At 54.5% G+C, this 57,671-nt stretch carries 46 protein-coding genes (2 of these 46 cut by a window edge); 14 read left to right on the top strand and 32 right to left on the bottom strand.

Translation table 11 applies throughout. The features are described 5' to 3' along the window. From ABIE29_RS19685 to cspE, 6 genes are all read right to left on the bottom strand, one after another. Window positions 1-33 carry the start of a YcbJ family phosphotransferase gene (locus ABIE29_RS19685; protein WP_429620519.1) on the bottom strand. Its footprint begins 864 nt before the window's first position, so the window shows 33 of its 897 coding nt (coding positions 1-33); it begins with the start codon at window positions 31-33; its stop codon lies off the left edge, out of view. 133 nt (window positions 34-166) lie between these two features. Then, window positions 167-916 carry a 3-deoxy-manno-octulosonate cytidylyltransferase gene (gene kdsB / locus ABIE29_RS19690; RefSeq protein WP_024530368.1) on the bottom strand — a complete coding sequence of 250 codons (750 nt, stop codon included), beginning with the start codon at window positions 914-916 and terminating at the stop codon, window positions 167-169. Next, entirely contained in the window at window positions 913-1,095 is a 183-nt protein-coding gene (locus ABIE29_RS19695; protein WP_021804911.1) for a Trm112 family protein, read from the bottom strand. The genes kdsB and ABIE29_RS19695 overlap by 4 nt, the downstream gene beginning before the upstream one ends. A 469-nt stretch (window positions 1,096-1,564) precedes the next feature. Beyond that, the gene (locus ABIE29_RS19700) at window positions 1,565-2,824 is read right to left on the bottom strand and encodes a winged helix-turn-helix domain-containing protein (protein WP_429620521.1); all 1,260 of its coding nucleotides are present in this window, start codon (window positions 2,822-2,824) and stop codon (window positions 1,565-1,567) included. Window positions 2,825-2,934: 110 nt separating this feature from the next. After that, complete coding sequence (locus ABIE29_RS19705) at window positions 2,935-3,156, bottom strand: cold-shock protein (protein WP_037412097.1); 222 nt, start codon at window positions 3,154-3,156, stop codon at window positions 2,935-2,937. Between the two features lie 221 nt (window positions 3,157-3,377). Beyond that, window positions 3,378-3,587: a transcription antiterminator/RNA stability regulator CspE gene (gene cspE, locus ABIE29_RS19710; protein WP_021804914.1), complete on the bottom strand. Its 210-nt coding sequence runs from the start codon at window positions 3,585-3,587 to the stop codon at window positions 3,378-3,380. 515 nt (window positions 3,588-4,102) lie between these two features. On the opposite strand from cspE, the gene hglS reads away from it, so the two are divergent. Next, window positions 4,103-5,518: a 2-oxoadipate dioxygenase/decarboxylase HglS gene (gene hglS / locus ABIE29_RS19715; protein ID WP_429620524.1), complete on the top strand. Its 1,416-nt coding sequence runs from the start codon at window positions 4,103-4,105 to the stop codon at window positions 5,516-5,518. Here the strand turns inward: hglS and lpxK are convergent. The 10 genes from lpxK to ansB all read right to left on the bottom strand — a co-directional run bounded on the left by lpxK (window position 5,511) and on the right by ansB (window position 18,456). Then, a complete protein-coding gene (gene lpxK, locus ABIE29_RS19720) occupies window positions 5,511-6,488 on the bottom strand; it encodes a tetraacyldisaccharide 4'-kinase (protein WP_429620526.1) in 978 nt (325 codons plus the stop codon). The two genes, hglS and lpxK, sit on opposite strands and share 8 nt — an antisense overlap. Further along, a complete protein-coding gene (gene msbA, locus ABIE29_RS19725; RefSeq protein ID WP_429620528.1) occupies window positions 6,488-8,233 on the bottom strand; it encodes a lipid A ABC transporter ATP-binding protein/permease MsbA in 1,746 nt (581 codons plus the stop codon). Before msbA ends, lpxK begins: the two co-directional genes overlap by 1 nt. Before the next feature lie 35 nt (window positions 8,234-8,268). Further along, the gene (locus ABIE29_RS19730) at window positions 8,269-10,557 is read right to left on the bottom strand and encodes a ComEC family protein (RefSeq protein ID WP_429620530.1); all 2,289 of its coding nucleotides are present in this window, start codon (window positions 10,555-10,557) and stop codon (window positions 8,269-8,271) included. Window positions 10,558-10,796: 239 nt separating this feature from the next. Beyond that, complete coding sequence (gene ihfB, locus ABIE29_RS19735) at window positions 10,797-11,081, bottom strand: integration host factor subunit beta (protein WP_004928264.1); 285 nt, start codon at window positions 11,079-11,081, stop codon at window positions 10,797-10,799. A 62-nt stretch (window positions 11,082-11,143) separates the two neighbouring features. Further along, entirely contained in the window at window positions 11,144-12,820 is a 1,677-nt protein-coding gene (gene rpsA / locus ABIE29_RS19740; protein ID WP_021804919.1) for a 30S ribosomal protein S1, read from the bottom strand. A gap of 191 nt (window positions 12,821-13,011) precedes the next feature. Beyond that, window positions 13,012-13,701 (bottom strand): (d)CMP kinase, encoded by a 690-nt coding sequence (cmk, locus tag ABIE29_RS19745; protein WP_429620533.1) that lies wholly within the window; start codon window positions 13,699-13,701, stop codon window positions 13,012-13,014. 192 nt (window positions 13,702-13,893) lie between these two features. Then, window positions 13,894-15,180 carry a 3-phosphoshikimate 1-carboxyvinyltransferase gene (gene aroA / locus ABIE29_RS19750; protein ID WP_429620535.1) on the bottom strand — a complete coding sequence of 429 codons (1,287 nt, stop codon included), beginning with the start codon at window positions 15,178-15,180 and terminating at the stop codon, window positions 13,894-13,896. A 116-nt stretch (window positions 15,181-15,296) separates the two neighbouring features. After that, complete coding sequence (gene serC, locus ABIE29_RS19755) at window positions 15,297-16,382, bottom strand: 3-phosphoserine/phosphohydroxythreonine transaminase (protein WP_429620537.1); 1,086 nt, start codon at window positions 16,380-16,382, stop codon at window positions 15,297-15,299. A 248-nt stretch (window positions 16,383-16,630) separates the two neighbouring features. Then, on the bottom strand, window positions 16,631-17,323 hold the full coding sequence (locus ABIE29_RS19760; protein WP_429620539.1) for a DUF421 domain-containing protein: 693 nt from the start codon (window positions 17,321-17,323) through the stop codon (window positions 16,631-16,633). Window positions 17,324-17,409: 86 nt separating this feature from the next. Then, window positions 17,410-18,456 carry an L-asparaginase 2 gene (gene ansB, locus ABIE29_RS19765; RefSeq protein WP_429620541.1) on the bottom strand — a complete coding sequence of 349 codons (1,047 nt, stop codon included), beginning with the start codon at window positions 18,454-18,456 and terminating at the stop codon, window positions 17,410-17,412. Between the two features lie 148 nt (window positions 18,457-18,604). Here ansB and ycaO point away from each other — a divergent pair, with 148 nt between their 5' ends. The 6 genes from ycaO (at window position 18,605) to ABIE29_RS19795 (ending at window position 27,621) form a co-directional block, all read left to right on the top strand. Next, window positions 18,605-20,368: a 30S ribosomal protein S12 methylthiotransferase accessory factor YcaO gene (ycaO, locus tag ABIE29_RS19770; protein ID WP_429620543.1), complete on the top strand. Its 1,764-nt coding sequence runs from the start codon at window positions 18,605-18,607 to the stop codon at window positions 20,366-20,368. Between the two features lie 449 nt (window positions 20,369-20,817). Next, window positions 20,818-21,678 (top strand): formate transporter FocA, encoded by an 861-nt coding sequence (gene focA, locus ABIE29_RS19775; protein ID WP_429620545.1) that lies wholly within the window; start codon window positions 20,818-20,820, stop codon window positions 21,676-21,678. Window positions 21,679-21,738: 60 nt separating this feature from the next. Then, window positions 21,739-24,021, top strand: a complete 2,283-nt coding sequence (gene pflB, locus ABIE29_RS19780) for a formate C-acetyltransferase (protein WP_429620547.1) — start codon at window positions 21,739-21,741, stop codon at window positions 24,019-24,021. A 308-nt stretch (window positions 24,022-24,329) separates the two neighbouring features. Then, window positions 24,330-25,070: a pyruvate formate lyase 1-activating protein gene (gene pflA / locus ABIE29_RS19785; protein ID WP_024484611.1), complete on the top strand. Its 741-nt coding sequence runs from the start codon at window positions 24,330-24,332 to the stop codon at window positions 25,068-25,070. 443 nt (window positions 25,071-25,513) lie between these two features. Next, complete coding sequence (locus tag ABIE29_RS19790) at window positions 25,514-26,125, top strand: carbonic anhydrase (protein WP_429620549.1); 612 nt, start codon at window positions 25,514-25,516, stop codon at window positions 26,123-26,125. Then, the gene (locus tag ABIE29_RS19795; protein ID WP_429620551.1) at window positions 26,122-27,621 is read left to right on the top strand and encodes a SulP family inorganic anion transporter; all 1,500 of its coding nucleotides are present in this window, start codon (window positions 26,122-26,124) and stop codon (window positions 27,619-27,621) included. Before ABIE29_RS19790 ends, ABIE29_RS19795 begins: the two co-directional genes overlap by 4 nt. A gap of 33 nt (window positions 27,622-27,654) precedes the next feature. On the opposite strand, the gene ABIE29_RS19800 is transcribed toward ABIE29_RS19795, so the two are convergent. The 12 genes from ABIE29_RS19800 to lrp all read right to left on the bottom strand — a co-directional run bounded on the left by ABIE29_RS19800 (window position 27,655) and on the right by lrp (window position 44,638). Further along, the gene (locus ABIE29_RS19800) at window positions 27,655-28,800 is read right to left on the bottom strand and encodes an MFS transporter (protein WP_429620553.1); all 1,146 of its coding nucleotides are present in this window, start codon (window positions 28,798-28,800) and stop codon (window positions 27,655-27,657) included. A gap of 121 nt (window positions 28,801-28,921) precedes the next feature. Further along, window positions 28,922-29,488 carry a ferredoxin-type protein NapF gene (napF, locus tag ABIE29_RS19805; RefSeq protein ID WP_429620555.1) on the bottom strand — a complete coding sequence of 189 codons (567 nt, stop codon included), beginning with the start codon at window positions 29,486-29,488 and terminating at the stop codon, window positions 28,922-28,924. Continuing rightward, window positions 29,488-30,096 carry a Tat proofreading chaperone DmsD gene (gene dmsD / locus ABIE29_RS19810; RefSeq protein WP_429620557.1) on the bottom strand — a complete coding sequence of 203 codons (609 nt, stop codon included), beginning with the start codon at window positions 30,094-30,096 and terminating at the stop codon, window positions 29,488-29,490. Before dmsD ends, napF begins: the two co-directional genes overlap by 1 nt. Window positions 30,097-30,144: 48 nt before the next feature. Next, window positions 30,145-31,005, bottom strand: coding sequence for a DmsC/YnfH family molybdoenzyme membrane anchor subunit (locus ABIE29_RS19815; RefSeq protein ID WP_429620559.1), 861 nt, complete (start codon window positions 31,003-31,005; stop codon window positions 30,145-30,147). 1 nt (window position 31,006) lies between these two features. Then, window positions 31,007-31,624 (bottom strand): DMSO/selenate family reductase complex B subunit, encoded by a 618-nt coding sequence (locus ABIE29_RS19820; protein ID WP_024529862.1) that lies wholly within the window; start codon window positions 31,622-31,624, stop codon window positions 31,007-31,009. Between the two features lie 10 nt (window positions 31,625-31,634). Beyond that, the gene (gene dmsA, locus ABIE29_RS19825; protein ID WP_429620561.1) at window positions 31,635-34,085 is read right to left on the bottom strand and encodes a dimethylsulfoxide reductase subunit A; all 2,451 of its coding nucleotides are present in this window, start codon (window positions 34,083-34,085) and stop codon (window positions 31,635-31,637) included. Between the two features lie 224 nt (window positions 34,086-34,309). Beyond that, window positions 34,310-36,760 (bottom strand): selenate/tellurate reductase subunit YnfE, encoded by a 2,451-nt coding sequence (ynfE, locus tag ABIE29_RS19830; RefSeq protein ID WP_429620563.1) that lies wholly within the window; start codon window positions 36,758-36,760, stop codon window positions 34,310-34,312. A 248-nt stretch (window positions 36,761-37,008) separates the two neighbouring features. Then, window positions 37,009-38,301: a serine--tRNA ligase gene (gene serS, locus ABIE29_RS19835; RefSeq protein ID WP_429620565.1), complete on the bottom strand. Its 1,293-nt coding sequence runs from the start codon at window positions 38,299-38,301 to the stop codon at window positions 37,009-37,011. A gap of 108 nt (window positions 38,302-38,409) precedes the next feature. Continuing rightward, window positions 38,410-39,753, bottom strand: a complete 1,344-nt coding sequence (locus ABIE29_RS19840) for a replication-associated recombination protein A (RefSeq protein ID WP_429620567.1) — start codon at window positions 39,751-39,753, stop codon at window positions 38,410-38,412. A gap of 8 nt (window positions 39,754-39,761) precedes the next feature. Next, the gene (lolA, locus tag ABIE29_RS19845; protein ID WP_429620569.1) at window positions 39,762-40,373 is read right to left on the bottom strand and encodes an outer membrane lipoprotein chaperone LolA; all 612 of its coding nucleotides are present in this window, start codon (window positions 40,371-40,373) and stop codon (window positions 39,762-39,764) included. 185 nt (window positions 40,374-40,558) lie between these two features. Further along, entirely contained in the window at window positions 40,559-44,023 is a 3,465-nt protein-coding gene (locus ABIE29_RS19850; protein ID WP_429620573.1) for a DNA translocase FtsK 4TM domain-containing protein, read from the bottom strand. 120 nt (window positions 44,024-44,143) lie between these two features. Beyond that, complete coding sequence (gene lrp, locus ABIE29_RS19855) at window positions 44,144-44,638, bottom strand: leucine-responsive transcriptional regulator Lrp (RefSeq protein WP_021804943.1); 495 nt, start codon at window positions 44,636-44,638, stop codon at window positions 44,144-44,146. Window positions 44,639-44,855: 217 nt separating this feature from the next. On the opposite strand from lrp, the gene ABIE29_RS19860 reads away from it, so the two are divergent. From ABIE29_RS19860 to infA, 6 genes are all read left to right on the top strand, one after another. Then, a complete protein-coding gene (locus ABIE29_RS19860; protein WP_429620577.1) occupies window positions 44,856-44,978 on the top strand; it encodes a hypothetical protein in 123 nt (40 codons plus the stop codon). Window positions 44,979-45,329: 351 nt separating this feature from the next. After that, window positions 45,330-46,301: a thioredoxin-disulfide reductase gene (gene trxB, locus ABIE29_RS19865; protein WP_429620579.1), complete on the top strand. Its 972-nt coding sequence runs from the start codon at window positions 45,330-45,332 to the stop codon at window positions 46,299-46,301. 373 nt (window positions 46,302-46,674) lie between these two features. Beyond that, the gene (gene cydD / locus ABIE29_RS19870; protein WP_429620582.1) at window positions 46,675-48,441 is read left to right on the top strand and encodes a heme ABC transporter permease/ATP-binding protein CydD; all 1,767 of its coding nucleotides are present in this window, start codon (window positions 46,675-46,677) and stop codon (window positions 48,439-48,441) included. Window positions 48,442-48,443: 2 nt separating this feature from the next. Continuing rightward, window positions 48,444-50,180: a heme ABC transporter ATP-binding protein/permease CydC gene (cydC, locus tag ABIE29_RS19875; RefSeq protein WP_429620584.1), complete on the top strand. Its 1,737-nt coding sequence runs from the start codon at window positions 48,444-48,446 to the stop codon at window positions 50,178-50,180. A 30-nt stretch (window positions 50,181-50,210) separates the two neighbouring features. Beyond that, window positions 50,211-50,936, top strand: a complete 726-nt coding sequence (gene aat, locus ABIE29_RS19880) for a leucyl/phenylalanyl-tRNA--protein transferase (protein WP_429620586.1) — start codon at window positions 50,211-50,213, stop codon at window positions 50,934-50,936. 106 nt (window positions 50,937-51,042) lie between these two features. Continuing rightward, window positions 51,043-51,261: a translation initiation factor IF-1 gene (gene infA / locus ABIE29_RS19885; RefSeq protein ID WP_002211347.1), complete on the top strand. Its 219-nt coding sequence runs from the start codon at window positions 51,043-51,045 to the stop codon at window positions 51,259-51,261. A 244-nt stretch (window positions 51,262-51,505) separates the two neighbouring features. Here infA and clpA read toward each other — a convergent pair whose 3' ends face one another. Together clpA and clpS are read right to left on the bottom strand one after the other, a co-directional pair. After that, window positions 51,506-53,785 (bottom strand): ATP-dependent Clp protease ATP-binding subunit ClpA, encoded by a 2,280-nt coding sequence (gene clpA, locus ABIE29_RS19890; RefSeq protein ID WP_024529873.1) that lies wholly within the window; start codon window positions 53,783-53,785, stop codon window positions 51,506-51,508. Window positions 53,786-53,811: 26 nt separating this feature from the next. After that, entirely contained in the window at window positions 53,812-54,132 is a 321-nt protein-coding gene (gene clpS, locus ABIE29_RS19895) for an ATP-dependent Clp protease adapter ClpS (RefSeq protein WP_021804950.1), read from the bottom strand. A gap of 344 nt (window positions 54,133-54,476) precedes the next feature. Between clpS and cspD the strand changes: the two genes are divergently transcribed. Then, entirely contained in the window at window positions 54,477-54,698 is a 222-nt protein-coding gene (gene cspD, locus ABIE29_RS19900) for a cold shock-like protein CspD (protein ID WP_021804952.1), read from the top strand. Between the two features lie 76 nt (window positions 54,699-54,774). Here the strand turns inward: cspD and macB are convergent, their stop codons facing one another. Both macB and macA read right to left on the bottom strand, forming a co-directional pair. Further along, window positions 54,775-56,721: a macrolide ABC transporter ATP-binding protein/permease MacB gene (macB, locus tag ABIE29_RS19905; RefSeq protein ID WP_429620592.1), complete on the bottom strand. Its 1,947-nt coding sequence runs from the start codon at window positions 56,719-56,721 to the stop codon at window positions 54,775-54,777. Next, window positions 56,721-57,671 carry the 3' portion of a macrolide transporter subunit MacA gene (gene macA, locus ABIE29_RS19910; protein WP_429620594.1) on the bottom strand. 162 nt of this gene lie beyond the right edge of the window, so only the last 951 of its 1,113 coding nucleotides appear in the window; its start codon lies beyond the right edge, outside the window; the stop codon is at window positions 56,721-56,723. The genes macB and macA overlap by 1 nt, the downstream gene beginning before the upstream one ends.

Below are 57,671 nucleotides of genomic sequence, written 5' to 3' on the forward strand. Positions count from 1 at the left end.
CACAATACTCAATTCGGCACGCAGCTGCTCCATGGAACGAAACCCTCCAGATTAGGAAAAGCATCTGTCATCATTGAACGGTGAGCGGAGAAATTCTTCAATACAGATCAATAAAAGGGGTAAATCAAGGAATTGAGATGGCCGGGGTCCCCGGCCAATAGACGACTCAACGCTTGATGCTGTCCCGCACTCGTTGCAGGTCTTCTGGGGTATCGACACCGACGCTCGGAATGGCCTGCGCCACCGCGACGTGGATCTTTTCGCCGTACCACAGCACACGCAACTGCTCCAGCAGCTCAATCTGTTCCAGCTGGCTTGGCTGCCAACTGACGTAGCGGCGGACAAAACCGGCACGGTAGGCATAAATCCCGATATGCCGTAGCAGGCTATTGCCAATACTCTCTTTTGACTGGGCAAAACGCTCACGATCCCAAGGGATGGTGGCGCGCGAGAAATAGAGCGCATAGCCTTGCGCATCCATCACCACCTTGACCGCATTCGGGTTGAAGGCTTCTTCTGCGGTTTCGATCGGCACCGCCAACGTGGCCATCCCTGCGCTGCTAGCTGCCAGATTTTCTGCCACTTGACGTACGATAACCGGCGGGATCATCGGCTCATCGCCTTGCACATTGACAATAATCTCATCATCGGCAAAGCCACATTTCTCGATCACTTCCGCCAGGCGTTCGGTGCCGGAATGGTGATCAGGGCTGGTCATGCAAACTTCACCGCCGGCAGCTTCGACCGCTTTGGCCACCTCAGGGTGATCGGTGGCGACAATCACGCGGGAAGCCCCTGATTCACGGGCTCGTTCCATCACATGCACCACCATCGGCTTACCGTGGATATCCGCCAACGGCTTACCCGGCAAGCGGGTGGACGCGTAACGCGCCGGGATGATAGCGATAAAACTCATGCGTGTTTCTCGTCCAGTGGGATGGTGCGCGCTTCGTTTTCCAGCAATACCGGAATACCATCACGCAATGGGTAGGCCAGGCCGTCCAGTTTGCAGACCAGTTCCTGATGTTCTTTGTTGAAATAGAGCTTACCGTTGCAAACCGGGCAGGCAATGATTTCGAGTAAACGGTGATCCATGCTTCCTCCAAGGGGAAGATATGCTAACAGGGAAAGTGCGTGAGGATAGCATAACGCCATAGGGCCGGTTAATCACCGCCTGATTTGCTCAGACGGTTGCCGAACGGGAAATTTTTCTGCGGGGGTTGAATCACCTCATTAGCAGGCGTAGAATTTTTTGTGATGTGCATCACAAAAAAATGAGAACCTGCAAATGATCAAACGCCTTCATAAAATCATCGCGCTGTTTGCCAACTACAGCAACTAACAAAGCTTAGGTTGTGTCCGTAACGCCAAGAAAACGCCCTCACCCTAACCCTCTCCCCCAGGAGAGGGGACTTGACGTGCCACATCTTAATTACGGTACACGCCTTTAACATTAATCCTGTTACTGATTGAAATCCATATCTGATACCAGCACCTATAGGACATGGCGAATCCCTGACGTATTGCTAAGATTATCTTCTGTCTCCCAACAGAGCAGGGACTTTCAGCTCCCTCTCCCTGTGGGAGAGGGTTGGGGTGAGGGAACTCCCCAGCCTTGCCCCCACTCTGCTGCCAACGATGCTGGTACATCTCCTAGCGAGACCTGCTGCGCCCCGTGCCATTTCGCCGTACGGGTGATTGCCTGACGAATATCCTGACAGCGCTGCTTGCCCAGCTTGACCCCAGATTCAAGATGGAAACTGATCACTTCAAATACGCCCTGTTTGCGGTGCATTTTCGCATCCACCCGGCCAATCAGTTCACCCCGCTGCAACAGCGGCAAGGTAAAATAGCCATACTGGCGCTTTTCTTTTGGCGTGTAGCATTCCAGCCGATAATCAAAGTTGAACAGTTCCAGCGCACGCCGCCGATCCCACACCACCGGATCAAAAGGAGACAGCAGGCAGGTCACCGTGGATTTCAACTTCCCTTGTTCCGCCAGCGCCAACTCGGCCGCCAGCGACTGATGGACATAAAATTCCCCTTCCAGCCCGTCGATAGCGATCTGGGAGATCTCTCCCTGCTGTAATAGCGTTGCCAGCAACGGTTTGGGGGCGACGCGTTTCAAGCGGTAATAATCCGCCAGCCATTCGGCTTTAAACACGCCGAGATAGCGGCAACTGCGCCTGAGCATCTCTTGCTGTGCCATCGCCTGGGGTATGGCATGCACATCATCATTCCACTGCGGCAATAAACGTTCGGTGAGATCGTAGACACGGTGAAAATTACGGCGTTCAGCCACCATCAATTTGCCAGAGGTAAATAGAATTTCCAGATGACGCTTTTCCGGTTTCCAATCCCACCAGCCGTTAGCACCTTTCTTTTCGGCGCTAAAATCGGCCGAACGCACCGGCCCCTGCACCGCGATATGCTGTAGCAGTTCGTCGATAGCCTGTTGGTGCTGTTGCACCCATTCCTGCGAGTATTTCCACCCCATCCCCTGCGGTTGCAGCATGCGGTGACGTAACAGACCAAAGTCATCGATGGGGAGAAAACAGGCTTCGTGCGCCCAGTACTCAAACAGTTTGCGGCTAGCCAACGCCTGTTCCAGCCATTCTGACCGATAATCGCCTAGGCGACTGAACAGCACCAGGTAAGGGCTGCGGGCCACCACGCTGATGGTGTCAATTTGCAGCAACCCCATACGATCGATGGCGGTAACCACATCATCGGGACGAGCCTGTCGTTTGATCGGGGATAGCAGCCCTTGAGCGGCAAGATGAAGCGCGCGGGCAGAGGAAAGCGAAATAACGGGGATTGGCATCCTGATATCCAAGGGTCATTGAGCAATGGCCTGATGATAGAGGATCCTGGAGAAATTTTCTTCGCCAGTGCATGGGGTGGCGGCACCGGCACTGGCGAGGAAAGTTTGGGTCAGAAGGCGATAACGTCTGCCGCTGACAGCCCGTGAGAGCTACGATAGATCGAGAACTCGACGTTCTGACCTTCGTTTAATGACTTGTTCTTGGTATTGGCGATAGCACGGCGGCTAACATAAATTTCGTCACTACCATCGACCGGTGAAATAAAACCATAGCCTTGAGCCTGATCAAACCATTTCACTTGGCCCATTTTTAGCATTGTATTCTTAAACATATTTTATATCCTTTCACTTGAGCATCCTTCACAACGTTATTTTTGTTATTGTGGGGACACTACCAGCCCATCCTAAAGTTTTTCGTAACAAACCTCTCATGAGCAAAAATTAAAAAACCCGCACTGCGGCGGGCTGTTTGAACCTAATATCTTCCGCATAACTCAGCATAAACGCGTCATTATGGTTGTATTAAGCTCTCTATACGCTATTCCCTGTAAACTTACAGAGCAACAACGTTGGCGGCAGCCGGCCCGCGCGGGCTGTCCTGAATGGTATACTCAACACGCTGGCCTTCTGCCAGAGTCTTGAAACCTTCGGTCATGATTGCAGAGAAGTGTACGAATACATCTTTGCCGCCATCTTGTTGTTCAATGAAACCAAAACCTTTACTTTCGTTGAACCACTTAACCTGACCAGTCTTCTTAGACATTACTATTACCTTTTAAATATTTACAAAACCTGCCCTATGGCAATTTGGCCGTTTTTCAGAATCATTACTTATGGGAGGTACTTAGAAGGTTCGTCTTTGAAGCGGAATCGGATGATAACGTCTTGGGAGGAACTACTTAATCTATACTCGTACATAAATAGCGCTGCATCACAGGCCGACATGCATTTACTCATAAACTCATCATCAAGACAAGAGATTTATCACACTTTTTAGCTATGTCCGCACAAAAAAAACCTATCACACTGATTTTAATAATTTAATTTTATCTTATTTTAAGCTCGCCGAGGGAGCATCTCGCTCATCACTCACCACTTGGGGTTATGACTGCAAATGAGAGCCAACGCATAAAACACTAATATCGTTAGCCAACCGATAACAAATCACGAACCAACTGACTAGACTTGAGTCAAAAACACGGTGAGGGGTCATCTAGCCAGCACTATTGACGGCCTAAGCCGCATTTTCAGATTTTATTGAGCTAAGGAGCTAGCAGTATGATCGACCAGCACTTCATCTCGCCGAATGAAATTCGCGCCAAATTTTCCCTGGCAATGTCGGCCATGTATCAACAAGAGGTGCCACTATACGGTGACTTGATCGAACTGGTCGCAGAAACCAACCGGGAGGTACTGAGTAAAGATTCAGCCTTGGCCCATGGGTTACAGATTACCGGTGAAATCGGTCGATTATCTATGGAGCGCCACGGCGCTATCCGCGTCGGCACAGCAGCTGAATTGCAGACCTTACGACGACTGTTTGCCGTCATGGGCATGTCTCCGGTGGGTTATTATGATCTGACCGCTGCTGGCGTCCCCGTCCACTCCACCGCCTTTCGTGCCATACATGAAGCCGATCTGCAAGTCAGCCCGTTTCGCATATTTACTTCGTTGCTACGGCTGGAACTGATTGAGAATGTGGCGCTGCGCGAGCTGGCACAACGGCTACTGGATCGCCGCTGCATTTTTACCGAGCGGGCTTTGGAGCTGATAGCGTTACATGAAATCCAGGGCGGGCTGGATGCCGAACAGGCGCAAGAATTCGTTGCCCAGGCGCTCGAAACCTTCCGTTGGCACCGTTTGGCCACCGTCAGCGCCAGTGAATATCAACAGTTGCACAATCAACATCGCCTGATCGCCGATATCGTTGCCTTCAAAGGGCCACATATCAACCATCTGACGCCAAGAACGCTGGATATCGATCGGGTACAGGCGGCAATGCCAGAACGCGGGATCCCGCCCAAAGCGGTGATCGAAGGCCCGCCTACGCGCCACTGCCCTATTCTGTTACGCCAGACCAGTTTCAAAGCGTTAGAGGAACAAGTCTTGTTTATCGAACCTGACGGTCATCAGGTTGTGGGGCATCACACCGCGCGTTTCGGTGAGATTGAGCAACGGGGCGTAGCCCTGACCGCCAAAGGGCGGGCGCTCTACGATCGCCTGCTGCAGGCCGCCCAGGATGCATTACAGGTTCCGGCTACGGAAGATAATGCTCCACGCTATTACCAACTGCTGGCTGAACATTTCCAGGCTTTCCCGGATGATTACAATGCACTACGTGTGCAGCAATTAGCCTGGTTCCGCTATTTCCCTACCGAATGTGGGCTGGCAGCTAAAGACACCATTGAGCAGCACAGCACGCTCGAACAGCTCATCGCTCTGGACTACATCCGCTTCCAGCCACTGGTGTATGAGGATTTCCTGCCAGTCAGCGCCGCCGGAATTTTTCAGTCTAATCTGGGGGGGAGCCACCATGCGCAATACGCAGCAGCATCGAGCCGAGCGGCGTTTGAACAGGCATTAGGGGCAGACGTGATTGATGAGTTGGCGCTTTATCAGCAAACGCAGCAGCGCTCGCTACAGGCTTGCGCGCAAGCCTTGGGATTGCGCGCTTTGGAGGCTTGGATTATTTGATTAACTGCTGGATCTCGTGTAACAGTTGCTCGGCCTGCTCGGTGGGAAGTACCGCTTCAACCGGCAGATACCACCAGTCAGGCTGGGCAAAGGTACGGCATTTCACCGCATCCTTTTCGGTCATCAGCAACGTTTGCCCCTGACTCACCAGTGCGGCTAACTGCCCGTGGTTGTATTCCTGGTGATCGGCAAAGGCCACCTCGCGCTCGACCTCAACCCCCAACTTTTCCAGCGTGGCGAAAAACCTTGGGGGATGACCGATCCCTGCCATCGCCACTACGTGGGGTAATTCGATCGCCGGGCGGCGTTCACCGCTGGCAATATTCACCGCATCCTGCGCCTGGAGCTTCATGGCGATTTCCCCCGGCTGGGCAACACCGCCATTTGCCACACAGGCATCCACCGTCTTTAAGCGGGACACACGCTCACGCATCGGGCCAGCGGGTAACCACCAACCATTACCGAAGCGACGAACACCATCGATCACCACCAGCTCAAAATCACGCTGTAAAGCATAGTGCTGGAGGCCATCGTCGGTGATGATCAAATCAAGCTCGCCCTGGTTCAACAAGGCTTGCACCGCTTCGGCGCGCTTTGGCGAAATAGCCACCGGCGCCCCGGTGCGCTGATAGATCAGCACGGGTTCATCACCGGCCTGCCGGGTGGTGGTCTGAGCATCCAGCACCAGCGGATAGACCGCCGACTTGCCGCCGTAACCTCTGGAAACCACGCCGACCCGGTAGCCACGCTGTTGCAGCTGTTCAACCAACCAGATCACCATCGGTGTTTTACCGTTGCCACCCGCCGTGAGGTTCCCCACAATAACCACCGGCACCGGCGCACGCCAACTCTTGCGCAAGCCACAACGGTAGCTAAGGCGGATCAGGCCGCTCACCAGGCCATACAGCCAGGAGAGCGGCAACAGCAGCAGGTAAACCAGTGAACTACCGGACCAGATGCGCTCTATCATTACTGACCAAACTGCATACGGTGAAGTTGTGCGTAAGCCCCTTTCTGCTCGATCAACTCGGCATGCTGGCCACGTTCAACGATACGCCCATCTTCAACCACCAGGATCTCATCGGCTTTCTCGATAGTCGACAGGCGGTGGGCAATCACCAATGAGGTACGGTTTTTCTGCAGTTCGTCCAAGGCCGCCTGGATCGCACGCTCGGATTCAGTATCCAGCGCGGAGGTGGCTTCATCCAGGATCAGGATTGGGCAATCTCGCAGCAAGGCACGAGCGATGGCAATACGCTGACGCTGACCACCGGAAAGCATCACGCCGTTCTCACCGATCACCGTATCCAGACCATGCTCCATTTTATCAATGAAGTCGGTGGCATAGGCCATACGCGCCGCTTTCTCAATTTCTTCACGGCTGTAGCGCTCTTCACGAGCATAGGCAATGTTGTTGGCAATGGTGTCGTTGAACAGGTGGACGTTCTGTGAGACCAGGGCAACCTGATCGCGCAACGAGGCCAGGGTATATTCCCGCAGATCATGGCCATCCATCAGGATCTGCCCTTCCTGCACGTCGTAGAAGCGCGTCAACAGGTTGGCAATCGTCGATTTACCCGAACCAGAACGGCCAACCAACGCCACCGTTTTACCTTCTGAAATGCTCAGATTGATATCACGCAGCGCCGGGATCTCACGCCCTGGATAGGCAAAGGTCACATTACGGAATTCGATATCACCTTTGGCACGCTCAACCTGGCGAGTACCGGTATCCTTTTCCTGTTCCAAATCCAGGATAGAGAACAACGTCTGGCAGGCCGCCATCCCGCGCTGGAACTGGGCATTGACGTTGGTCAAGGATTTCAGTGGGCGCATCAAGGCAATCATGGCGGAGAACACCACGGTAATGGTACCGGCTGTCAGCGTATCCATCACGCTAGGGAAGCTTGCTGCAAACAGCACAAACGCCAATGCCAATGAGGCGATCAACTGAATAATAGGATCGGCAATAGAAGAAGCCGAAACCAACTTCATTCCATGCTGACGCATGCGGTTACTGACGGTGTTGAAACGCTCGGTTTCCACCTGTTGGCCACCAAAGATCAGCACTTCTTTATGCCCTTTCAGCATCTGTTCTGCACTGGTCGTCACCTGCCCCATGGTGTTTTGCATATTTTTACTGATATTGCGGAAACGTTTGGAGACCAGACGGATCGCGAACGAGACGATCGGGGCCAGCACGATCAGGATCAGCGAAAGCTGCCAGCTGTAATAAAACATCATGATGAACAGGCCGATGATCGAGGCCCCTTCACGCACCACGGTAACCAACGCGCTGGAAGAGGATGAAGCTACCTGTTCCGAATCGTAGGTAATACGTGAAAGCAGCGTTCCTGTCGATTGCTGGTCAAAAAAGGCCACCGGCATTCTCATCATATGGCCGAACAGACGACGACGCATCTGCATCACCACCATGCCAGACACCCAGGAAATACAATAGCTGGAGACATAGCTGGTGATGCCACGCATCAGCATCAGGCCAATCACGACCAGCGGCATCCAATGCAAGACTCGGCTATCGGCTTTACCAAAGTCGTCTAATAACGGTTTGAGCAGGGACAACATTAACGTATCACCCGCAGCGTTTAAAACCAGCGCCACGGCAGCTACCACCAAACCGGCTTTAAAAGGAGTGATCATCGGCCAGAGGCGACGGAACGTCTGCCAGGTGGAGAGATCTTTATCATTCATCATGCAAATACCAGCATCGGAAGAAATAGCGGCCCATTCTACTCATTATCCCCCTCAACGCCAAACCGCTGATGATACCAACGTGGATTTAGTTGTTCGCGAAAGCCTTTAACTTGCCAATCATGACGATAAAAAAACACGCTGAGCTGCCCTGAGCGGGCCGTATCGCGCCAGGGAATGTGATTTTGCCGATAGCGTTTTACTATTTTTGCTGCCGGTAATCGCCAGGCGTTATAGCGGGATGCCGAGGCAAACGCCAGCTCGGGGGCAACGGCACGCAAAAATGGCGGCGTTGAAGATGTCTTGCTGCCGTGATGAGGCACCTGAAGGATAGTGCTGGGTAAATTCGCACGTTGTTTCAGTAACGCCTGCTCGGCCCGGCGTTCAATATCACCAGTCAGCAACAGGCTGAACTTGCCGTCATCGACACGCACTACGCAGGAATCATCGTTGGCAGCATAATCCACCCGTGCAGGCGGCCACAACACCTGAAAGTTTAGCTCTCGCCACACCCAGCGTTGCCCTTGAACGCAAGGCAGGTGGCCTACGTTGGCGATCGGCGTACGCACGCTGGCCAGTGGAAATGCGGCTGCTAATATCGGCAAGCCGCCGATATGATCCAGATGGCTATGGCTGATCACAATTTGCTCCAGCGAGATCTGCCGCCAGTGCAGGAATGGCAAAATGTTGCGTTCTGCCGCGCTGGAAGTTTGCCAGCGATTTCCAGTGTCGTAGATGACGGCCTTTCCTTCCCGCTCGATCACCACCGCCAGACCGTGCCCTACGTCGATCATATCGACCCGCCAGCGATAATCTGGCGACCTTTCCCGCCAGCATAGGCAACCTAACATCACCACGGCGCAACCGACAGGAAAATGATACCACCAGCGAAAACGCCAGCAAACCACGGCTAGCCAGCCAAGAGCGCTGAATTGCAGCAAGGCAGCCCCAACCTGTAGCCACCCTTGCTCAAGCCTGGGTAGCGGCCATAAGGCCCAACTGACGGTAAGATCGGCCAATTGCCAACACCAGTGGCTTACCGGCGGAATAAAAAACAGCATTAATGCCAATAATATCAACGGAACCGACAGCAGAGAAACGATCGGTACCGCCCAAAGGTTGGCAGGTAACGAGGTCCAACTCAAGCCATGAAACAGGCCAAATTGTAACGGCATCAGCAACAGCGTCATCCCTAGCTGCATGTGTAGCCAACGCAAAGGTGCCCAACCCCAAAATGCGCTGAAGCGCCTCGGCAGCGGTGCCCATTCAAACCAAAAGATTAAGGCCGCAACCGCCAGGGCGGAGAGCCAAAAGCTGTCCGAAAGCACCGACATAGGATCGCAAAGCAACAGCAGGCTGATACACCACAACCAGATTTGCCAGGAAGTACAGGAAACACCTTTGAGGCGCAACCAGAACCACAGAGACAAGGCAATAAAGGCTCGCATTGCCGGAGGTTGCCCACCCGCCAACCACACATAGCACAGCGCCATCAACCAACTGACGAGCAACGGCAAGCGGTAGCCGATGTAACGCGCGGGCAATAAAAACTGCACGCCACGCGCCAACCCCCAGGCAAAGACGGCAGCCAGGGAAATATGCAGGCCAGAAATCGCCATCAGGTGAGCCACGCCGGTTTTCATCAGTTGCCCACGCAGCTCATTACTCATCAGCGTCCGTTCGCCAAACGCCAGCGCCAGCAACACCGGGCGTTGCGTCAGCGGCATGAGCGATTGATCCCTCTGCGTGACGATCTGCTGGCGCCAGTTGCAGCCCTTATCCAGTGCCGTTGCGGAACGAACAAAGCCACGCAACGGTTGCCGATTAGCAATGGCCCAACGCTGACCGTCAAAACCCCCTTCATTCAGGCTGCTGTGTACCGGACGGAAGCGAACCTTCATCGCCCAACGTTGCCCCGCACAGGGCTTTTCGCCGCGCCAGTTTGCCGTAAAGGACAACGCAGGCACCAACCAGCGTCCGCTGACCTGCTCAATACGCAGTTGCACCTGTGACGTTTCAGCCCCGTCCAGCCAAATGTTACGCACTGAAGCAATCACGGCTTTATCGCCGCTGGCCGTCAACGCTGCGACTTGCTGCATCAACAGGCTGGCACTGCCGGTGGCGTAGATAAAGCCCAGCAGGCAGCAGCACAGTGCCTGACAGCATGGATTAGGTTTATGTCGCCATAACCACAGAGCGGCAACGGCTAGCCCCATCAACAAAGGCCACGACGGTAAGTGGGGTAAAAACAGTATTGGCAGCATCCCCATCACCAAAGCGATGGCGGCCCTATCCAGTGAGATCCTGATTTTCGCGCTCCTTGCCAAGTTTATCCTGTCACAAATGTGACTTCTCAGACGGATAACCGCCAGTTGCAGGTTGCTATTCCGGAAAGGGTTTTGTAAACAATCGGTTGGCTACTTGGCATTTGCAGCAAAGGTTGCGTAGCGGAGCGCAAATTTTGGCTGGTACGGAGGGAGTTACAGGTTACAGACGAAAAAAAACGGCACCCGAAGGGCACCGTTTTATATTCTTTACAAGCAACAACACTATGGGTGGTCAGCGACTAGCCATAGATATTGGCACGGTCACGTAACTCTTTACCTGGCTTGAAGTGAGGAACGTACTTGCCGTCCAACTCAACTTTATCACCCGTTTTAGGGTTACGGCCGACGCGCGGAGCACGGTAGTGAAGCGAAAAACTGCCGAATCCGCGGATCTCGATGCGCTCACCTTCGGCTAGCGTAGCTGCCATGTGTTCGAGCATCTCTTTCACTGCATCCTCAACGGCCTTCGCCGGAATATGAGATTGCTGGCCAGCAAGTCTTTCAATAAGTTCAGACTTGGTCATAGTACCTCCAAGCTTTGCAGCTAAACTACCGTATCGGGGCGGTCAGAAACCGCCCCCCGTCATTACTCGCCTTTAGCCGCTTTGAAGGCTTCAGCCATAGCGTTAGAGAAGTTGCTTTCTTCCGGCTTGGTATTGTTAACCGTAGCAATTGCATCTTTCTCGTCAGCTTCGTCCTTCGCACGGACGGACAGGCTTACAACGCGGTTCTTACGGTCAACGCCAGTGAATTTAGCTTCAACTTCGTCACCAACGTTCAGAACCAGAGTTGCGTCTTCAATACGGTCGCGAGAGGCTTCAGAAGCACGCAGGTAACCTTCTACGCCGCCTGCTAATTCAACTGTAGCACCTTTGGCGTCAACTGCAGTGACTTTACCAGTAACAATAGTACCTTTCTTGTTCATAGACAGGTAGTTATTGAACGGATCTTCAGCCAGTTGCTTCACGCCCAGGGAGATACGCTCGCGCTCTGCGTCAACTTGCAGAACCACAGCTGCGATTTCGTCGCCTTTCTTGTATTCACGAACTGCTTCTTCGCCTGCAACGTTCCAGGAGATGTCAGACAGGTGAACCAGGCCGTCGATGCCGCCGTCCAGGCCGATGAAGATACCGAAGTCAGTGATTGACTTGATTTTACCTTCAACACGGTCGCCCTTGTTGTGGGTTTCTGCGAACTGCTGCCATGGGTTGTTTTTGCACTGCTTCAGGCCCAGGGAGATACGACGACGCTCTTCATCGATGTCCAGAACCATCACTTCCACTACATCGCCCACGTTAACAACTTTGGACGGATGGATGTTTTTGTTGGTCCAATCCATTTCAGAAACGTGTACCAGACCTTCAACGCCTTCTTCGATTTCCACGAAGCAGCCGTAATCAGTCAGGTTGGTAACACGACCAGTCAGCTTGGTGCCTTCTGGGTAACGTTTAGCGATAGCAACCCATGGATCTTCGCCCAGTTGCTTCAGGCCCAGAGATACACGAGTACGCTCGCGGTCGAACTTCAGCACCTTGACAGTGATTTCGTCGCCCACGTTGACAATTTCGCTTGGGTGCTTAACGCGTTTCCAAGCCATGTCAGTGATGTGCAGCAGGCCGTCAACGCCGCCCAGATCCACGAATGCACCGTAGTCAGTGAGGTTCTTAACGATACCTTTAACTTCCATGCCTTCCTGCAGGTTTTCCAGCAGTTGATCGCGCTCTGCGCTGTTCTCGGATTCGATTACTGCACGACGAGAAACAACAACGTTGTTGCGCTTCTGGTCCAGCTTGATGACTTTGAACTCAAGCTCTTTGCCTTCCAGGTGCAGAGTGTCGCGAACTGGACGCACGTCAACCAGGGAACCTGGCAGGAACGCACGAATACCGTTCAGCTCTACAGTGAAGCCACCCTTAACTTTGCCGTTGATAACACCGACGACAGTTTCAGCTTCTTCGTAAGCTTTTTCCAGCGTGATCCAAGCTTCGTGACGCTTAGCTTTCTCACGGGACAGCAGAGTTTCACCGAAGCCATCTTCAACAGCGTCCAGCGCAACGTCAACTTCGTCGCCAACCTGGATTTCCAGCTCGCCCTGGGCGTTTTTGAATTGCTCAGCCGGGATGGCAGATTCAGATTTCAGACCGGCGTCAACCAGTACGACATCTTTATCGATAGCAACAACAACACCACGAACGATGGAACCCGGACGGGTTTCGATTGTTTTCAGGGATTCTTCAAAGAGTTGAGCGAAAGATTCAGTCATGTTTAATCTTCAGGGTTCTATAGTTTAACGTCCATTTAGCGTCCCGCCGAATGGGGTTGTTTCACATACCTCGCCATTGGCTTCCTGCCGACAAGGTTTAGGTTACAGGGGTAAAATTTTACCCGATATATTCAGTTACTGCTATGCAGTACGATGACAAATATAACAAAAAGCTAAAAACGCCGCCGCGCTTATCGCTGCGGCAACGCCAAAACTTCATGTGCATATGCCAACGCCCGCTGGATCACTTCCTCGATCGACATGCTGGTAGAATCCAACACGAGGGCATCGAGAGCCGGTACCAGTGGCGCAATAGCCCGATTACGGTCACGGTCATCCCGTTCCTTTATCTCGGCTAAAAGACGTTCAAAGTTAACATTAAAGCCCTTTTCCTGCAACTGTAGCATGCGACGATGCGCACGTTCTTCGGAACTGGCGTCAAGGAAAATTTTAACCGGCGCATCCGGGAACACCACCGTGCCCATGTCACGACCATCGGCGATCAGACCCGGTGTCTCGCGAAATGCGCGTTGGCGGCGCAGCAACGCCTCACGAACTCGTGGGAATGCAGCCGTTTGCGAAGCCGTATTACCAACGGTTTCGGTGCGGATCTCATTACTGACGTCCTCACCTTCCAAAATAACCTGCAGCTTGCCGTCCTGAGAAACAAAGCGGACGTCGAGATGGGCGGCCAAGGGGACTAACGCCTCTTCAGAGGTGATATCCACCTGATGGTGCAACGCTGCCAGGGCCAGTACGCGATAAATCGCGCCGGAATCCAGCAAACGCCAACCAAGGGATTCTGCCAGCGCTTTGCACAGCGTGCCTTTGCCTGCGCCACTTGGTCCATCAACGGTTATCACCGGAACTGTAGCCGTCATTTCTCTCTCCTTCAGGTAGAAACCTCACAGGAACACGCCTGCTTTCTGCCCCAGTAGGGGCAGATTCGGGGGCATATTATACGCGCCTGTGGAGTTTACTGTTACCGCGAACTGTCTGATTGCCGAAAAGATGGCCACCAATGCGTAAAAAAGGCCTCAAACGAGGCCCATCGATAACGGATATAGAGAAGATTATGCCAACTGGCTGATACGCGCCAACTGCTCAAAATAGTCCGGGAAGGTCTTGGCGGTACACTTCGGATCCAGAATGGTCACCGGCGTATCGGACAGCGCCACCAGCGAGAAGCACATCGCCATACGGTGATCGTTGTAAGTGCCGATCTCCGCAAACTGCAGCTTGCTTGGCGGCACAACCTGAATGTAATCCTCTCCTTCATCGACCTCGGCACCAACTTTGCGCAGTTCTGTCGCCATCGCCGCCAGACGGTCGGTTTCTTTTACCCGCCAGTTGTAGATATTGCGGATGGTGGTCGGCCCAGTCGCGAACAACGCGGTGGTGGCAATGGTCATCGCCGCATCTGGAATGTGGTTCATGTCCATATCGATGCCTTTTAACTCACCACGGCTACACTCGATAAAGTCATCGCCCCAGGTGATGCGCGCGCCCATTTTTTCCAGCACGTCGGCAAATTTGGTATCGCCCTGCACGCTTTTCTTACCGATACCGGTGACACGCACGGTGCCGCCCTTGATCGCCGCAGCGGCCAGGAAATAGGATGCCGAAGAGGCATCGCCCTCCACCAGATAGTCGCCAGGCGAACGGTAGGTCTGCTGGCCACGAATATGGAACACGCGATAGTTATCGTGCGTAACCTCGACGCCGAAAGTACTCATCAGGTGCAGGGTAATATCAATATAAGGTTTGGAAACCAGCTCACCCAAAATATGGATCGCGGTGTCCTGGGCTGCTAACGGTGCCATCATCAGCAAGGCGGTCAGAAACTGGCTGGAAACGCTGCCGTCGACACTAACGTCGCCGCCACGGAAGCCGCCACGCAGGCGCACCGGTGGATAATCGGTTTGTTCGAGATAATCGATTTGCGCTCCGCCCTGACGTAAGGCATCGACCAGATGGCCGATCGGGCGCTCTTTCATGCGTGGTTCACCGGTCAAGACAACATCGCCCTCTCCCAGGCATAGTGCTGCTGCCAACGGACGCATTGCCGTACCGGCATTACCGAGGAACAGCTCCAACGGCTGCGTGGCAACCAATGGGCCAGCGTTGCCCTCAACGGAACAGGTGGTGCGATCGTCGGAGAGCTGGTAACTCACTCCCAGCGCCTGCAAAGCATTCAGCATATGACGCACGTCGTCGCTGTCCAGCAGGTTGGTCAGCCGGGTCGTTCCCCGCGCCAGCGCAGCCAGTAGCAAAGCCCGATTGGATACGCTCTTGGAGCCGGGTAAGTTGACGGTGCCATCGACCAAAGCAACCGGTTGTAACGTCAGGGAATCCACCATGTGAACAAAACTCTCCAGAATCTGATAAACGAAACGGCCCCGGAATAATGCCGGAGCCGCTTTAATGCAAAAGGACAACAGCGGTACGACCGCCCGTTCAATGCGGGCGGTGGCAATCAACCATGGCGACGTTCAAAATCGACCATAAAGTCGGTCAGGGTCTTCACACCCGCCAGCGGCATCGCATTATAGATGGAAGCACGCATGCCGCCTACTACGCGGTGGCCCTTCAGCGCCTGCAGGCCAATGGCTTCTGCTTCGCTCAGGAACACTTTATCCAGCGCAGGATCGGCAAGCTGGAACGGCACGTTCATCCAGGAGCGGTTGGCAACGGCCACGCGGCTACGGTAGAAGTCCGACTTATCGATAGTGCTATACAGCAACTCGGCCTTGGCCTGGTTGCGTTTTTGCATTTCCACCAGGCCGCCCTGCTCTTTCAGCCATTTGAAGACCAGGCCAGACAGATACCAGGCGAAGGTTGGCGGCGTATTGAACATCGAGTCATTTTCTGCCAGCACGGTGTAATCCAGGATCGACGGGACTTCACGGCGTGCTTTACCCAGCAGATCATCACGCACAATCACCAGCGTCAGGCCAGCTGGACCAATGTTTTTCTGTGCGCCCGCATAGATGACGCCGAAACGGCTGACGTCCAACGGACGGGAAAGGATGGTCGAAGAGTAATCGCCGATCACCACTTTATCGCCAAAGTCTGGCGTTTCATCAATCGCTACGCCGTCGATGGTTTCGTTCGGGCAATAGTGCACGTAGGCCGCGTTATCACTCAGTTGCCACTCTTTCATCGGTTTGATGCCGCTTAAGCCGTCAACGGTGGTTTTAACATCAATCACCTTAGGCTGGCAGTATTTTTCCGCTTCGGTGATCGCGCTGTGCGCCCAGTAGCCGCCATCGATATAGTCGGCAGTGGTGTTATCGCCCAACAGGTTCAGAGGCAACGCGGCGAATTGCGCGCGGGCACCACCGTGGCAGAACAGCACTTTATAGTTGGCGGGGACTTTCAGCAGGTCGCGCAGGTCCTGTTCGGACTGTTCGGCGACGGCGATGAATTCTTTACTGCGATGGCTGATTTCCATCACCGAAGTGCCAAGACCGTGCCAGTTGCACAGCTCTTGTTCCGCACGACGCAACACTTCAACCGGCAGCATCGCCGGGCCTGAGCTAAAATTATAAACCTGAGTCATTTCCCCTCACCACATTCACTGTGCGCCGTAAAAACCGGCTTTCGACATATGCCCGAAGTTAACGCTGATGTTAACCAACTCTATCGGTTTTATCACTCACGTAACCCGGCTGCAATGCTTATTGTTCCAAGGGTGGGAAACTGGCGAGACCGCAAATAACAGGCTCTGCGGCCTCAGGGTTTATTTATGCCATAAAACGCTGTGACACTGGCGTATTCAGCGGGTTAACGCGGTTTTTTGTGCTGTATTCAGCTTACCCGGCTATGAGACAGTGCCGCGATCCATTTACGGTTGCCACAGCGTGGGCAGTCGTGTTCGGGTGATGGCGTCAAGGTTGAGATCAGACTACACATACCGCAGGCGTAATCACCCTCCACATCAATCTCACCCACGCTTTCGACGCATTGTGCCGGTAACACCGGTAACCCGGGCCGTACCTGCTCATCCGGATAGAAATACACCGATATGGTGCCGTTCACCTCAAGGATGGCCAATCTCACCTGCCCGAGGTGCTCGACACCGGCCTGACGGAGTTCCATAAAGAACTCATCGTGGGTGATATTTTCCCGGCACAGGATGTCCCAATCGAACAGCCCCTCGCTGACCAAAATCAGCGGTTCGCCCTCCATCCAGGTCTGGAGTTTTTGAAAGCGATCCATCAACCAGGTGGAAAAGCGATACATCACCATGATGGAAACAAACACCATCAGCACCGGCAATAAAGGAACATCTTGATAAAACGCAACGTCGCCAGCCGCCGATCCCAGCGTCAGGATGATCAGCACTTCAAACAGCGACATTTGGCGTACGCCACGCCGCCCGGTCATTTTTAAAAAGATAAACACCAGCAAAAAAGTGAACAGGCAGCGTAACGCCACCTCGGCCAGGAACTCTGGCGTGGTCTCGTCAAATGCCATTCTTTGGATATCAAATGCCTGCATGAAATCGTTCCTGAGAAAAGAGATTTCCTACAGCATAGTCGGGGCGGGGAAAATGGGGGCATTACGCCCCCCACTCGAATCAGGAATCAATACTGATTAAATATCGCCTGGATCTGTTTGGCGTCTTTGGTTTGAGTTAATGCCAACTGCAGCAAAATTCTCGCTTTTTGCGGATTCAGCGTTCCGGCTGCCACAAAACCGAGTTTAGTATCATCCACTTCCGCATCTTCGGTGGTGAAGCCGGTAGGCACGCGAGAAGAACGCACTACCGCCACACCGTTATGGGCCGCCGTGGCCAGCGTATCAAACACGGTTTTATACAGGTTGCCGTTACCCACCCCGGCGCTGACGATCCCTTGATAACCTTCGGCGATCAGCGCCTTGGCTGGCGCATCGGACGCGTTGGCATAGTTATAGATAATACCGACCGTCGGCAGCGTGCTCATCTGGTCGACGTTAAACGGTGTTTCGATAGTGTGCTTGCGCTGCGGCGAACGTTGGTAGTCGATTTTGCCGTTGTGGATGTACCCCAGCGGGCCAAAGTTAGGGGACTGGAAAGTCTGTACGCCGGTGGTATTGGTTTTGGTCACGTCGCGACCATCGAGCACCGTATCATTCATCACCACCAGCACGCCCCGCTTGGCCGATTGAGGATCAGCGGCGGTGACAACTGCGTTATACAGGTTAAATGGACCATCGGCGCTCATAGCAGTAGCCGGGCGCATTGCCCCCACGATCACGACCGGCTTATCGCACTTGACGGTGAGATCCAGGAAATAGGCGGTCTCCTCCAGCGTGTCAGTACCGTGGGTGATCACAAAACCATCGGTTTTGGCACAGTCCGCATTAATCTTCTTGACCAGCTTGAGCCAGACTTCGTCATTCATATCCTGCGAACCGATGTTGACCACCTGCTCGCCCTGCACGTTGGCAACCTTTTTCAACTCCGGTACGGCATCCACCAATGCTTCAACGCCCAGTTTACCCGCAGTGTAGTTGGACTTGGTGGCCGAGTCGCCACCGCCAGCGATAGTCCCGCCGGTGGCCAGCAAGGTGATATTCGGTAACGCCAGTGCCGAGCCGCAAGTCCCGGCCAACAGTAGTGCCAACACGCTGAGTTTCACTGATTTCATTACGTTTCTCCATTATTGTTAACCCGCTGAATTATCGTCTTTATCCCCAGAAAAACTGTGACATCTGATCGGCTTTAGGAATACGTGGAGCTTGGGAACAAAACCCCGTATCATTGCGCGTTTTTAGTACGCCATATAAGTGAAGACAATGACGCAAACTTTTATTCCTGGCAAAGACGCTGCGCTGGAAGACTCCATCGCCCGTTTTCAGCAGAAATTAACCGATCTGGGTTTCAATATCGAAGAAGCCTCCTGGCTGAATCCGGTACCACACGTCTGGTCAGTGCATATCCGCGATCGCGATTGCCCACTGTGCTTCACCAACGGTAAGGGTGCCAGCAAGAAGGCCGCGCTGGCTTCCGCTCTGGGCGAATATTTCGAGCGCCTGTCGACCAACTATTTCTTCGCCGATTTCTATTTGGGCCAACAGATTGCCGAAGGCGATTTCGTTCACTATCCCAATGAGAAATGGTTCCCGATCCCGGCCGACAACAGGCTGCCACAAGGCATCCTGGATGAGCGCACGCACGCCTTCTACGATCCGGAGCAGGAGCTGACTGCCAGCGATCTGATCGATCTGCAGTCTGGCAATAGCGATCGTGGCATCTGCGCCCTGCCATTCACCCGTCAGTCGGATCAGCAAACCGTTTATATTCCGATGAACATCATCGGCAACCTGTATGTGTCCAACGGCATGTCCGCTGGCAACACCGCCAACGAAGCGCGGGTTCAGGGCCTCTCCGAGGTGTTCGAGCGTTATGTGAAGAACCGCATCATCGCCGAGTCCATCAGCCTGCCGGAAATCCCGAGCGAAGTGCTGAACCGCTATCCTGACGTGGTTGAGGCGATCGCCAAGCTGGAGGCCGAAGGCTTCCCGATCCTCTCTTATGATGCCTCGTTAGGTGGCAACTACCCAGTGATCTGCGTGGTGTTGTTCAACCCCGCCAACGGCACCTGCTTTGCCTCCTTTGGCGCTCACCCTGATTTCGGGGTCGCGCTGGAGCGTACCGTTACCGAGCTGTTGCAAGGCCGCGGCTTGAAAGATCTGGATGTGTTTACCGCCCCGACCTTCGATGACGAAGAAGTGGCCGAGCACGCCAACCTGGAAACTCACTTCATCGATTCCAGCGGTTTGATCTCCTGGGATATGTTCAAACAGAATGCCGACTATCCGTTTGTCGACTGGAGTTTCAGCGGTAGCACGCAGGAAGAGTTCGCCACCCTGATGAGCATCTTTAATAAAGAAGATGCCGAAGTGTACATCGCCGATTACGAACACCTGGACGTGTACGCCTGCCGCATCATCGTTCCGGGGATGTCCGATATCTATCCGGCAGAGGACCTGGTACTGGCAAACAACAGCATGGGCGCACACCTGCGCGAAACCCTGCTGCAACTACCGGGTAGCGAGTGGGAACCAGAAGAGTACCTGGCACTGATCCAACAGTTGGATGATGAAGGGCTGGACGATTTCACCCGCGTACGTGAATTGCTGGGCATTGCCTCTGGAAAAGACAACGCCTGGTACACCCTGCGCGTTGGCGAACTGAAATCCATGCTGGCACTGGCCGGTGGCGATCTCGAGCAGGCGCTGATCTGGGCCGAGTGGACACAGGAGTTCAACGCCTCGCTGTTTACCCCGGAGCGCAGCAACTACTATCGTTGCCTGCAGACGCTGCTGCTGTTGGCGCTGGAGCCAGAGCGCGACCCTGCCCAATATCACACGGCTTTCGTGAAGATGTATGGTCAGGATGCGGTTGATGCGGCCTCTGCGGCCATGAGCGGTGAAGAACGCTTCAACGGTCTGTTTGCCATCGACAGTGAACTGAAAGCCTTGCCGGCCCATCAGGCGCTGTTGGCGGCTTACGAAAAGCTGCAAGCGGCCAAACGCCGTCACTGGGCGCAGGCATAAGCCTGATTGATACGCCGGTAGAACTTTACCGGCGTTACTCCCAAAGAAGCAGCCTTGATTCGGTTGCCGATCAAAAAACAGGCAAACCCTGGCGTAGAATGTTTTTATCAAAAGCGCACTTATCGGCCAATAGGATAATTAATTCACCACTTGTTATGCCAACGTAAAATATTAATTGACCATCAGTTAATAATTATTTATCAAAAAGCGACAATAAGCACAAAAATTTAACCCTCCCCCGCCAAACCCGAGGCTAAATTCAAAATTTATTATAAACATTAAAAAATTTTTTTTGCATAAAAATCAATAAGATAATCCATTTAACCTTGCTGATTTTACGGTTTTTAGCCGTCTTACTTCTGCGCGTTATGATCCAAGTCAATTTTTACCCTATACTGCTTTGCTAGTATCTCAATGTGTTGTAATAACCCTTAAGAGCGAGAGTTAGTGTGAGAGCTGACAACCCCTTCGATATGCTGTTACCTGCCGCGATGGCGAAAGTTGCCGAGGATGCGGGGGTTTATAAAGCCACCAAGCGTCCGCTGACGACTTTTTATTTAGCGATCACCGCAGGTGTGTTCATTTCTATCGCCTTTGTTTTCTATATCACAGCGACTACCGGCACCGCCGCCGTTCCTTTCGGCCTCGCCAAACTGGTAGGTGGTATCTGCTTCTCCATGGGGTTAATGCTGGTCGTCGTCTGCGGTGCCGATCTGTTCACCTCTACCGTACTGACCGTGATTGCCAAAGCCAGCGGGCGTATTACCTGGGGTCAACTGGCTCTTAACTGGTTAAACGTCTATATTGGCAACCTGATTGGTGCCCTGTTCTTCGTTGCTCTGATCTGGTTCTCCGGCGAGTATATGGCGGCCAATGGCATGTGGGGTTTGAACGTATTGCAAACCGCCGACCATAAACTGCACCACACCTTTATCGAAGCCGTCTGTCTGGGTATCCTGGCTAACCTGATGGTTTGCCTGGCCGTCTGGATGAGCTACTCCGGCCGCAGCCTGATGGACAAGATGTTCGCCATGATCCTGCCGGTGGCCATGTTTGTTGCCAGCGGTTTTGAGCACAGTATCGCCAACATGTTTATGATCCCTATGGGTATAGTGGTTAAGCACTTTGCCACACCAGAGTTTTGGCAAACCGTGGGGGCAGCACCCGAGCAATTCGCTCATCTGACCGTAAGCAACTTTATCATCGACAACCTGATCCCCGTCACCATCGGCAACATCATTGGCGGTGGTCTACTGGTTGGGTTGACTTACTGGGTAATTTATCTGCGTGGCGGCGAACAGAAGCACTAATCTGTTGGCTGACACGGCGCCGGGTTTACAAAGAAATTCACATTAGAAGGTAGGTGTATAATGACCGAACTTAACGAGAAGTTAGCGACAGCTTGGCAAGGTTTCAGCGAAGGTGACTGGCAGAAAGAAGTCAACGTACGTGACTTCATCCAGAAAAACTACACTCCTTACGAGGGTGATGAATCCTTCCTGGCTGGCGCAAGTCAAGCCACTACCACTCTGTGGGACAAGGTTATGGAAGGGATCAAACTGGAAAACCGCACCCATGCGCCAGTTGATTTCGATACCAACGTCGTCTCCACCGTGACTTCTCATGATGCAGGCTATATCAACAAAGATCTGGAAACCATCGTTGGTTTGCAGACCGATGCTCCTCTGAAACGCGCGCTGATCCCATTCGGCGGCATCAAGATGGTTGAAGGTTCATGCAAGGTTTATGGCCGTGAACTGGATCCACAAGTGAAGAAAGTGTTCACCGAATACCGCAAAACCCACAACCAGGGCGTATTCGATGTTTACACCAAAGACATCCTGAACTGCCGTAAGTCTGGCGTGTTGACCGGTCTGCCAGATGCCTATGGCCGTGGCCGTATCATCGGTGACTACCGTCGCGTTGCTTTGTACGGTATCGACTTCCTGATGGCCGACAAGCTGAACCAGTTCAAGTCTCTGCAGACCCGTCTGGAAAATGGCGAAGATCTGGAAATGACCATCCAGCTGCGCGAAGAAATTGCTGAACAGCACCGTGCCCTGGGTCAGATTAAAGAAATGGCCGCCAAATACGGCTATGACATTTCAGGCCCAGCCAGCACCGCTCAAGAAGCCGTCCAGTGGACCTACTTCGGCTACCTGGCCGCGGTGAAATCCCAGAACGGTGCAGCCATGTCCTTCGGCCGCGTATCTACCTTCCTGGACGTGTTCATTGAGCGCGATATCAAGGCCGGTAAACTGACCGAACTGCAGGCGCAAGAACTGATCGACCATCTGGTCATGAAACTGCGTATGGTTCGCTTCCTGCGTACTCCTGAGTATGATGAGCTGTTCTCTGGTGACCCAATCTGGGCAACAGAATCCCTGGCAGGTATGGGTGTTGATGGTCGTACGCTGGTAACCAAAAACAGCTTCCGCTTCCTGAACACGCTGTACACCATGGGGCCATCTCCAGAGCCAAACATGACCATCCTGTGGTCTGAAAAACTGCCGTTGAACTTCAAAAAATACGCCGCGAAAGTGTCTATCGACACCTCCTCCGTACAGTATGAAAACGACGACCTGATGCGCCCAGACTTCAACAACGATGACTATGCCATCGCCTGTTGCGTCAGCCCGATGATTGTCGGTAAGCAAATGCAGTTCTTCGGTGCGCGTGCCAACCTGGCGAAAACCATGTTGTACGCAATCAACGGCGGCGTTGATGAAAAACTGAAAATGCAGGTTGGCCCGAAAGAAGCCCCAATGATGGACACCGTGCTGGACTATGACAAAGTCATGGAACGTATGGACCACTTCATGGACTGGCTGGCCAAGCAGTATGTGACCTCGTTGAACATCATTCACTACATGCACGACAAGTACAGCTATGAAGCTGCGCTGATGGCTCTGCATGACCGTGATGTTTATCGCACCATGGCTTGTGGTATCGCGGGTCTGTCCGTAGCTGCCGACTCCCTGTCTGCCATCAAGTACGCCAAAGTATCCACCATCCGTGACGAAGACGGCCTGGCTGTCGACTTCAAAATCGAAGGTGAATATCCGCAGTTCGGTAACAACGATCCTCGCGTAGATGACATCGCTTGTGACCTGGTAGAACGTTTCATGAAGAAAATTCAGAAACTGCGTACCTACCGTAATGCGGTACCAACTCAGTCCGTGCTGACCATCACCTCTAACGTGGTTTATGGTAAGAAAACCGGTAACACCCCAGATGGTCGTCGTGCAGGCGCTCCATTTGGTCCAGGTGCCAACCCAATGCACGGCCGCGATCAGAAAGGTGCTGTAGCCTCTCTGACCTCCGTAGCCAAACTGCCGTTTGCCTATGCGAAAGATGGTATCTCGTACACCTTCTCCATCGTGCCTAACGCGTTGGGTAAAGATGACGACGTGCGTAAAGCCAACCTGGCGGGTCTGATGGATGGTTACTTCCACCACGAAGCGTCCATCGAAGGCGGTCAGCACCTGAACGTGAACGTGATGAACCGTGAAATGCTGCTGGACGCGATGGAAAACCCTGAGAAATATCCTCAGCTGACCATCCGCGTATCGGGTTACGCAGTGCGTTTCAACTCGTTGACCAAAGAACAGCAACAAGACGTGATTACTCGTACTTTCACCCAGTCGATCTAATCGCTGTTTTTCCGGGGCGGATCGCTCTGCCCCGCAGAACAAATGTTACCAAGGCCGGATATTCCGGCCTTTTTACTAACTAACCCCTGACTCTGGTCTTGAGTCTGTTTTGCCAGGTATCTACGCTGCTGCTTAACCTGTGATGGGTATATACTGCATGGATATCTGGCAAAACAGTGATCCGGTACGTAACCGGCCAACAGGAATCGTTTTACCTGGCGCTTTTTTCGCCACATCGTTGATCCCTGCCTGGCGGTTACCAGCCTATTTTAGACTGCGTTTGACAGTCGATTTTGGAGAAACCCGCAATGTCCTTGAAAGGCCGCATCCACTCTTTCGAATCCTGTGGCACCGTTGATGGCCCAGGTATCCGCTTTATCGTGTTCTTCCAGGGTTGCCTGATGCGCTGCCTGTACTGCCATAACCGCGATACCTGGGACACCCACGGCGGCAAAGAGGTCACGGTTGAAGAGCTGATGACCGATACCGTGGCCTACCGTCACTTTATGAACGCTTCCGGCGGTGGCGTAACGGCGTCCGGCGGCGAAGCAATCCTGCAGGCCGAATTTGTCCGCGACTGGTTCCGCGCCTGTCACAAGGAAGGGATCAGCACCTGCCTGGACACTAACGGCTTTGTCCGCCGCTATGACCCGGTGATCGATGAACTGCTGGATACCACCGACCTGGTAATGCTCGATCTGAAACAGATGAATGACGATATTCACCAGAACCTGGTGGGAGTTTCCAACCATCGCACGCTGGAGTTTGCCCGTTATCTGGCCAAGCGTAATCAACGCACCTGGATCCGCTACGTGGTGGTGCCAGGCTGGTCTGATGATGATAAATCGACGCATCTGCTCGGTGAGTTCACCAAGGATATGACCAATATCGAGAAGATCGAGCTATTGCCTTACCACGAGCTAGGCAAGCACAAATGGATAGCGATGGGTGAAGAGTACAAGCTGGACGGCGTTCATCCGCCAAAAGCCGACACCATGGATCGCGTTAAGGGGATCCTGGAAAGCTACGGCCACAAAGTGATCTATTAACCTCCTGCTGATGCCCTAGCCTTTTCCCTGTGAGCGGTCTCTTGAACAGGCCCCTGTTCAAGAGACTTCGCCATCCTCGCGTTTGAATTATTTTCTTACAAAATGACATTAATTATTCATACATAGTAAAGAAGGAAGTGACAGAACAGATTCAGGTTTTTTAACTATTAACCAGACTTAAATTTTAAGTATCATAACAAATACAGACAATTACCTTAATCACTTACCTTTTTTTGCTTTTTTACCATATAGATTAAATTACTTCCCACCCGCCTACCTTTACTTATTAATAAGATAAATTTACGTACTACTTGCTTAGTATAACTGGGTCAATCAGACCAAATACACGATCAATGCCGTTAGAAACGACGGCGGTTTAAGCATCAGCGCTAAATTTGACAACGGTTAACCATAACCGATTAATACTAACAAAGGGATATGTTATGAACACCTTGAATCATCTATTGGTAAAAAACCGTAGCTGGGCAACAGAACAGCAATGGCGGGATCCGAGTTTTTTCCTACAACTTGCAAAATCTCAGCATCCTAAAATTCTATGGATCGGCTGCTCTGACAGTCGAGTCCCTGCCGAAACTATCGTACGTGCACAACCCGGCGAGCTATTTGTACATCGTAATATTGCCAATATGGTCGAAGAACAAGATGATAATTTGATGAGTGTGGTGCAATACGCTGTCGAGCATCTTGCTGTAAGTAGCATCGTAATTTGCGGGCATGACGGTTGCGGTGGGATCCAGTCAGCTTTGAGTACCCGAAATACCCCAGTAAAAGATTCCCTGACGCGCCGCCTTGCCTCTCTGCGCATCTCTCTGGACTCACACCTGACCAGCCCAAAAACCAACGAAACAGAATATTTGAAAAAGGCCGTCTATGCCAATGTACATATCCAACTGAATAAACTCAGTAAAACCGCCGTAATCCAGAGAGCCTGGCAGCAGAATAAAGAATTGACGCTATTCGGCTGTATTTACGATATGCACACGGGATTCCTTAATGTACTGGCGCAATACCCCGACGACGGGGAGGTGCCATGAGATACGCTGATTTTCGCTTTGATCTTCCGGCTGGATTAGTCGTATTCCTGGTGGCTCTGCCACTGAGCCTGGGGATCGCCCAAGCCAGTGGAGTTCCACCATTCGTGGGTTTACTGACAGGGATTATCGGCGGACTCCTTGTCACACTACTCAGCCCCTCCCCTTTTTCCGTTAGCGGGCCTGCGGCCGGGTTGGTCACTATTGTGACCGGGGCCATCGTTTCTCTGGGCGATTTTCCAACCTTCTTGTTTGCGTTGCTACTGTCAGGAATATTTCAATTTGTCTTTGGTATGTTACGCTGCGGCAAATTGGCGGCGCTAATCCCCAGTGCGGTGATCCACGGTATGTTGGCTGGTATTGGAATACTGCTTATTTTACAACAATTACCACTGGCTATGGGATACCCTATCGATCATGGCCTGGGTGAAAGAACCTCGTTTCAGCACCTAAAGAGAGACATTACCCCGGCGGCAATAATAGTCACCCTCGGGGCGCTACTACTCATCAATTTCTGGGGGAGTTCTTCTGTTAAACAACGTCTGCGGCTTTCTGCATTACCGGGCCCTCTGATTGCTGTATTATGGGGATGCTTATTTGTCTGGCTTGAGCAGCGTTTATCACCCGGGCTGCCAAACCTGACACGTATTGAACTGCCTGCGCTAACAAGTGTGGAAGCGTTACAATCTCAACTGTCTTTTCCTAACTGGCAAGCTTGGCGTAATCCTTCGGTCTATTTGATAGCCATTACCATTGCCATCGTCGGCAGTTTGGAAACGCTGCTCAGTCAGGAGGCATTAAAGAAAATTGCCCCCATGACGCCAGAGCCGAGTGCCGATAAAGAGCTGCGGGCGCAAGGGGCCGGTAATATGTTAAGTGGCCTGATAGGTGGCTTACCTATTACCTCTGTGATAGTAAGAAGTACTGCCAACGTGCAAGCTGGTGCGCGCAGTCGCCTGTCAATCCTCATCCATGGGATATTATTACTGCTCAGCGCGATTCTATTTACAGATTTACTTAACAATGTTCCCTTGGCAAGTTTAGCGGCAATTTTGATTTATACTGGCTTTAAGCTGGCACACCCAAAAATCATCTTATCGTTATGGCGACAAGGTCTACAACAATTTATCCCTTTCACCGCCACCCTGTTCGGTATTTTATTTCTCGGTATGTTAGAAGGGATTGCCCTTGGATTAGGCGTGCAACTGGTAGGGAGTTTGTATCAAAGCAATCGCAACGCCCTGCGATTGACACACTACGATAATCACTACCTGATCAAATGTCAGCAAAACCTGACCTTTCTGAACAAAATGCGATTAAAACATTTATTGGGACAGATTAAGCCGGATAGCGAAGTGATCATAGATTGTGAAGGTATCGACTATCTGGATGACGATATTCGCGAAATACTCAATGAGTACCGACATAGTGCAGCTAAAAGAGGGATAAAGATTAGCCTGCACTCATCGGAAAATATCCTGGTACGCAATATCCATTAATCGCCTGTCAATCGAAAGATCGGTTTTTCATGTTCAGGCCGCGGCTAACGGGGTGTGGTGATGGTCAGGTTTCTTCAGCAGCATCACCAGATAAACCAACGCCACCCCCGCAATCATCACAAACAGCAGCCGATCGGAGTAGCTCTGCATCAGCATCGACGTCATCGATGGGCCCAGCAAGCTACCGACGGTATAGCTCATTAACAATGTCTGGTTCATCGCCACCAACTGATGCGGCAGCACCTTTTCGCATGCCCAGGACATCGCCACCGGGTAAAGGGTAAAGCCCGCGCAGCCCAAAATGAACAGCGCCGGAGCCATCGCATAGTTACCCAGCATCGCGATACTGGCAAGGATCACCACGAACACCTGAATGCGCAGCACCAGCAAGCGGCCATAGCGGTCGGCCAAACGCCCGATTGGCCACTGACCAACGATGCCGGAACTGACCAGCAGCGCCATCCAGTAACCCACGTTGGCATCACTCATCCCCTGATGGTTTAAATACAGCGGCATCAGACCGTACAATGAGCCCAGCACAATCCCCGAGATAATGCAGCCGTTGATGCCCAACCGGGCGTCGCGACGTTTAAACATCTGCCAGATAGAGGCCTGTTGCGGCTCGTCATCCTGGCGATTCACCCGCGCAAACAACATCGGCAGCATAGCGGCCATCACAACGGCGGTCACCCACGGCACCACATCCAGCAATTGAGTTGAAACACGGCTTAACAACAACTGCCCCGCAACCGTACCGAGATAGTAAACCATCATATACGCCGCCAACAGTTGGCCGCGGTTACTCAAAGTACCGCTGCGCAACAGCGCGCTTTCAACAATCACCCAAATCCAGGCACACCCTACCCCGGCAAAAAAGCGCCAGCCGATCCAGCTCCAGAAGTCCAGCGACAGCACCATCCCCACGGTAGCGAAGGCAAACACCAGGCAGGCAAGATGATAGCTGCGGCTAAAGCCAATCCGCTTGATCAGTTTGCCCGCCACCAGCGTTCCCAACAGGTTACCGGTAAAGTAAGCCGAACTGACCACTCCCACTTGCCAGGTTGGCAATTGGGCATGCGTTAACCACAGGGGAACCAAAGTGTTCAAAACGGCGATGGAAACCGTAAGCAGCAATAGGCCACAGAGCAACATAAGCACTGGGCGAGAATATGCGGACATAGTGAATTTGAAACCGAACAGACTGAGTAGTGTGCGCGCATCATGCCACTGGCGATAAAAAAGTCAATCGGCGGATAACGGGCGATCGCACAATATGTTTAGCAACGGGTTAAAACTGGCTTTATAGCTGTTCCGGCAACGATTTTTCACCCGAGGCGGCCAGGGAAATATGCCCATGAAAGCAGGACAACTTGCACAGTCCACAGCCATTACACAACGCATTGTCACACTGCAATTGGCGGGTACCGTTTGCAGAAAGCTGGAAGGATAAAGCCTGTTGCGGGCAGTTGATGGTACACATCCGGCAGTTGTCTTGCCGCCCCAGGCAGCTATGGCTGATTTGCGGGCGCAGCAGCGTGTCGCAGGGCATTTTGTCGCGCAGCGCTCCCGTTTGGCAGGCGGTGGTACATTTGCGGCAGGCATCACATTCGGTGAAATCGATGCTCAATACCGCCTTGCCTTGATCGAGGCTCAATAAACCGTACGGGCAGTTGCTCACGCAGCCGCCACAACCGTTGCACAATGCGCTGAATAACGCCTCCGGCAAAGCCTGAGGTGGACGAGCCATCGCAGGCAATGTCACAGAGGGGACTTCCCGCTCCGGCAAGGCTTTATTACGATCAAGCCAACCAGTCAGCAACCGGCGTCGGCTATTGCCTTGCGCAGAGAGTGGCTGGTCGTTGTTCATCAGAAATACAGCTCCAGGTTCGGCACCGGTGACGGGCACTCTTCCGCCCAGGCTGCCAGCGTGATTTGTGCCAGTTGAGCCACGCCTTGATAGAATGGATGTCCGGCATGTTGTTGTAGCAATTCCAGATAACGCGGTGCCCAAGGCAGCAGGTGCAGCGCCATCAGCCCGGAAATCATTTTGTGCTGCTTCTCTTCGGCCAACCAGGCCGCCATCATCAGCAAAGTGCCAATATGATCTTCCGGTTCATTCTGGTCGCGCTGGGCTTCGATACCGTTCACCCGCAACCATTGGCGCAGGCGCAGCGTCGAATCACCAAACAGCACGCTCTCTCTATCCAGATAGACCGACCCCCAAGGAGGAGCAACCAGCGTATGCGGGCCTACGAACAGGCGTTGATAAGCCTCTGACAGCGTCTCTGGCTGGTTTGCCGCCAGGCCTTCGGCAATCAGGGCTGCCGCCTCTTGTGCACCTTCATAAGGCCATTCGGTCAACCACTGCGCGTCGGCCAGGGAGTCCAGTAAAGGCTGGCACTCTTTGCTCTCCGGTGGGGCATACAATAAAACACCTAGCACACGGCCAGTCAGGGCAATTTTTTCAAGCATCATAACTTGGGGCTTCTCCAAGGGCGCGGCCTGGCCGCGCCCAGATTAACGTTAGCCAGCCACAGCCATGCCAACGGTCATATGCAGGCCGTAGAACACGCCACGGCCAATCAACTCACCGACAAAGACTAACACAAAGCCCAAGGTCAACCCCATTACACTGGCGTTACCACGGCGCAACTGCGGGCAAATCCAGCAACCTAGGCCAAGAACCAGCAATACCAGCCGCCAAACCATCAGTTGGCCATATTCCGGGATCAGCGCCGACGCCTGCTGTACCGAGCTGCTGATAGTGGCCAACTCACTGCCCTGCAACAGCGCCGAGCAAAGGCTAAGCAACAGCGCCAATACGCTGATCATCATCAGTTGACCACGGGCAGCCACTTCCAAACCGGCCGCCCGCAACAGCAACACACCCAACAGCGGGCCGCCGATAAATACCGACAGGAAGAAGTTCAACGTGGTGTAACCGTTATGCCAGGTCGGTACGGTATCGATCTGATAGACACGCGTCATGGCATAGACAAACAGCAGGCCCAACACCATGGTGAGCACCAGCCAGGCTTTCCCCAGCGCCTGCGGCATTTTTTTCAACACTGCCAGCAGCCAATAGAGACCACCAACCGCAAAAAACACCGAACCACTGGCGATCTCATTACTCAATGCCGACTCACCAATGCGATTGAGCGAGTTAAAGGCCCTGATCGGCGTCCCCAAGTGCATCATGGAGGCAATAAAAGCAATCCCCATCAGCAACCACAGGAAAAACATAGAACCCTGTACTGCCTTGCTCTGGCGATCGGTCAGATTGCCAGCGATCAACGCCAGCCCCATTACAATGACGCCGCCCACCACAAACTGCCCCAATACGGTGAACACCATCAGCGGCCATTCATGCCATCCCGTTCCCATTTTAAACCTCCTTCGGATTAGCCAGATGGCCGGTAGTGTCACCACTCGGGCGGCTGTTGGCGTTAGGTTTTAGCACGATGCACGGTTTGGTGAAATGCGCGGCCGGTAACGGTGCCACTTGCGCCAGGGTGCCATGTTGTTTACGCAGTTCGTCGATTGGGCCAAAGTCCAGGGCACGTAGCGGACAGGACTCGACACAAATCGGCTTTTGGCCCACGGCGACGCGCTCATAGCAGCCATCGCACTTGGTCATATGCCCTTTCGCTTCGTTGTACTGCGGTGCGCCGTATGGGCATGCCATATGGCAGTAGCGGCAACCGATGCACACCTCTTCGTTCACCACCACAAAACCGTCTTCCCGCTTGTGCATGGCGCCACTTGGGCACACTTTGGTACAGGCCGGGTCTTCACAGTGGTTACAGGCGATCGACAGGTAATAGGCAAACACGTTCTGGTGCCAGCTATCGCCGTCCTGCTGCCAGTCGCCCCCGGCATACTCATAGATACGGCGGAAACTGACGTCCGGGGTCAGGTTTTTATAGTCTTTGCAGGCCAGCTCGCAGGTTTTGCAGCCGGTGCAACGACTCGAATCAATGTAGAATCCATATTGCGTAGTCATCAGCTACTCCTTAAAGTTTGGCGACCTGGACCAGATTGGTGTGAGATGGATTGCCCTTGGCCAGCGGCGACGGGCGCTGGGTGGTCAGCACGTTGATACTGCCAGCATGATCGATACGGCTACCATCCGGCGCATACCAGGCTCCTTCGCCCATAGCTACCACGCCCGGCAACACGCGCGGCGTTACCTTGGCATTGATGCGTACCTCCCCCCGGTCGTTGTAAATGCGGATCAGATCGCCGTTGGCTATCCCGCGGGATTGCGCATCAATCGGGTTGATCCACATCTCCTGGCGGCAAGCGGCCTTCAGCACGTCGACGTTGCCGTAGGTGGAGTGGGTTCTGGCTTTGTAGTGGAAACCGGTCATCTGCAATGGATACTTGCCGCTTAACGGATCGTCGAGGCTTTCAAAACCGGCCGCATACACCGGTAACGGATCAATAACGTCGTCCTTGGATAATTCCCAAGTCGCTGCCAGCTCCGCCAGTTGAGCGGAATAAATCTCAATCTTGCCGGAAGGCGTTTTTAGCGGATTAGCCTGCGGATCGGCCCGGAATGCTTTGTAAGCCACATGGTGCCCATCGGGATCGCGCTGCTTGAAGATCCCTTGCTTGAGGAACTGTTCAAACTCCGGTAGCGCCGGAATGGCTGCACGGGATTGCTGATAAAGATGACGCAGCCACTCTTCCTGCGTGCGCCCTTCGGTGAAAGCCTGCTCGACCCCCATACGACGGGCGATCTCGCTGGTCATGTCATAAATGTTTTTACATTCAAACTGCGGTTTGATCGCCTGATCGGCGAAGATGACGTAGCCCATATTGCCGCTTGAAGCATCCAGACAGAAATCCATCTGTTCGGAAGCGGTGCAATCTGGCAACACCAGATCGGCATATTTCGCCGACGAGGTCATGTGGTTATCGATCACCACGATCATCTCGCACTTCTTCTCGTCCTGCAGAATGTCGTGGGTACGGTTGATTTCTGAATGCTGGTTAATCAGGCAGTTACTGGCATAGTTCCAGATAAACTTGATCGGCACGTCCAGCTTGTCCTTGCCCTGCACGCCGTCACGCCTGGCGGTCATTTCCGGCCCGCGCAGGATGGCATCGGTCCACATGAACATGGAGATACTGGTTTTAACCGGATTCTCCAACGTCGGCATCCGTACAAATGGCAGGCCGTAGGAGCCTTCGCGCGCACCCGTGTTACCGCCATGGATCCCGACGTTACCGGTGAGGATCGGCAACATGGCGATGGCGCGTGAGGTCAACTCACCGTTGGCATGGCGTTGCGGCCCCCAACCTTGGGAAATAAACGCCGGTTTGGTGCTGCCAATTTCGCGCGCCAGTTTGACGATGCGGTCGGCCGGGATGCCGGTAATTTTTGAGGCCCAGACAGGCGTTTTCTCAATGCCATCGTCACCTTGACCCAGGATATAGGCCTTATAATGGCCATTAGCCGGTGCTCCAGCAGGCAACGTTTTTTCGTCGTAGCCCACGCAATATTTATCCAGGAACGGCTGATCGACCAAATTCTCGCTGATCAACACATGGGCCAACCCGGCAACCAGTGCCGCATCAGTGCCAGGGCGAATCGGGATCCACTCGTCTTCCCTACCGGCAGCGGTATCGGTGTAGCGCGGATCGATCACAATCATGCGCGCATTCGAACGCTCACGCGCCTGCTCCAGCAAATAGGTTACCCCACCGCCGCTCATGCGGGTTTCCCCTGGGTTGTTGCCGAACAACACCACCAACTTACTGTTTTCGATATCCGTCGGGCTGTTACCGTCCGCCCATCCGCCGTAGGTGTAATTCAGCCCCATGGCGATCTGCGCAGTGCTGTAGTCACCATAGTGGTTCAGATAGCCGCCGCAGCAGTTCATCAGACGAGCGATCAATGTAGAACCCGGTGGCCAGGAACGGGTGACTGTGCCGCCCAAGGTGCCGGTACCGTAGTTCAAATAGATGGCTTCGTTGCCATAGTCTTTGATGATGCGCTTCATGTTGTCAGCGATCAGCGTGTAGGCTTCATCCCAGCTTATCTGCTTGAATTTTCCTTCGCCCCGCTTGCCCACGCGGAGCATGGGATACTTCAGGCGGTCCGGGTTATATACGCGGCGGCGCATTGAACGCCCACGCAGGCAGGCACGAACCTGATGCAACTCTTGGTACTCGTCGTTGCCAGTATTATCTGTTTCGACATATTTGATCATACCGTCGACCACATGCATCCGCAGCGGGCAACGGCTACCGCAGTTCACCGTGCAGGCACTCCACACTACTTTTTCTTCGGGTTTGGCAAGGGCTGGCTCGGGAGAACTTTCGGCGCTGGCACAGCGGCTAAAAGGCAGAGAAACACCACCAACGGCGAAGGCAAGCCCGCCAATGGCACTGTTTTTCACCAATTTTCGCCTGGAGCACTGAAAGCCGGTTAGCTGTTTTTTGGGGGAGTCGCTCATAATATTTTCGCTCTGGGTTGCATAAAGAGCCAGTGGAACTGGCAATAAAACCTGCAATCAACGTGTTACGCCGCTCCCAATGCAGGCGGACTTCAAAAAGCAGGTAAAAGTGTTTTAATTGTGACCTGCTCTAGGTGGAACTATCCTCCTAAATAGGTAGCTCCACCTTGTTCACAATCAATAAATAGTTGATATCACTGCCATTATTGATAATGATTATTATTTCATACCTTTTCAATCTCGATCAAATTGGTATGCTGTGGGTTACCTTTCGCCAACGGTGATGGCCGGTGGGTGGTGAGCGTATTCATGCAGGCACCGTGATCGATACGGTCGCCGTTCATGTTGGCCTGATGCCAGGCTCCTTGCCCCATCGCTACTACGCCCGGCATGATGCGCGGTGTCACTTTGGCGGCCACGCGAACTTCACCACGGCCATTGAATACCCGCACCGTTTCACCGCTGGCAATGCCGCGCTGGTGGGCATCAAGCGGGTTGATCCAGACTTCCTGCGGACAAGCGGCCTGCAATACGTCGATATTGCCGTAGCTGGAGTGGGTGCGAGCCTTATAGTGGAAACCGAACATTTGCAGCGGATAGGTGTTACGCAACGGGTCATCCCAACCTTCAAAGGTCGAGGCATAGATCGGCAGCGGGCTGATGGTTTCGTCCTTCTCCAGTTCCCAATTGCTGGCGATCTCTGCCAGCCTGGCAGAATAGATTTCGATCTTGCCTGACGGCGTTTTCAACGGGTTGGCCGCAGGATCGTCACGGAATTTTTTATAGGCCACAAAGTGTCCATTGGGGTCTTTACGCTTGTATATCCCCATGCTGCGCAAGGCTTCATACGACGGCAACAGCGGATCCTTCTCCAGCATCTTGGCGTAAAGGTATTGCAGCCATTGTTCCTGAGTGCGCCCCTCGGTAAATTTTTGGTGTACCTCAGGCCCAAGGCGGCGCGCCACCTCGCTCATCACTTCATAAATGGGTTTACGCTCAAACTTGGCAGTAGTGGCCGGCTGGATAAAGATCAGATAGCCCATATTGCCGGCGTAATCGTTCGGGATAATGTCCTCCTGCTCAACCGTCATCAGGTCTGGCAGCAGAATATCGGCGTATTTCGCCGAGGAAGTCATAAAGTTTTCCAGCACCACGATCATTTCGCACTGGGAGTCATCCTGCAGAATGTCGTGGGTTTTGTTGATATCGGAATGCTGGTTGGTGATGGTATTACCGGCATAGTTCCAGATGAACTTGATCGGCACATCCAGCTTGTCTTTACCGCGCACCCCATCACGTTTGGCGGTCATTTCCGGGCCACGAGCAATGGCATCGGTCCAGCTGAAGCAGGAAATCTGCGTTTTTACCGGGTTTTCCAGCACCGGCATCCGTTCAATAGTGATGGTGTAGGTTGACTCACGTGCGCCGCTGTTACCACCGTTGATCCCCACGTTACCCGTCAGGATCGGCAGCATGGCAATGGCCCGCGAGGTGAGCTCTCCATTCGCCTGGCGCTGTGGCCCCCATCCTTGCGAGATATAGGCCGGCTTGGCACTACCAATCTCACGTGCCAGCTTGATGATGCGCTCGGCCGGGATACCGGTGATCTGCGATGCCCACTGCGGGGTTTTCTCAACACCGTCCTGGCCCTGCCCCAGGATGTAAGCTTTGTAGTGGCCGTTGGCTGGCGCACCGGCGGGTAAGGTTTTCTCATCGTAACCCACGCAGTATTTATCCAGGAACGGTTGGTCGACCAAATTCTCGCTGATCAACACATGCGCCAATCCGGCGACCAGTGCAGCATCAGTGCCTGGCCGGATCGGGATCCACTCATCTTCTCGCCCGGCTGCCGTATCCGTATAACGCGGATCGATGACGATCATGCGCGCGTTTGAACGTTCTCGCGCCTGCTCCAGGAAGTAGGTGATGCCACCGCCGCTCATGCGGGTTTCCGCCGGATTGTTGCCAAACAGCACCACCAGCTTGCTGTTTTCGATATCAGAGGTGCTGTTGCCCTCGTTGCTGCCGTAGGTATAGGGCATGGCGCAGGCGATCTGGGCGGTGCTGTAGGTGCCATAGTGGCTGAGAAAACCGCCGTAGCAGTTCATCAGGCGGGCAACCAGCGAGGCATAAGGCGAAGAGCGGGTGATATTGCCGCCGACAATGCCGGAGGTATAGTTGATGTAAACCGCTTCATTGCCGTATTTGGCGACGATACGTTGCAGGCTGGCGGCAATTTCGCTGTAAGCCTCTTCCCAGCTGATGCGTTTGAATTTACCTTCGCCACGTTTGCCGACGCGTTTCATCGGGTAATTCAGGCGTTCCGGATGGTTCATCCGCCGACGCATGGAGCGGCCACGCAAACAGGCCCGCACCTGGTGGTTGCCATAAACATCATCGCCCGTATTATCGGTTTCAACCCAGTAAACTTCGTCATCACGCACGTGTAACCGCAAGGCGCAGCGGCTGCCACAGTTAACCGAGCAGGCACCCCACACCACTTTGTCCTGCGGCGCTGGTTGCACCGCGGTACCGACCGTTTCTGCCACTGCATGGCGGCTAAAAGGCAACGAAAAACCGCCAGCGGCGAGGGTCAACCCCGCTACCGTGCCGGATTTCATCAGTGTACGGCGGCTGATACCGTTTGATGATGTTGCAGATTTTTGCTTCGACATAGCTCACTCCTGGTTTTGCCCGAATAATGGGAAAAGTCATGCCTTGGTCGGCAAAGACAGGAGGAAGCTGAATTAGCGCTAGGTGATTTGATGTGGAAAAATAATTCCCCCTCCATAAATGAGGATATTACTCATTAGGGGGTAGTAAACTTTGTCTGCTATCAATAAATATGGCTTTCATTCGTAAATGAAAATCATTCACACGAAAAAAGCGCCCGTAGGCGCTTTCGATACCACCGTGAGGCAGATTAACCGATATATTCCAGGCCGCCCATGTAAGGACGCAATGCTTCTGGCACCTGAATACGGCCATCGGCCTGCTGGTAGTTTTCCAGCACCGCGACCAGAGTACGGCCTACGGCCAAACCAGAACCGTTCAGCGTGTGCACCAGACGTGGCTTCTTCTCGGTTTTGCTGCGGCAACGAGCCTGCATACGGCGCGCCTGGAAATCCCCCATGTTGGAGCAGGAAGAGATCTCGCGATAGGTGTTCTGCGCAGGCAGCCATACTTCCAGATCGTAGGTTTTACAGGCACCAAAGCCGATATCACCGGTGCACAGCAGCACTTTACGGTATGGCAGCTCCAGCAGCTGCAGCACTTTCTCCGCATGGCCGGTCAACTCTTCCAGCGCATCCATCGAGTCTTCTGGACGCACGATCTGCACCATTTCGACTTTATCGAATTGGTGCATACGGATCAAACCACGGGTGTCACGGCCATAAGAACCCGCTTCTGAACGGAAGCATGGCGTATGTGCGGTCATTCTCAGCGGCAGATCTTCTTCATTGAGGATCTCGTCACGTACCAGGTTGGTGACTGGCACTTCCGCAGTCGGGATCAGCGCATAGTTGCTGCTTTCCGATTCTTCTTCCAGCGGTTTGGTATGGAACAAGTCTTCACCAAACTTCGGCAACTGGCCAGTACCATACAGCGTGGCATGATTCACCAGATACGGCACGTAGGTTTCCAGATAGCCGTGCTGTTCCGTATGCAGATCCAGCATGAACTGGGCCAGCGCACGGTGCATACGGGCTATTTGGCCTTTCATCACCACAAAGCGCGCACCGGTCAGTTTCACGGCAGCGGCAAAATCCAGCCCACCGGACATTTCGCCCAGCTCTACGTGATCGCGTACCGGGAAATCGTACTGACGTGGTTCACCCCAGCGGCAGATTTCCAGGTTTTCACTATCGTCTTTGCCATCCGGCACCGCCTCGTCCGGCACGTTCGGCATTACCAGCGCATAGTCACGGATCTCGTTCTGCAGCTTATCCAGTGCGGCCTTGGCAGCATCCAGCTTGTCACCCAGTTCGTTCACTTCGCGACGCAGTGGCTCGATATCTTCACCGCGCGCTTTGGCCGCGCCGATGGATTTCGATCGGGAGTTACGTTCTGCCTGCAGTGTTTCAGTTTCTACCTGCAGAACCTTACGGCGCTCTTCTTGCGAACGCAGCAGATCCAGATCGAGTTTAAAGCCTCTGCGAGCCAGTTTTACGGCGACTGCGTCTAGCTCATTACGCAGCAGATTGGGATCGAGCATGCTAATCCTGTGCTTGTTGTTATTGAAAGAGAAATTGTGTTTTATGCCGCAACGGTATAGCCGCATAAAAGAAGTGTGATACCCGCTAACCTTACCGCAACGGCAACGCTAGCGGTAGCGTTTTGTCTGGCTATTTTGATCCTGCTCAGCCAGCCATGCCAACTTTTCACCGATTTTACCTTCCAGCCCGCGCGAGGTCGGATGATAGTAGCGCGTAGTCGCCATTTCCGCCGGGAAATAGCTCTCTCCGGCTGCGTAGGCGTTGGGTTCGTCATGGGCATAGCGGTATTCCGCGCCCAACCCCATTTCTTTCATCAGCTTGGTCGGTGCGTTACGCAGATGCTCCGGCACGTCATAGTCTGCCATCTCTTTGGCATCACGCATGGCGGCTTTAAAAGCGGTATAGACGGCATTGCTTTTTGGCGCACAGGCCAGATAAACGATCGCCTGTGCGATAGCGCGTTCCCCCTCTGCAGGGCCAACGCGGGTGAAGCAATCCCAGGCGGCAATGGCCACCTGCATTCCGCGCGGATCGGCGTTGCCAACGTCTTCAGAGGCAATGGCCAACAGGCGGCGCGCCACATACAGCGGATCGCCACCGGCGGTAATAATACGCGCATACCAGTACAAGGCAGCATCCGGTGCCGAGCCACGCACGGATTTATGCAGCGCTGAAATCAGATCGTAATAGCGATCGCCTTTGTTATCGAAGCGCGCGCTGCGCTCACCAGAGACTTCTTTGAGCAACTCTGGGGTTAATACCCGCATGCCTTTGCCGTCGATTTCCGCCATATCGGCCATCATCTCCAGGCTGTTCAAGGCGCGGCGGGCATCTCCCCCCACCAGTTCCGACAGCATGCGCCTGGTTTCCGGCGGCAGCTCAATGTTTTGATCGCCAAAACCACGCGCCTTGTCTTCCATGGCCTGATCCAGCACCTGGCCGATGTCGTCCGCCGTCAGCGCTTTGAGTAGATACACCCGCGCACGAGACAGCAACGCCGAGTTCAGTTCAAAGGAGGGGTTTTCCGTGGTGGCACCGATAAAGGTAATGGTGCCGTCTTCGATATGCGGCAGGAAGGCATCCTGCTGGCTTTTATTGAAGCGGTGAACTTCGTCAACAAACAGGATGGTGCGGCGGCCTGCATCGCGGTTTTGCCGAGCGCGCTCGATGGCTTCGCGGATCTCCTTGATGCCGGAGGTCACCGCTGAGATGCGCTCAACGTCGGCCCGACCATAGCGGCCAATCAACTCTGCCAGCGTCGTTTTCCCGGTTCCCGGCGGCCCCCACAGGATCATCGAGTGCAACTGCCCTGCCTCGATAGCGCGTGGCAACGGTTTGCCCGGGGCCAGCAAATGCTGCTGACCAATATATTGTGCCAGCGTGGTTGGCCGCATACGCGCGGCCAGTGGCTGGAACTCATTGTGGGAAAAATCGAGTGACATGTTGCTCACGTAGACCTCTACTGCCGCTGGTCGTCCAGCGTCACCCCCTTCGGTGGGGTAAATTTGAATTTGGCAGCATCAACGCCGCTACTCTGCTGGCTCTTCAACTGATAAGCGCTGCGTTGACCATCTTGCTCAACCGCAGCAAAGCTCTTGATGGTGCCGCTATTGGTCACGGTGATGGCAAACTGCTTCAGATTACCGCTGCTGGCCTTTGGCGTCAGTTCGAAATCATCGCCTTTCTGCTTGACGTTGTACTGTTTCCAGTCGTTAGCATCGTTACGGGTGATCAGCATAAAGGGCGTATTGCCAGTGGCGTTTTTCAGCCAGGTGGCCGTCACCTGTTCGACAAACGGGTTGTAGAACCACAGGGTCTCACCGTCCGAAACCAGCACGCTCTCATCCGGCGAGGTCATGTGCCAGTTAAACAGATTGGGGCGTTTTACCCATAATTCGCCTTCCCCTTGCTGCACCGCAGCGCCGTCGCTACTGGTGACCGATTGGGAGAAGCTGGCATGGAAACTGTTTACTTTCGCCAGACGACTTTGCAAATCTTGCGCGGCATCCGCCAATACGGAAGTAGAAGCGAATCCCGAAAGCAGACAACAGGCAATCAACAGTTTTTTCATTATTCCAGATACCTTATGAAATGCGTTTACCGCAAACTGGGTCAATATAACCCTGAACACCTCCACTCTACCCGAAGCACTCGGCCAACAGCCAGAGCACTATTCCGATAAAGCAGGGGTTTACGCTTCTTTGCACAAGGGCCGCAAAGCGGCCCTTTTATTATGGTTACAGCGCCTGATGGCAATCAGTCATGCCGTGGCGGGGCCAGCACCTCACGGTTACCGTTATGCCCCTGCTCGCTGACAATGCCCTGCGCTTCCATCTGCTCGATGATACGCGCGGCCCGGTTGTAGCCGATGCGGAACTGGCGCTGTACGCCGGAAATCGAAGCGCGGCGTTTATCCACCACAAACTCGACTGCCTGATCGAATAGCGGATCCAGCTCTTCGTCACCGTCCAGACCACCACCTGCACCACCCTCACCGTCTTCACCGGCGCTGAGAATGCCCTCTTTATACTGTGGCCGCTCACGCGCTTTCCAGTCTTTGACCACGGCATGAACTTCCTGATCGCGGACAAACGCCCCGTGCACACGCACCGGTATCGAAGAGTTCGGTGCCAGATACAGCATGTCGCCCATCCCCAGCAAGGATTCCGCTCCGCCCTGATCGAGAATGGTGCGGGAGTCGATCTTGCTCGATACGGTAAAGGCGATACGCGTCGGGATGTTGGCCTTGATCAAACCGGTGATCACGTCCACCGAAGGACGCTGGGTTGCCAGCACCAGGTGGATCCCCGCAGCACGCGCTTTCTGTGCCAGGCGAGCGATCAGCTCTTCAACCTTTTTGCCCACCGTCATGATCAGATCGGCAAATTCATCCACCATCACCACGATGTACGGCTCTTTTTCCAACACCGGCGGCGTGATATCCATGCTGTCGCTTGGCTTCCAGAACGGATCCGGGATTGGCCGCCCCATCGCCTCGGCCTGATCGACCCGCTCGTTGTAGCCCGCCAGGTTACGAACCCCCAGGGCAGACATCAGCTTATAGCGGCGCTCCATCTCGGCCACGCACCAACGCAATGCATTGGCGGCGTCTTTCATATCGGTAACCACGTCGGTCAGCAGATGCGGAATACCTTCATAGACCGACAGTTCCAGCATTTTCGGGTCGATCATGATAAAGCGCACTTCTTTCGGCGTGGCCTTATACAGGATGCTGAGGATCATGGCGTTGACCCCTACCGATTTACCGGAACCGGTAGTACCGGCCACCAGCAGATGCGGCATTTTACCCAGATCGGCGACCACCGGTTGGCCCGCGATATCTTTACCCAATACGATCGCCAGAGGCGATGGATTGTCACGGAAGGCGGGGCAATCCAGCACTTCGCGCAGATACACGGTTTGCCGTTTGACGTTCGGCAGTTCCAGCCCGACGTAAGGTTTACCCGGGATCACCTCCACCACACGCACGGCGGAAGTTGACAGCGAACGAGCCAGATCGCGCGACAGGTTGGAGATACGCGCAGCCTTGACGCCGGGAGCCAAATCCAGTTCGAAACGGGTAATGACCGGGCCAGGCAGAATATCGACCACGTCAGCCTTGACGCGATAATCCGCCAGGCTGGCTTCCACCAGCCGCGCTTTCTGTTCCAGCGCAAAGGTATCGACCGGTTCGACCTCTTTCGGGGCCTCGGTCAACAGATCCAGCGTTGGCAGTGGCGTAGTCGGTTTCTGCAGCGGCATATCATTGCGCATCAGGAATGGATGGATCAGGCTGTCCATCGCTGGCGCGGGCGGTTGCTGCTGAACGGGTGGCTGATAAGTCTGTTGCGGCTGGTAACCCGGCGCAGGGGGAGTTTGTGGACGCGGTGCCTGATAAGCGGGCACCTCAGGCTCAAACTGCCCGAACGGCACATCGTCTTCCAACTCGCTTTCCTGTTCGATGCTATCCTCAAGCTGTGGCGACAGGGTAAACAGCGGCTCGGTTGGGCCGTCATCCACCAGATCTGCCATCGGTGAGAAACTGTAGGCCTGGCGAGTATCCACCGGACGAGTCACCGGAGCCGGTTCTGGTTCAGGCTGCGGTTGTTCTACGCCATAGCGTGCCTGTTGCTGCGCGGCAAATGCCTGACCGAGTTCGGCCTCACGCTGCGCATCTTCGTCATCCTGTTGATATTCTTCTTGTTGATACTCTTCGCCATAGCGCTGGCTTTGCTGTTCGGCAAAAGCTTGACGCAATGCGGCCTCTTGCAAGGCTTCATCTTCTTCCTGCGGATTGCTGACCGGTTCTGGCTGAGGCTCATCCCCACGGTTACGCTGCTCCTGTTCCGCAATACGCTGCGAAGGCAGCTTGATGCCGTAGGAAGCCAGCTCACGCCGAGTTGGAATACGCACCGGATTTGGCCGTGGCAGTTCCGGACCGATGCCCTGCTTGACCTGCGAACTCGCATCGCTGGTGGCAGTAAACGCAGGCATGAAGGTGTTGTTAACCACGCCGGCGGTCGCAGCGGCTACCGCTGGCTTCACGACCTCTCTGGCGCTGAAACCCGTTGAGCCAATGACATCGTCGCTATCCCGCTGGGCCGCAGAGAAATCAAACGGTGACGGCTCTGGTTTTGGCGTCACAGGGGTCTGCCAGTCACCCAGGCGCGGCTCATGTTCCTCACGATAAGGCTCCGCTACGCGCGTCGTTCTCGGTGCCGGTGTCTCTTCAGGCAGTTCAAACGAATACAGCGGTGGCGTGTCTTGTGGCTGCGCAGGGGTTAATGGATGCTGATTGATAGAAGCAGGCGCTGTCGGGGCCACGGTGACCGGAGCCTGAACGGCCGCTTTCGGCATTGCCGGGATATCGCTAACGACCGGCGCTGGCTCGGCAAGCGGAAGGTCATCATCGCTGGCACGCAACCCACTCAATAAAGGATCTGCGGCATCTTGCGCTTCTTCTTCGGCGGTTTCGGTCACGGAAGAGGCAGAGAACAACGCATCGTCCTCATCTACTGCCATAGCAGCAGGTGCCACATGTTGGCCGCTTTCCTCGTGCTCATCGAACACGACATCGTCATCGTCGTGATAGCGGTCTTCACGGCGTGAACGGTTAGTCATAAAGGTAGCTGCGCCCAGCACTACACCACCAATTTTTTCCGCAATGACCAGCCATGACCAACCGGTGAACAGCGTCAGCCCCACTGCCCAAATGCCGAGCAGCGCCAAGGTGGCGCCAATGCCGTTAAACCACGGCAACATGGCATTGCTTAGCAGGCTGCCAATCACCCCGCCGGAAGCGAAGTAATAGAGATCGTCAACGTTCAACGCCGCCAGGCCACACGAGGTAAGCACCAGCGCCAATGTGCCGATCAAACGTAACGAGAGCCCAAAGAAATCGACGTAGTCGCCGTTATCGCGCTGACGGTAACCCGACAGACACAACACCAGCATAATCGGCGGGATCGCATAGGCAAGGACCCCAAAGGTGAAGAACAACGTGTCGGCCAACCATGCGCCTACTCCGCCGCCCAGATTGTGGATAGGCTCATGCCAGGCAGTTTGCGACCAACTAGGATCGGAAGGATTGAAACTGACCAACGCAGCCATGAGGTAAACGGCAAAAATGGCCACCACGATCAACACAGCCTCGAGCAAACGCCGCCCACTGCTGAGTTTTTTCAGGGTAACTTCTTTATCTTCTGTGTATTCCTGGCTCAAGAAAGGCACTCCAGGTTCCTGTTGACGGATAGAGTAACGGCGCCGAGAAGTTTCCCCGGCGCCAAAACTGTATGAATAAACAGGAGTGTAACGAATTTAATCAGGTTTTGCACCTGCACCTTACCGTGTTTTGATAACCAGACGGTTACTCTGTTTGACTTCTTCCATCACGACGTAAGTACGGGTGTCATTCACCCCCGGTAAACGCAACAGAGTTTCGCCCAACAGCTTACGGTAAGCTGACATATCCGGCACACGGGTTTTCAACAGATAGTCGAAATCACCGGAAACCAGATGACACTCCTGAATTTCTTCAAGCTTTTGCACCGCAGAGTTGAATTGCTCAAACACATCCGGCGCACCGCGGTTCAACGTGATTTCCACGAAGACCAGCAGGGAAGCATCCAGATAATGCGGGTTAAGCAATGCGGTATACCCATGAATAAAGCCTTGACGCTCAAGACGGCGCACACGCTCCAAACAAGGGGTTGGGGATAACCCCACGCGCTTCGAAAGTTCGACGTTCGAAATGCGCCCATCCTTCTGCAACTCATTAAGGATGTTGCGATCGATACGGTCAAGATCTTTACCCGGGCGTTTTTTAGTATCTACCATTATTATTGTCTCTCTTATGTTCTTCCCTGCACTTGCCACACCCTAGCCAACGTCAATGTGCAAGGATTGGTTCCAAGCGAAGACCCGATGCCTGTGTTCAGCGGTTCATTCCCCCAAGGGGAACAAGATACGTAATATCAACCGCCCTTGTGCTTCTCGTTCCTACCATCTTCCGTCGTTGCCCAGCCCGTCTGTCACCTCCGGGCAACGAATTCAAATGATTTACGTTCAGAAATCCATCAACCGCCGCCAGGGCAAACCCTCCCTCACCCATCGCGCCCCGGCAATATTCTACCTGGGTGGCGAAAATGCCTACGATTTGCTGCTGGCACGGGGTTAATTTCTTCTTCACTATGATGTTTTCGCAAATGCGCAGCGGATTGTCAAAGCAAAAGAAGTAAAATCAGTAGAACGTACCGCCAGTAAAACTGAGCACCTGATTTTTTATCAAGAATTTCCTTATTCAAAACCGGGTAGTTATCCACATAAACCCGACAAAAACCGCATTTTTGACCCATTGCTGTACAAAATTATCGCTGCCATTACCCCGCCCTGCCCAAGGATAAAATATCGGCTAATAGGCGCGGGTTATCAAACAAATCGGTAACAACATCTCCTGGCGCTTTTTTTACTGCCGCATTTTCCCTACAATCGGTTTCATTGTCCGCCATTGTGGTAAACGAGGTTATTCATGGGCACGGCTAAACATAGCAAATTATTGATCCTGGGCTCTGGCCCGGCTGGCTACACCGCAGCGGTTTATGCTGCGCGCGCGAACCTGAACCCGGTATTGATCACCGGTATGGAGCAAGGCGGTCAGTTGACCACCACCACCGAAGTCGAGAACTGGCCAGGCGATGCCGAAGGCTTGACCGGCCCGGCGCTGATGGAGCGGATGCGTGAGCACGCGGAAAAATTCGACACCCAGATCGTGTTTGACCATATCAACAGCGTCGATCTGCAGAACCGTCCTTTCCGCCTGTTTGGTGACAGCGGTGAATATACCTGCGATGCCTTGATTATCGCTACTGGGGCATCGGCCCGTTATTTAGGTCTGCCATCGGAAGAGGCTTTCAAGGGCAAAGGGGTCTCTGCCTGTGCCACCTGCGATGGTTTCTTCTATCGCAACCAGAAGGTCGCCGTGGTCGGTGGGGGCAACACCGCCGTGGAAGAAGCGCTGTATCTGTCGAATATCGCCTCTGAAGTTCACCTGGTGCACCGCCGCGACACTTTCCGCAGCGAAAAGATCCTGATCAATCGCCTGATGGAAAAAGTGAAGAACGGCAACATCATCCTGCATACGGACAGCACGCTGGACGAAGTGTTGGGCGATCAGATGGGCGTCACCGGGATGCGGTTACGCAGCACCAAAGATGCAGAGCAAACCAAAGAGTTAGAGCTTGCCGGCGTATTTATCGCGATCGGTCACAGCCCGAACACCGCGATCTTTGGCGGGCAGCTTGAGCTGGAAAACGGCTATATCAAGGTGCAGTCCGGTATTCACGGTAACGCGACCCAGACCTCCATTCCCGGTGTATTTGCCGCAGGCGACGTCATGGATCACATTTACCGCCAGGCAATCACTTCAGCCGGAACGGGCTGTATGGCCGCACTGGATGCCGAACGCTATCTCGACGGTATCGCGCAGGCCGAAGTCAAATAACTCTTCAGCGACAAACGTTTCCGAGGCGGCCAAGTGGCCGCTTTATTTATTTCCAGCCCAGCCTGTACCGAAAACGTCACTATGGCCTGAATTTTGAAAGGAATTTGGAACCGCAGATATTCCTCATCCGGTTCACTACTTAGCTACAGTGCCAGGCGGGCGCAGCATGCGGCGCCCCTGCGGTCGAACATGTGCGATTCCTACCAATTCAACAACGTTGCCACTTTGCCATCAGTCTCATATTTATTTCACGTCTACCGAGTGACGAGGTAACATTAGCGTTCACTTGTCTTATTTCCCGCTGAGACAAACACTTTTTTAACAGTACGTTAACCACGCCTGCTACAACAGGCATCGGCGACGCAGACACCTGATGAAAAAAACCAGACAGCACCAGTTAACCCGTTGGCTCAAAACACAGAGTACGTTGGCGCAGCGTTGGCTGCGTTTATCCATGCTGTTAGGTCTGGCAAGCGGCATTTTGATCGTCGCTCAGGCCTGGCTGTTGGCCTCCCTGCTCCATGCGCTGATTATTGAGCATCAACCCCGTGGCGAACTGGTTTCGTCGTTTATCGGGTTGGCCGCCACCTTTGCCTTGCGCGCCTTCCTGAGCTGGTTGCGCGAACGGGTCGGCTTCATCTGCGGGCAGGTTATTCGCCAGCGTATGCGTGCACAGGTAATGGATAAGCTGCAACAGCTTGGCCCCGCCTGGATCCAGGGCAAGCCCGCCGGGAGCTGGGCCAGCATCATCGTTGAGCAGATCGAGGACATGCAGGATTACTATTCCCGCTATCTGCCACAAATGTATCTGGCCGTGTTTATCCCGGTGCTGATCCTGATCACCGTCTTCCCGATCAACTGGGCGGCCGGATTTATCCTGTTGGCGACCGCCCCGCTGATCCCGCTGTTTATGGCGCTGGTCGGTATGGGGGCAGCCGATGCCAACCGCCGTAACTTTGTCGCGCTGGCACGGCTCAGCGGCAATTTCCTCGATCGCCTGCGCGGCCTGGATACCCTGCGCCTGTTTAATCGCGGCCAGGCGGAAACCGATCACATTGCCAAATCCTCGGAGGATTTCCGCCAGCGCACCATGGAAGTGCTGCGCCTGGCCTTCCTCTCTTCCGCCGTGCTGGAATTTTTCGCCTCGATTTCCATCGCCGTGGTGGCGGTTTATTTTGGCTTCTCCTACCTCGGTGAACTGGACTTTGGCAGCTACGGCACTGGCGTAACGCTGTTTGCCGGTTTTCTGGTGCTGATCCTGGCACCGGAGTTTTTCCAACCGCTGCGCGATCTGGGTGCCTTTTACCATGCCAAAGCCCAAGCGGTAGGCGCCGCCGAAGCGCTGGAAACCTTCCTGGCTGCCGAGGGTGAACTGGTTGGCAATGGCACCCAAATGCTTAATAGCGAAGAACCACTGACCTTGCAGGCTCAGCAGTTGGAAATCCTCTCGCCGAATGGCGTAGTGCTTGCGGGGCCGCTTGATTTTACCTTGCCTGCCAACCAGCGCATTGCCTTGGTCGGGCTTAGCGGTGCCGGGAAGAGTTCGTTGTTGAATCTGCTGCTGGGCTTTCTGCCCTATCGGGGCTCGTTGCTGATCAACGGCATCGAACTGCGCGAGCTGGCTGCGGTCAACTGGCGTCAGCAACTGGGCTGGGTGGGGCAAAACCCCCATCTGCCAGCCCAAACGTTGCGGGACAATATTTTGCTCGGCTACCCGCAGGCCAGCGAGGCCCAATTGCAGCAGGCCGTCGAACAGGCTTACGTCAGTGAATTCCTGCCGCATTTGCCAAAGGGGTTGGCAACCGATCTGGGCGATGGCGCTGCCCGCCTTTCCGTTGGGCAAGCTCAGCGTGTGGCCGTAGCGCGAGCGCTGCTCAGCCCCCGTCGCTTGCTGTTACTGGATGAACCTGCGGCCAGCCTGGACGCCCACAGCGAACGTTGGGTGATGCAGGCGCTGAATGCCGCATCCCATCAGCAAACCACGCTGTTGGTCACACACCAGTTGGAAGATACTGAAGATTATGACCAGATTTGGGTGATGGACAGCGGCAAAATCGTGCAGCAGGGCAACTATGCCACGCTCAGCACCCAGCCCGGTCTGTTTGCCAAACTGATTGCACACCGCAGCGGGGAGCTATAATCATGCGCGTTTTGCTGCCATTCCTGGCGTTGTATCGCCGCCACACGTTTCTGATTTTACTGGGTATTGTGCTGGCTATCGTCACCCTGCTGGCCAGTATCGGCCTGCTGGCGCTGTCCGGCTGGTTCCTGGCTGCCTCTTCGCTGGCCGGGCTGGCGGGGTTGTATACCTTCAACTACATGCTACCGGCCGCTGGCGTACGGGGCGCGGCAATCTTCCGTACCGCCGGGCGTTATGCAGAACGGGTCGTCAGCCATGACGCCACCTTCCGCGTGTTGTCCCATCTGCGGGTATTTACCTTCCGCAAGATCCTGCCGCTGTCACCAGGTGGTATTGCCCGCTTCCGTCAGGCCGAGCTGCTCAACCGCCTGGTTGCCGACGTCGATACGCTCGATCACCTCTACCTGCGCGTTATTTCGCCGATGGTCAGCGCTGCGGTGGTGATTATGGTAGCCACCTTCGGCCTCAGTTGGCTGGATGTTCCGTTAGCCCTGACGCTAGGCGGAATTTTGTTATTGCTGCTGCTGGCCGTTCCGCCAGTCTTCTATCGCGCAGGTAAGCCCATCGGGGAAGCGTTGACCCTGTTACGCAGCCAGTACCGTACCGACCTGACCGCCTGGCTGCAGGGGCAGGCCGAACTGGTGGTGTTTGGCGCGCTGGACGGTTTCCGGCAGAAGCTCAATGTAACCGAACAGCACTGGCAGAGCCGTCAGTGGCAACAGGCTTCGCTAGGGGGGATCGCCCAGGCGCTGATGATCCTGGCAAGTGGCCTCACCGTCACGCTATTGATGTGGCTTGCCGCTGCGGGGATCGGTGGCGATACCCAACCCGGGGCCCTGATTGCCCTGTTTGCCTTTGCCGCCCTGGCCTCTTTTGAAGCCATGATGCCCGTCGCCGCCGCGTTCCAACATCTGGGCCAGGTAATCGCTTCGGCAACCCGGGTCAAGCAGATCATCGATCAGCAACCAGAAGTCACCTTCCCTGCCAGCGGTCCAGCCTCACAGCCGGGCGCAGCGCTACAGTTGAGCGAGGTATCCTTCACCTATCCCGACCAGCCGCTACCGGTGTTGAACAACGTGACGTTGAACATCGCCGCTGGAGAGCATATCGCGCTGTTGGGCCGTACCGGCTGTGGTAAATCGACCCTGCTGCAATTGCTGACCCGCGCCTGGAATGCCGACGCTGGCCAAATCCTGCTCAACGAGCAACCACTGGCCAGCTATGATGAATCTACGCTGCGCGCCATGACTACGGTAGTGGGCCAACGGGTGCATATCTTCAGCAGTACCCTGCGTGAAAACCTGCGTATCGCCGCACCTGCGGCCAACGATGAGGCGTTAAACCTCGCACTGCAACAAGTCGGCCTGGATAAGCTGCTGGAAAACGAGGGGCTGAATGCCTGGCTGGGTGAAGGTGGCCGCCAGCTTTCCGGTGGTGAGCAACGCCGTCTGGGCATTGCCCGCGCCCTGCTGCATCAGGCACCGTTACTGTTGCTGGATGAGCCAACCGAAGGGCTGGATGCCGAAACCGAGCAACAGATCCTGGCCCTGCTCCGCCAGCATTGCCGGGGCAAAACGTTGATTCTGGTGACTCACAGACTCTATGGGCTGGAACATTTCGATCGCATCTGCGTGATGGACGGCGGCAGTATCGTGGAACAGGGCAGCCACGCAGCACTGATGCGCCAGCCTGGCCGTTACGCCCAATTCCGCCAACGTATCAGTAATCTATCGCTGTAAAACCGCCCGTGGGCGATGCTGAGAGGTTTTATGCGCATTGTTAAGCTGTCATCGCAATCCGTGGCGTTTCCTTCACCTGAGGCCGCCCTGCGCGATCCTAACGGTTTGCTGGCCATTGGCGGTGACCTGACGCCTGCGCGGCTGCTGGCAGCCTATGAGCGCGGGATCTTCCCCTGGTATTCGCCCGGGGAAGCCATCCTCTGGTGGTCACCGGACCCACGGGCGGTGCTGTTCCCAGCGCAATTCCATGCCAGCCGCAGCCTCAAGCGATTCCTGCGCAACCCGCCGTTCCGCATTACCCTTAATCATGATTTTGCCGCCGTGATCGCCGCCTGCTCATACCGCCCCGATGAAGGCACCTGGATCGGCGAGCAGGTGCAGCAAGCCTATTTACAACTGCATCACCTCGGGCACGCCCATTCCATTGAAGTATGGCAGGGGGAAGAGCTGGTCGGCGGCCTGTATGGTGTCGCCCAGGGAGCTCTGTTCTGCGGAGAATCGATGTTCAGCCGCACCACCAACGCTTCAAAGTGTGCTTTATGGGCGTTTTGCCGCCATTTTGCCGGTTATGGTGGAGAATTGGTTGACTGTCAGGTGCTTAACGCTCACACTGCCCGGCTTGGAGCGAGAGAAATTCCCCGCCGCCAATTTTTGCAGCAGTTGAGCAACCTTCAGCGCAGGGTGTTAGCGCCGGAATGCTGGACAGCGCAAGTCATACCCCCACAGCTGGTTGAACTGCCCTCCCAAACTGACTAATTTTGTGGAATCGGTGCATTGTTCACCGACACTCCTTTACATAATGTGGGTTTTTCGGCATTATCTTGCCGGTTAAAAACTAAGGTAGTTAGACCTAGAGGATTCGATGGCCAAAGAAGACAATATTGAAATGCAGGGCACCGTTCTTGATACGCTGCCGAACACCATGTTCCGTGTTGAATTGGAAAACGGGCACGTGGTTACCGCTCATATCTCCGGTAAAATGCGCAAAAACTATATCCGCATCCTGACGGGTGACAAAGTCACTGTAGAGCTGACCCCGTACGACCTGAGCAAAGGCCGCATTGTCTTCCGTAGCCGTTAATCGGCTCACCCGTCGCCAGCCACTGGCGACACCGAGGATGTGATCCCTCAAAAGAGCCCTTTCCGTTTACCCCCGCAGCAACGTTCTCCACCGAGTTGTGTTGGCGCAGGTAAACTGAGAGGGCTCACTCATTTTGTTGGAGGCGAACATATTCGCCCCGACCTGGTTCAATTTCGTAGTCCGTGAAATTCACGTATAAAAAAAGCGATGCCAAGGCATCGCTTTTTCGTTACCAGCCTACCGCTTAGTGCACCGCACCTTCATCCGCTTTACGCTTCTGGGCGCTGAGGAAGTGGTAAGTCAGCTGTTTCTTGTCTGCGTCCAGCTCGACTTTCACCGAGCCGCCGTCAACCAGAGAGCCAAACAGCAGTTCGTTGGCCAGCGGTTTTTTCAGGCTTTCCTGCATCACACGCGCCATTGGACGAGCGCCCATCGCACGGTCATAGCCTTTCACCGACAGCCAGTCACGCGCTTCGTCGCTCACTTCCATCGACACGCCCTTGGCATCCAGTTGTGCCTGCAGTTCGACGATAAACTTGTCGACCACCTGCTGGATCACCGCAGGAGACAGGTGGTTGAACCAGATGACGTTGTCCAGACGGTTACGGAATTCTGGCGTAAACACCTTCTTGATCTCGTCCATCGCGTCGATGCTGTTGTCCTGTTCGATCAGGCCAATCGATTTGCGTTCCGTTTCACGTACCCCGGCGTTGGTGGTCATCACCAGGATCACGTTACGGAAGTCTGCTTTACGGCCATTGTTATCGGTCAGCGTTCCGTTGTCCATCACCTGCAACAGCAGGTTGAACACGTCCGGGTGCGCCTTCTCGATTTCATCCAGCAATACTACCGCGTGCGGATGTTTGATCACCGCATCGGTCAGCAGGCCGCCCTGATCGTAGCCGACGTAGCCCGGAGGCGCACCAATCAGACGGCTGACGGTATGACGTTCCATATATTCGGACATATCAAACCGCAGCAGCTCAATATCCAGCGCCTTCGCCAACTGCACGGTAACCTCGGTTTTCCCCACCCCGGTCGGCCCGGCGAACAGGAAGGACCCCACCGGCTTGCGATCCTGCCCCAGACCGGCACGGCTCATCTTGATCGCTTCGGTCAGCGCCTCGATGGCCGGATCCTGGCCAAACACCAGCATTTTCAGGCGATCGCTCAGGCTTCTCAGCACGTCGCGATCGCTGGCGGAAACGGTTTTTTCCGGGATACGCGCAATGCGTGCAACCACGGATTCGATATCCGCCACGTTGACCGTTTTCTTACGCTTGTTCACCGGCAGCAACCGGCTACGCGCACCAGCCTCATCGATCACATCGATCGCCTTGTCCGGCAGATGACGGTCGTTGATGTATTTCACCGACAGCTCCACCGCAGCACGTACCGCTTTAGCGGTGTAACGCACGTCATGGTGCGCTTCGTACTTGGTTTTCAGACCGTTGATGATCTGAATGGTCTCTTCCGGCGTCGGCTCGGTAATGTCTATTTTCTGGAAGCGACGCGCCAACGCACGGTCTTTTTCGAAAATATTGCTGAATTCCTGATAGGTGGTGGAGCCAATCACCCGGATCTTGCCGCTCGACAGTAGCGGTTTGATCAGATTGGCGGCATCCACTTGCCCACCGGAAGCCGCACCGGCACCGATGATGGTGTGAATTTCGTCGATAAACAGGATGCTGTTTTTATCCTGCTCCAGCTGTTTGAGCAGCGCTTTGAAGCGTTTCTCGAAGTCGCCACGGTATTTGGTACCCGCCAGCAATGAGCCAATATCCAGCGAGTAGAGCGTGCAGTCTGCCATCACCTCTGGCACGTCGCCCTGCACGATCCGCCAGGCCAGCCCTTCGGCAATGGCGGTTTTACCTACACCGGATTCCCCCACCAGCAGCGGGTTGTTTTTACGGCGGCGGCACAGCACCTGAATGGCGCGCTCCAGTTCACGGTCACGGCCAATCAGCGGATCAATACCGCCGACACGGGCCAGTTGGTTGAGGTTGGTGGTGAAGTTTTCCATACGGTCTTCCCCTCCAGGCTGCTCTTCGTTTACCGGGTTTTCCGCATTAGGTGCCTGGCCCGGCTCATCTTTACGTGTACCATGTGAAATGAAGTTCACCACGTCCAGACGGCTGACGTCGTGTTTACGCAGCAGGTATGCCGCCTGGGACTCCTGTTCGCTGAAGATCGCCACCAACACGTTGGCACCGCTCACTTCGCTCCGGCCGGAGGATTGCACGTGGAATACCGCACGCTGCAGCACACGCTGGAAGCTGAGCGTCGGCTGGGTGTCGCGCTCCTCTTCGCTGGTGGGCAGCGTTGGTGTAGTTTGTTCGATAAAGGCTTCCAGCTCCTGACGTAACGCGGCCAGATCCACCGTACAAGCCTCGAGCGCTTCGCGCGCGGCAGGGTTGCTGAGTAACGCCAGCAACAGGTGCTCCACGGTCATAAACTCATGTCTGTGCTCGCGCGCTCTGGCGAAAGCCATGTTGAGACTGAGTTCCAATTCTTGATTGAGCATAGGCACCTCCCCAATAGATTGCCTTTTCAGGCTTTTTCCAGCGTACAGAGCAACGGATGCTCATTCTCCCTTGCGTACCGGTTCACATGGACCACCTTGGTTTCCGCGACCTCGGCGGTGAAAACACCGCAGATCGCCTTGCCTTGATAGTGGACCGTGAGCATCAGTTGCGTTGCACGTTCAATATCATAAGAAAAGAACTTTTGCAGAACGTCAATCACAAATTCCATCGGTGTGTAATCGTCGTTGTTAAGTATAACTTTATACATTGACGGCGGTTTTACCGCATCGATTTGTTTTTCTTCGGCCAAGTGCTCAATATTTAGCCAATCGTTGCTATTGCCCATCGCTGCTCATCTTCTCTGCCATGCCTCAGTATATGGGGCCATGTTCGGGTTATTCAAACGGGGTTATCAAGACTATTTTACCATCTTCGCGGTTAGCGTGCCGCAGCACAACGCGATTAATCCCCCCTGTCGCAGCCATAATTTGTTACCAAACCATGTCAATAGCGTTAACTACTTCAAACTTTGGTGAACTGCCCGACGCGCTCATTGGCCGATCCCTTGACGTGTTGATCATTTGCTCTAGAGTGTAATTTTGTGAGTTGTTGGTCTTTTGACCAGTGAGTGCTCACCTGGATCAGTTATTCATCTCATCTTAAAAATAGCATTGCGAGGGATGTAGCAACATGGAGACGGGTACTGTTAAATGGTTCAATAACGCCAAAGGGTTCGGTTTTATCTGCCCGGAAGGCGGCGGTGAAGATATCTTCGCGCATTATTCAACAATTAAAATGGATGGCTACCGAACGTTGAAAGCGGGCCAGCAGGTCAGGTTCGACGTGCATCAAGGGCCGAAAGGGAACCACGCGAGCCTGATCATGCCACTGGAAAGCGAGGCAATGGCCTAAACGCCCCCCTTCAGCCACTTCTGCACAGCCAATTCAAAATGCCAGCCGCCGTACGACTGGCATTTTATTTTTATTGTTACTCACGCGCCAGGGCGTCAATCGGGTTCAACCGTGCAGCGCTGCGTGCTGGCAGATAGCCGAACACCACGCCAATACCGGTGGAACACAAGAACGCACTCAGCAAGGCCACCGGCGGGAAGCTGATCTGCCAGCCCGGCATCGCCAATTGCACCAGCAGGCCAATCGCGAACGACAGCGCGATCCCCAATGCGCCCCCCACCAGGCACACCAACACCGCCTCGATCAGGAACTGTTGCAGGACATCGCCAGAGCGCGCCCCCACCGCCATACGAATGCCGATTTCTCGCGTCCTTTCCGTTACCGAGACCAGCATGATATTCATCACCCCAATCCCACCAACCACCAGCGAAATCACCGCCACCAGGGTCAGAAACAGTTGCAGCGTACGGGTGGTTTTCTCCGCAGTTTGCACCAGGCTGTCCATGTTGTAGGTGAAGAAGTCTTTCTTGCCGTGGCGCAACGTCAGCAACCGCGTCAACTGCTGTTCCGCCTCCTGGCTGTTGTAGCCATCACGGATACGCACGGTGATCGAGTCAAAATAATCGTTGCCCATCAGGCGATTGGCCATCGTGCTATAGGGCACCCATACGCTCAGCGTCTTGCTGCTGCCGAACATCGACTGCTTTTCCTGCGCCACACCAACCACCGTGGCTGGCATATTACCGATCAGGATCACCTCACCCACCACGTTTTTTTGATGCGGGAACAGCCGCCGCTGGGTATTGGCGTCGATCACCACCACCTGTGCCTGGGATTGCACCTGCAGGGTATCGATACCGACCCCCTGGGAAAGCGCCATGCCGTAAACCCGAAAATATTGTTCACTGACGCCTGCGACGTTGGCGGCCACATCAATATTGCCAAACCGCAGCCGCATGCTGCTGCTGATATTCGGCGAAAGCGCACTGACATAAGGTTGCTCACGCAACGCGCTGAGATCGCCATACTTCAACGCCTGGCGGAAGCTGGGATCGTCATCACCAAAATCTTTGCCAGGATAGACGTCCACGGTATTGGTGCCGATGGATTTGATGTCTGCCAGGATCATCTGCTTGGCCGCGTCGCCGATCACCAGGATCGAGACCACCGAGGCAATGCCGATGATGATCCCCAGCATGGTTAGCGCCGTGCGCATCTTGTTGGCCGCCATAGCGCGCCAAGCCATCACCAACGCCTCACGGAAACGCCCTGCCATCTGCTGCCAGGAAGGCGCTGGCGTAGCCATATCCAGCAGCTTGGCCTGCGGGTTTTCCTGCGCCTGTGGCCGAGAGTCGGCGATGATTTCCCCGTCGCGGATCTCGATAATCCGCTCCGCCTGCTGTGCTACCGCCGGATCGTGCGTGACAATAATCACCGTGTGCCCCTGCTCGCGCAGTTGCTTGAGGATCGTCATCACCTCTTCACCAGAATGGCTGTCGAGCGCACCGGTCGGTTCATCCGCCAGGATCACCTGGCCACCGTTCATCAAAGCCCGCGCAATACTGACACGCTGCTGCTGCCCCCCCGAAAGCTGGCTTGGCCGGTAGGTGATACGTTCCCCCAGCCCCAGACGTTGCAGCAAGGCCGCCGCCCTTTCGCGCCGGGCAGCCTTGCCCAGCCCGGCATAAACCGCAGGCACCTCCACGTTATGCGCCGCACTCAGATGGGGTAGCAGATGATAACGCTGGAAGATAAAGCCAAAATGCTCGCGCCGCAGTTGGGCCAGCGCATCGCCATCCAGCGTTGCCACGTCCTGCCCGGCTACGCGGTAAGTTCCGGCGCTGGGCTTGTCCAGGCAACCAAGAATGTTCATCAGCGTCGATTTACCGGAGCCGGAAGCCCCCATAATCGCCACCATCTCACCGGCATCAATGCGCAGACTGACGTTTTTCAGCACGTCTACGGTCTGATCGCCGGAGAGGTAGCTGCGCCGGATATCACTCAGTTCTAACAGTGCCGTCATCAGCTGGCCTCCGCGCCGCCACGGCTGACGATAACCTCTTCACTGGCCTGCAATCCGCTGACAATCTGCACATCCACATTGTTGCGAATGCCGATCGTGACTTCCCGCTTCTCTTCCTTGCCCTGATTCAGCACCGAAATGTGGTAACGGTTATCGGCGATCTGATCCCCCAATGCCGCCAGCGGGATCACCAGCGCATCGCTGACGCCAGCCAGCTGAATATGCACCTGCGCGGTCATTTGCAGACGCAGCAAACCCTGTGGGTTTGGTACTTCGAAACGTGCGTAATAGAAAATGGCGTTGTTGACCTTTTCTGGCGTAGGCTGAATGTCTTTCAGCACGCCGTCAAAACGTTTGCTCGGATCCCCGAGTACGGTAAACCAGGCTTTCAGCCCCGGCTTGAGGTGGATCACGTCCGCCTCGGAAACCTGGGCCTTCACCAGCATGGTGCTCATGTCTGCCAACGTCAGAATGTTGGGCGCTTGCTGCGCGGCGATCACCGTCTGACCCTGCAAGGTGGTGATCTGTACCACATCACCGTCCATCGGCGCTTCGATACGGGTATAGGTCAGATTGATCTTGGCGGTATCCAGGCTGGCCTGATTTTTGGCAATCTGCGCTCTGGTGGTTGCAACCTGCGCTTTTTTTACCGCCAGCTCGGTGCTGGCCTTATCCAAATCCTGGCGCGACACCGCCTGCACCTTGGCCAGTTCGCGGTTACGCTGCAAGGTCACCGCCGCCAGTTGCTGCTCCGCCAGTGCCTGTTGCAGCTGGGCTTGCAGTTCTTGTAGCGTGGCTTCGCCTTCACGAATGCTGTTTTGCGCCTGCTGAGGATCGATAATGCCGAGCAGTTGGCCTTTTTGCACCTTATCGCCAATCTCAACCTTCAGACTCTCGAGTTGTCCGCTGACCTGGGCCCCCACATCAACCTTACGCACCGCGTCCAGTTG

Origin of the sequence: Serratia sp. 2723 (genome assembly GCF_050434425.1) — a bacterium.
Lineage (GTDB): Bacteria > Pseudomonadota > Gammaproteobacteria > Enterobacterales > Enterobacteriaceae > Chania.

Excerpts from the sequence above, each read along its gene's own strand:
- clpS (WP_021804950.1), bottom strand. The coding sequence starts at position 54,132 with ATGGGCAATAGCAACGATTGGCTAAATATTGAGCACTTGGCCGAAGAA.
- ABIE29_RS19760 (WP_429620539.1), bottom strand. The coding sequence starts at position 17,323 with ATGCAGGCATTTGATATCCAAAGAATGGCATTTGACGAGACCACGCCA.
- dmsD (WP_429620557.1), bottom strand. The coding sequence starts at position 30,096 with ATGATGCTTGAAAAAATTGCCCTGACTGGCCGTGTGCTAGGTGTTTTA.
- ABIE29_RS19790 (WP_429620549.1), top strand. The coding sequence starts at position 25,514 with ATGAACACCTTGAATCATCTATTGGTAAAAAACCGTAGCTGGGCAACA.
- pflB (WP_429620547.1), top strand. The coding sequence starts at position 21,739 with ATGACCGAACTTAACGAGAAGTTAGCGACAGCTTGGCAAGGTTTCAGC.
- ycaO (WP_429620543.1), top strand. The coding sequence starts at position 18,605 with ATGACGCAAACTTTTATTCCTGGCAAAGACGCTGCGCTGGAAGACTCC.
- ihfB (WP_004928264.1), bottom strand. The coding sequence starts at position 11,081 with ATGACCAAGTCTGAACTTATTGAAAGACTTGCTGGCCAGCAATCTCAT.
- dmsA (WP_429620561.1), bottom strand. The coding sequence starts at position 34,085 with ATGAGCGACTCCCCCAAAAAACAGCTAACCGGCTTTCAGTGCTCCAGG.
- ABIE29_RS19695 (WP_021804911.1), bottom strand. The coding sequence starts at position 1,095 with ATGGATCACCGTTTACTCGAAATCATTGCCTGCCCGGTTTGCAACGGT.
- napF (WP_429620555.1), bottom strand. The coding sequence starts at position 29,488 with ATGAACAACGACCAGCCACTCTCTGCGCAAGGCAATAGCCGACGCCGG.
- clpA (WP_024529873.1), bottom strand. The coding sequence starts at position 53,785 with ATGCTCAATCAAGAATTGGAACTCAGTCTCAACATGGCTTTCGCCAGA.
- ABIE29_RS19705 (WP_037412097.1), bottom strand. The coding sequence starts at position 3,156 with ATGTTTAAGAATACAATGCTAAAAATGGGCCAAGTGAAATGGTTTGAT.
- lpxK (WP_429620526.1), bottom strand. The coding sequence starts at position 6,488 with ATGATAGAGCGCATCTGGTCCGGTAGTTCACTGGTTTACCTGCTGCTG.
- trxB (WP_429620579.1), top strand. The coding sequence starts at position 45,330 with ATGGGCACGGCTAAACATAGCAAATTATTGATCCTGGGCTCTGGCCCG.
- macB (WP_429620592.1), bottom strand. The coding sequence starts at position 56,721 with ATGACGGCACTGTTAGAACTGAGTGATATCCGGCGCAGCTACCTCTCC.
- serC (WP_429620537.1), bottom strand. The coding sequence starts at position 16,382 with ATGACTCAGGTTTATAATTTTAGCTCAGGCCCGGCGATGCTGCCGGTT.
- ABIE29_RS19800 (WP_429620553.1), bottom strand. The coding sequence starts at position 28,800 with ATGTCCGCATATTCTCGCCCAGTGCTTATGTTGCTCTGTGGCCTATTG.
- rpsA (WP_021804919.1), bottom strand. The coding sequence starts at position 12,820 with ATGACTGAATCTTTCGCTCAACTCTTTGAAGAATCCCTGAAAACAATC.
- cydC (WP_429620584.1), top strand. The coding sequence starts at position 48,444 with ATGCGCGTTTTGCTGCCATTCCTGGCGTTGTATCGCCGCCACACGTTT.
- cydD (WP_429620582.1), top strand. The coding sequence starts at position 46,675 with ATGAAAAAAACCAGACAGCACCAGTTAACCCGTTGGCTCAAAACACAG.
- cmk (WP_429620533.1), bottom strand. The coding sequence starts at position 13,701 with ATGACGGCTACAGTTCCGGTGATAACCGTTGATGGACCAAGTGGCGCA.
- msbA (WP_429620528.1), bottom strand. The coding sequence starts at position 8,233 with ATGATGAATGATAAAGATCTCTCCACCTGGCAGACGTTCCGTCGCCTC.
- pflA (WP_024484611.1), top strand. The coding sequence starts at position 24,330 with ATGTCCTTGAAAGGCCGCATCCACTCTTTCGAATCCTGTGGCACCGTT.
- ABIE29_RS19820 (WP_024529862.1), bottom strand. The coding sequence starts at position 31,624 with ATGACTACGCAATATGGATTCTACATTGATTCGAGTCGTTGCACCGGC.
- ABIE29_RS19860 (WP_429620577.1), top strand. The coding sequence starts at position 44,856 with ATGATTTACGTTCAGAAATCCATCAACCGCCGCCAGGGCAAACCCTCC.
- ABIE29_RS19815 (WP_429620559.1), bottom strand. The coding sequence starts at position 31,005 with ATGGGAACGGGATGGCATGAATGGCCGCTGATGGTGTTCACCGTATTG.
- aroA (WP_429620535.1), bottom strand. The coding sequence starts at position 15,180 with ATGGTGGATTCCCTGACGTTACAACCGGTTGCTTTGGTCGATGGCACC.
- kdsB (WP_024530368.1), bottom strand. The coding sequence starts at position 916 with ATGAGTTTTATCGCTATCATCCCGGCGCGTTACGCGTCCACCCGCTTG.
- cspE (WP_021804914.1), bottom strand. The coding sequence starts at position 3,587 with ATGTCTAAGAAGACTGGTCAGGTTAAGTGGTTCAACGAAAGTAAAGGT.
- lolA (WP_429620569.1), bottom strand. The coding sequence starts at position 40,373 with ATGAAAAAACTGTTGATTGCCTGTTGTCTGCTTTCGGGATTCGCTTCT.
- ABIE29_RS19700 (WP_429620521.1), bottom strand. The coding sequence starts at position 2,824 with ATGCCAATCCCCGTTATTTCGCTTTCCTCTGCCCGCGCGCTTCATCTT.
- cspD (WP_021804952.1), top strand. The coding sequence starts at position 54,477 with ATGGAGACGGGTACTGTTAAATGGTTCAATAACGCCAAAGGGTTCGGT.
- ansB (WP_429620541.1), bottom strand. The coding sequence starts at position 18,456 with ATGAAATCAGTGAAACTCAGCGTGTTGGCACTACTGTTGGCCGGGACT.
- hglS (WP_429620524.1), top strand. The coding sequence starts at position 4,103 with ATGATCGACCAGCACTTCATCTCGCCGAATGAAATTCGCGCCAAATTT.
- aat (WP_429620586.1), top strand. The coding sequence starts at position 50,211 with ATGCGCATTGTTAAGCTGTCATCGCAATCCGTGGCGTTTCCTTCACCT.
- ABIE29_RS19795 (WP_429620551.1), top strand. The coding sequence starts at position 26,122 with ATGAGATACGCTGATTTTCGCTTTGATCTTCCGGCTGGATTAGTCGTA.
- serS (WP_429620565.1), bottom strand. The coding sequence starts at position 38,301 with ATGCTCGATCCCAATCTGCTGCGTAATGAGCTAGACGCAGTCGCCGTA.
- ynfE (WP_429620563.1), bottom strand. The coding sequence starts at position 36,760 with ATGTCGAAGCAAAAATCTGCAACATCATCAAACGGTATCAGCCGCCGT.
- lrp (WP_021804943.1), bottom strand. The coding sequence starts at position 44,638 with ATGGTAGATACTAAAAAACGCCCGGGTAAAGATCTTGACCGTATCGAT.
- infA (WP_002211347.1), top strand. The coding sequence starts at position 51,043 with ATGGCCAAAGAAGACAATATTGAAATGCAGGGCACCGTTCTTGATACG.